The following is a 57,671-nucleotide window of genomic DNA, read 5'->3' on the forward strand; positions in this document are numbered from 1 at the left end:
AGAGAATCCCGTTGATCACCCGTCGATGACTGGCCCACCGGCCGCCCTGCCGCCCGTTCGCCGGCAGGTGCGGCTTCAGCCGGTCCCACTCGTCCCTGCTCAGATCTCCCCGCCCCATGACCAGTACAACGAACCGATCATGCGACGGTCACAAGATCCGCCGTACAGAACCTAGAAGCTGCGGAGATCGTAGAGGTAGGACTTGCCGCCCTTCCAGCTGCGCCAGGGCCCAAGGGGCGGGAACGGCTCCTCGCCACCCGTACGCCCCAGCAGTGGCCAGGAGTTGGCAGTCCCGTGCGCATCGACGGTGCACCACCCCCGGTCGGGGAACCAGCGGCACCAGAGATCCAGATCGAGCCGCTTGAACGAGGGTCTGCCGTTGAAGTCACCGTCACGGAGGAACCGATACGTCAGGCCATCCACCCGCCGAACGAACTCGATCAACAAGACACCCCACCTCCTCTCCCGAAGCGCCCAAGATAACCCCCACCCCACCCGACTTCGCGCATAATTCGCACCCCCTCAAGCGGCCCGTTCGCCAGCCACCGAAGGCCCGACGCATCGCGAGAAGTCGGCCAGTCCGACTTCCTTTGCGATCCCCACACCTCGTGCGCGGCCCGACCCCCCCCCGGCCAACCGGTCAGCTCGGCAAGACACAGGAAGTCGGCCGGTCCGACTTCCTGCACAAGGTCGCGGGCCTCATGCACGCTGCCCGCCGCCGCTCCGAGGGCAACTGGCGCCCAGCAGACGCGGCGACCGGGCCGCTGCACGTGGCCAGAAGCCCGCCGCAGCGCAGGAAGTCCGCTGGGCCGACTTCCTGCACAATCCGCCGAAGAAGAAAGGTTCCTGCCGCCGTGGCCAAGGACACCCTGGCGTAGGAAGTCGACGCGGCCGACTTCCTGCGGGGCGCTTGTCGCGGGATCCGCCCGGTAGCCCCGGCGGGGTGTATCTGCCGCGCTGGCCGTTGGTTGGGGTCCGCGTGAGAAGTCGCCCCGGCCGACTTCTCGTGCGCCTGGACGTGCCAAGGCAGACGAAACGCTCCTGCCGCCGTGCGTGGCCAGGCCCGTCCACTGCCGGTGCGCGGCGTAGGAAGTCTGCTGGGCTGACTACCTGCACAATCCGCCGAAGAAGAAAGGTTCCTGCCGCCGTGGCCAAGGCCGCCCTGGCGTAGGAAGTCGACGCGGCCGACTTCCTGCGGGGCGCTTGTCGCGGGATCCGCCCGGTAGCCCCGGTGGGGGTGCATCTGCCGCGCTGGCGGCTGGCTGGGATCCGCACGAGAAGTCGACCCAGTCGACTTCTCGCGCGCCCGAACGTGCCAAGGCAGACGAAACGCTCCTGCCGCCGTGCGTGGCCAGGTCCGCCCACTGCCGGCGCCCGGCGTAGGAAGTCCGCTGGGCCGACTTCCTGTGCGATCCGCCGAAGAAGAAAGGTTCCTGCCGCGTCGGCTGAGGATGCCCTGGTGTAGGAAGTCGATGTGGCCGACTTCCTGGGGGGCTTGTCGCGGGATCTTCCTAGTGCCGCATCAGGCAACGTTCGCCCTGGTGACGACTTCGCGTAGGCGCTCGTCGGCGGCGTGCTTGTTCCGCCAGATGATGCAGCGGCGGATCATACTGCCCTGTTCTTTGTGGCTGGCGTGGTCGGTGCCGTCGAGGGCGAAGTAGCGAAGGGCGGTGAACTGGGCCTCGATCCGGTTGAGCCAGGAGCTGTTGGTCGGGGTGTAGGCGATCGCGACGTTGTTCGCCGCCGCCCGCGTCCCGACCCGCTGGCACCGCTTCGTCGTCAGGTGCGGCGAGTAGTTGTCGCAGACGATCGCAATACGAACGTCCGCCGGGTGCAGTGAGCGCAGGTAGCGGCAGAACTCCAGGAACTTGGAGCGGTTCTTGGTCTTCTTGACGTGGCCGTAGAGCTGGTCCTTGGCGAGGTCGTATGCGGCGAACAGGTGCCGGACGCCGTGCGGTCGGGTATAAGTGGCCCGCCGCCGGGCTCTGGGCCCGCGGTCGGGGTCCTTGCCCTTGCCGCCGCGTTCGGCCCACTGCCGGCCCGGGTGCGGTTGGAGGTTGAGCGGACCGAACTCGTCCAGGCAGAAGACGACTTCGGGCTCGCCCTCTTCGGGAATGACCTCGCCGTCGGCGATCGCGTAGAGGTGTTCGACCCGGGCTCTCTTGGCTGCGTAGTCGGGATCCTTCGAGGTCTTCCAGGTTTTCACGCGTTGAAACGAGACGCCCTCCTCGCGGAGCAGGACCCGAAGGCCCTCGTGGCTGATGTCGTCGACCACCCCCTCGGCGACCAGGAAGTCGGCCAGCTTGGCCAGGCTCCAGGTCGAGAACGGCAGGCCGTGCTCGGCCGGCTTCGACTTGGCGATTTTCTTGGTCTCCCGGCGCTCGGGCAGCGTGAACGTCCTCGGCCGTGCGCCCTTGTATTTCGGGCAGAGCGAGTCGAAGCCGTCGGCGTTGAGTTGTGGATCACGTCGCGGACCCGGTCCGCGCTGGTGAACGTGACCTCGGCGTTCTTCGCCACGGGCATTCCCTGGGCCGACAGCAGCACCATCCGGGCCCGCCGCCAGGTCACCACCGACCCAGTGCCCCGGCGGACGATCCGCAGCAACCGCCCGCCCTCGCCGTCATCAATCTCACGGACCCTTACTCGTTCTGCCATGCGCCAACAGCCTCGCGTCAGGAGCGGACGGGGACAGGAGCGCCTTCGGTGTGCGCTACCTGGCGCGGCGCCGCCGTAGCTCCTCCAGCCACTCTCGTACCTGCTCGTCGTTGTGCAGGTACGGTTCCTCGGGCCCCGGCCGCAAATCGATCCCGTGGAGGTGCTCCAGCGCCCACAGTGACAGGTCGTCCCATTCCAATTCGTCATCGAGGAACCAACGCCCGGCCCACCGGTCGGCTGCATCCCGGCTTACGCGTCCGTCGGCCACAGCAGAGAACCACGACTCGATCTCGTCCAGGTCTGGCTGATCTCTTCCACTCACGGCCTCACCGTATCCAGGCCAGGGCAAAGGCTGTCTGACGCGGCACTAGTGGGCCCCGGTGGGGGTGCATCTGCCGTGCTGGCGGCTGGTTGGGATCCGCACGAGAAGTCGACCCAGCCGACTTCTCGTGCGCTCGGACGTGCCAAGGCAGAAGAAGCGTTTCTGCCGCCGTGCGTGGCCAGGTCCGTCCGTTGTCGGCGCCCAAAGGAGCCCGTGCCGGCGTAGGAAGTCCGCTGGGCCGACTTCTCGTCCAATCCGCCGAAGAAGAAAGGTTCCTGCCGCCTTGGTCGAGGATGCCCTGGTGCAGGAAGTCGACGCGGCCGAATTCCTACGCGGCGCTCGTGCCGGCATCTGCCCGGTGGCCCGGTGGGGGTGCATCTGCCGTGCCGAGGGTGCACCCGAGAAGTCGGCCACGTCGGCTTCTTGCGCAGACGGCTCGCCTTACGCACGCTGCTCGGAGCGCCTCTTCGGCGAACTGGGCTCCCGATTGTGGCCCGGTGCCCAATGGGTGCGTCGAACGGCCGTTGTCCGTCCGCTGGCCAGCGAGGTTGGCCCGCAAAAGCCCAGTGTGGCCGACCGCTTCGATAGCACACAGGAAGTCGGACCGGCCGACTTCCCACGCAATCGCGGGCCTCAACCGCGTGACCGTGCCCGGGTGCGCGGTGGCTTGCCCGCATGAGTCGGACGGGGCTGGCCGGCTCGGCGTGGTGCAGGAAGTCGGCCGGTCCGACTTCCCGCGCGATCCGCATTCCTCACTCTTGCACTGCTCGCCGCCACTCCGACGGGCTGAGTCCTCGGGCGCGCTTGAACGCGACGCTGAACGCGAAGGCATCCTCGTAGCCGACGTCCCGTGCCACCGCCGCGATGGTGTCGTCGCCGTTCCGGAGGAGGTTCGCGGCCAGGTCCATCCGCCAGCCGGTGAGATAGGTGAGCGGCGGCTCCCCCACCAGTGTGGCGAACCGCGCCGCGAACGCGGCCCGCGACAGCCCGACCCGTCCGGCCAGTTCGGCGACCGTCCAGCGGTGGGCCGGTTCCTCGTGCAGGAGCCGCAGTGCGTCGCCGACGGCCGGGGTCGCCAACGCGCGGAACCAGGAGGGGGATTGGGCCTCCGGCCGGGTGCACCACGCGCGGAGGGCGAGCACCAGGACGAGGTCCAGGAGGCGGTTCAGGACCGCGTCCTGCCCGGGCTCCTCCTCGGCGACCTCGGCGGCGAGCAGGTCGAGCGCGCCGCGGGTTCGGGGGCCCGCGGGTACGACGGCCAGCGGCGGGAGCATGCCCAGCAGGCGGCCGCCGAAGTCGTCGCGCAGGTCGTACGCGCCACGGAGCAGGGTGGTGGCGCCGGGTAGCCCGTCGCCGTACGTGCGCGGGGCGAGGTTCTGATGCGCCGGGCCATTGAGGTACTGCTTCACGCCGGCGCGGATCACCACCTGGGGCGGGGTGTCAGGATCGTCGGCGATCGTGTACCGGCCGGCTCCCGTGATCAGCGCGATGTCACCAGCGGTGAGCCGCACCGGGGTCGTACCCGGTTCCTCGTCGAGCCGGATCGACGCGTGCCCGCCGAGTGCCGCGATGACGGTGAGGGGCGGGGGATCGGCGAAGGTCATCGACCAGGGCGGGCGCTGCACCAGTTGCCGCACCTGGGCGTTGCTCGCGCGGGCCCGGTGGAGGAGATCACTGAGGACGTCCATGGCGGCTCACGCTAGACGATCGCAAAGGAGACGGCGACGATCTCCCATGGATCGTCTGCCCCCAGCGGGATTTCCTGGTGGGCATGCAGACATTCCTCGTTCTCGGCGGCACGGGCACGACCGGCCGCCGCATCGCCCGCCGCCTGCGCGCCTCCGGTCACCCCGTTCGTACGGCTTCTCGCAGCGGCGGCGACGTCCACTTCGACCTTGGCGACCCGGCGAGTTGGGCGCCGGCACTGGACAGCGTCCGCGCCGCCTACCTGATGGAGCCCGACCTCCGTCCGGGCGCCGACCGCCACGAACGCCTCCCGAGGCTGGTCGCCGAAGCCGTGGCGGCGGGGGTGCGGCGCCTGGTGCTGCTCTCCGCCCACGGGGTCGGCGAGGCGGGTGACGACCACCCGCTGAAAGCCGCCGAGCAGGCGGTGCGCGAATCGGGCGTGGAGTGGACGGTGCTCCAACCCGGCTGGTTCGCACAGAACTTCAGCGAAACGTTCTGGCTTCCGGGCATCGAGGCCGGAAACCTCGCCCTCCCCGCCGGGGACGGGCGGACGCCGTTCATCGACGCCGAGGACATCGCCGACGTGGCGGTGGCCGCCCTCACCGCCGAGGCCGGCCACAACGGCCAGACCTACCAACTGACCGGCCCGCGCCCGCTCGGCTTCGCCGAAGCCGTCGAGCGGATCGCCACCGCGACAGGCCGCCCGATCAGCTACACCCCCATCGCGCCGGAGGCGTACCTGGAACTCCTGACCGCCCAGGGCACCCCGCCCGCCGTCGCCCGCATCTTCACCAACCTGCTCATCGACATCCGCGAGGGGAGGGGCATCACCGTCTCCGACGGCGTTGAACGAGCCCTCGCCCGCCCGCCCCGCTCGTTCGAGGACTTCGTCGCCGGCAGTCGGCTCAGCCGCAATCCACGTACGCCGAGGCGACCGTGACGGGCTGAGTGCTCCCGGGGGCGGTGAGGTCGGTGAGGGGCCCGTTGGCCCACTTCGCCTCCCCGCCGAGGTCCCGATCGGGGAACAGCCCGACCGCACAGTCCTCGCCGGCGGGGAGGGGCGTACGGACCGACTTGGCCTGCACCGAGGGCGTGATGCCGGTGATGTCGGAACCCCGAAGCTGTGACAGCGGCCCCTGCCACACGATGGCCCCGCGTCCGCCCTTCCCCGAGTACAGACACACGTTCGCCTTGGCGCACCCCTCGGCAGCCTGAGCAGCCGGCCCGAACGCCAGCGGCGCGCCGAGCAGGGCGGCCGAGGTCAGGCAGACGGCGAGGGTTCGTATCCGTCGCATGTGGATCATTGCTCCCAGGATCCGTGCGGGCCCCACGGCGGGTCCGCAAAGTGTCGCCATGCTGACATGTACATCGCCGTGATTTCCCTCGATGTATCCGCGCTTTCTCCCGGTCGGCCTCGGAAGTCGAGCCGTGCATCGGTGCCCACGCACGAGAAGTCGATCCCGCCGACTTCTCGCGACTGCAGAAGGTGGAACGTTCCTGCGCCTGCCGGAAACGGTGGGCGCTGCATCAGAAGTCGATCCTTCCGACTTCTGATGCAGCGCCCCTTCGCCCCCTCGGTTGCGAGGCTGCGGGGGCTGCGCGGAAAGTCGACCTCACCGACTTCTCGCGCGGAGGCCGGCCGTTGCCCAGCTGCCCGTGTCGAAACGTTCCTGCTGGCTGCCGCGAGCTGAGGTGCCGGCAAGAGGCGTTATGCACGGAAGGCCGGCTGCGTGGCCAGGTGATCCGGCCCGCGCGAGAAGTCGGCCCAGCTGACTTCTCGCGACAGGATCGCCCGGGAGGCAGAAACGTTCCCGCAGCCGGCCAAGGAGCGCCTTGCACAGGAAGTCGATGTGGCCGACTTCCTGTGCGGCGTCCACGGGAGGCCCGCCCAGTGGTTCGGTGTGGGTGCTCCTGCTGCGGCGGTGTGCGGTCAGGTCCTGCGTAGGAGGTCGACCTCGCCGGCTTCCTACGCGGCGTTCGCCTTGGGGTCTGTTCGGTTGTGCCGGGGCCTTGCACAGGAAGTCGATCTGGCCGACTTCCTGTGCGGCGTTCTCCGGGAGGCCCGCTCGGTGGTCTGGGTGGGGGTGCTTCTGTTGTGCTGGTGCACGGTTGGGTCCTGCGTAGGAGGTTGACCTCGCCGACTTTCTGCGCGGTGTTCGCCTTGGGGTCTGCTTGGTTGTGCCGGGGGCTTGCGCGGGAAGTCGATGTGGCCGACTTCCTGTGCGGCGTCCACGGGAGGCCCGCCCAGTGGTCTCGGTGTGGGTGCTTCTGCTGCGCCGGCGTGTGGTTAGGTCCTGCGCGGGAAGTCGACCCAGCCGACTTCCTACGCACGGGGCCTCGGGCGGCCGGCTGCGGATCCAGAAGGCGGTGGCCTGCCCGGGGATGCGATGCCTGTCGGTGGGCGCGAGAAGTCGGCCGAGTCGACTTCTCGCTTTCTCGCTCAACCGGCCACCCGCACCACGTACTTGCCCGTCGCCCTCCCCGTCTCCATGGCGTCGTGGGCGGCGGGGACGTCGGTGAGGTCGGCCAGTTCGGTGACGGGGAGGGGGAGGTGGGCCCCGGCGAGGAAGTCCATGGCTCGGCGGATCGCGCGGGCCAGCTTCGCGGGGGCGGTGGCGGCCAGGCCGCGGTGGCTGAAGCCGGTGACGGTGAGGTTGCCGGCCATGAGGCGGCCGAGCGGTGGCAGAGCGTCGACGGCGCCGCCGCCCGCGTTGCCGAAGAGGACGATCCGGCCGCCGGGGGCGGCGAGGTCGAGGTCGGTCGGCAGGGCCGAGGTGCCGAGCGGGTCGAGGATCAGGTCGACGCCCTGCCCGTCCGTGGCCTTCCGGACGGCCTCGACCAGGTCCTCGTCGCGCGCGAACGCCGCGTCGTACCCGGCCGCGACGGCCGCCGCGGCCTTCTCCGGCCGGCCCACCGTGCCGAGCAGCCGGCCCCCGCCCAGCAGTGGCACCAACTGGGCGACGGCGCTGCCGATCCCGCCGCCCGCCGAGTGCACGAGCACGGTGTCGCCGGCGGTGAAGCGCCCCGCGTCGGTGAGCAGCAGGACGGACGTGGCCAGGCCCAGCGGGACGGCCGCGGCCTCGCGCAGCCCGACCCCGTCCGGGACGGGCACGGTGAGCGCGGCCTCGGCGACGGCGACCTCCGCCAGTCCGCCGCCGACCGGTGCGGCCACGACCCGGTCGCCGACCGCGAGCCCCGTGACGCCCTCGCCGAGCGCCCGGACCGTCCCGGCCACCTCCTTGCCCGGCAGGTACGGCCACTCGGAGGTGTAGCCGCCGTCACCGCGCCGCGCCATGACGTCGACGAAGTTGAGTCCGGCGTAGGCGACGTCGACGGCCACCTGCCCGGGGCCGGGCTTCGCCGTCTCGACGTCCTTGACCTGCGAGTTCTCCGCCCCGCCGGGTGCGGTCATCACGAGTGCGCGCATGTCGGTTCCCCCTGGAGCTACGATGTTCTACGAACGACGAAATTAGTACCACTCATCTTCGATGTTTGTCGAACATCGAAGAAAGACGCCGAACCTGGAGGCCCACCCGTGCCCCGCAGCACCAGCCGCCGCCGGACGGCGCTCGCGCACCCGGAAGTCGAGGACATCGACCTGCTCGACGTGCTGCACGCGCTCTCCGACCCCACCCGGATGACGATCGTGCGCACCCTCGCCGCCGAGCCCGAGCGCGCCTGCGGCACCTTCCCGGTGGACGTCGCGCCGTCCACGCTCAGCCACCACTTCAAGGTGCTGCGCGAGTCCGGCCTCATCCGCCAGCGCGAGGAGGCCAACCGCCGCCTCACCGCGCTGCGTTCGGCCGATCTGGAGGCGCGCTTCCCGGCCCTGCTGGCCACCGTCCTCGCCGCGTACGAGAGCGCCGAGTACGAGAGCACCACGTACGAGAGCGCCGCCGAGCCCGTGGAAGAGCCCCTGGAAGAGCCCAGGGAAGAGCCCCTGGAAGAGCCCGGCGGCGCCTGATCCCGAAGGTGCCGAGCTCAGCGCCGGCGCCAGACCATCCACCCCTGCTGCCGGTCGACCCGCTCGACGAACCATTCGGCCGGATGCCCCGGCCAGGCCGCCTCCGGCTCCGCGCCCTCGGTGGCCGGGGGCATGACGACCGCCGTGGCCGCCGCGGGGATCGGCCGGTTGCGCGGGTCGAGGTACCAGACGCGGCCCCGGTAGACCTCGAAGGCCTGCGTGCTGCGGATCCCCCAGTCGCCGTCCCAGCTGAACACGACGCTGTCGTCCGGGTGGAGGCCGGCCCGCTCGGTGAAGCCGGTGGCGAGGCTCCGGCGCCAGTTCGAGTGCGGGTAGCTGATCCGGTCGGTGATCGTGACGGTGGCGAACCCGGCGAACAGTGCCAGCGCGACGGCGAGCCAGACCGCCCGGCGCGAGGTGATCGTCCGCAGCAGGACCACGAGGCCGAGCACGGCGAACGCGACGGCGGTCGTCCGCATGATGTGCAGCGAGCTCCAGTCGCCGCCGAGGAGCAGGGCGTCCGGCATGCCCCAGGCGACGAAGGCCTGCGTCTTGAGCAGCGGGCCGGCCGACAGCACCACCGCGCCGCCGAGTGCCAGCGTGAGCCCGGCCGCCCCGGCCAGGGTCCGGCCCAGGGCGCGGCCCCGGAGTCGGGCCAGTGCCGCGCTGCCGATCACGAAGGCCGCCGGGACGAGGCACGCCGTGTAGCGGGCGTACACCCAGTCGTCGATCCGCTTGTCGTCCGGCAGTGCGGCGGCCGCCGCCAGCGCGGTGCCGACGAGCAGCGCGACCAGCACCCCGCCGACGACCCGGTACGGCCGGGTGACGCGCTTGTCGAAGACGGCGAACAGGCAGATCACGACGGCCACTCCGGCGACTCCCCAGGTGGAGATGATGACGTACCAGATCTGGCCGGCCGTCCGGGTCAGGGTCCGCGAGGCCGCCTGCGGGTCGGTCAGGCCCTTCCACAGGAAGCCGCCGACGTCGCTGACCGGCACGGTGAACCGCGCGCGTAGCCAGGAGTCCAGCAGCTTGGCGCCGAGGACGCCCGCCCCCAGCGAGCCGAGGCCCGCCACCGTCGAGCGCCACGGCGCCCAGCGCAGCAGCAGGACCCCGGCGAACACCACGCCGGTGAGGGCGACGACGACGCCCCCGCGGTCGTGCGTGGCCATCGCGTAGGCGGCGGTCAGCCCGGCGCCGGCGGCGTGCCACGCGCGGCGGCGGGTCGTGCCGTCCGCGAGCCAGCCGTGCAGGCAGAGCAGCCAGGCCAGGACGAGGACGGGCATGACGGTGTCCGTCAGCGCGAATTCCGAGTAGAAGACGAGCGGCGGCAGCAGCGCCGTCGCGGCGGCGAACGCGTACGCCTGGGGCCGCCCGAGGCCGAGGCGGCGCAGGCCGACCCAGGCCAGGGGGAAGACGAGTGCGTTGAGCAGGGCGTTGATGCCCATCACGAGGTGGTAGGCGGTGGACGGGTCGTCGGCGATGCGCAGGGCGGGGGAGATGAGCAGCGGGTATCCGCCCGGGATGACGACGCCGACGGGCATCTCGGTCGTGGGGTGTCCGGCCAGGACCCGGGCGAGGACGAGGTACGACTCCTCGTCGGGGTGGACGGACGGGTAGCTGAAGTCCCGCACGAGGTAGAGCCGGAACAGGACCTCGGCGAAGTACCCGGCGAACAGCACCCAGATGCGGAGCCAGCGCCTCGGGTCGGTCCGGCGCTCCGTGCGGTGCGGAGCGCCCTCGGCGATCCGGTCCTCGTCGGTGGCCGGTGCGGACGTCAGTTGCATGTGCCAACCCCTCCCCTGGTGATGCGGCTGTGTGCGCGGGGCGGGGCCGCCCCTGATGTCGCCCGACTATATATGTCGTCCAGCGTCATATGTAGTCGAGGTGGTCGAGGGGGTCGTTCCCGGCGGGTCCGAGGGGTCGAAAAGAATCTTGAGAAGCGCCTGCAACCGATCGCCGGGATGAACGTCTATGTCAGTGAGAAGCAGGGAGCCACGATCAAACTCCCGGGGTGCGCGGAAGTTGCAGCCCGCTCTCGACCAGCCATCAGCCATCAGTGCGCTGCTGCGGCATGCCCGCAGCGCGGCTCCAGGGGGGAACCATGTCCACCATCGTTCGTATCCGTCGTACCCGTCGCGCCGTCGTCGCTGCTGCCGCCCTGGGCGCAGCCGCTGTCTGCGGATCGGTCGTGGTCACCGCCCCGGCCGCCTTCGCGGCGGAGCCGTCGCGCACCTCGCTCACCGTCCAGGCCCCGGCCTCGGTCGGGTTCGCCGGCGGGCCGGTCGCGTTCACCGAGAACATCACCAACTCGGGCTCGGAGGAGACCGGTTACAACCTGGAGCTGAAGACCACCACCGGGGCCGGAACGCCGCCGAACTCGATCGTCATCGACTACAAGGACCCGGCCGACGGCGCGTGGAAGTCGGTACCGCTGGCGATGACCAGGGGCAACGAGAGCGTGGTGTACGAGGGGACGGTGATCGGACTCACCGTTCCGGCCGGTCGGACCCGCAAGGTCGACCTGCGGATCGGCGCGCCGATGGGCCTGGCCCACGACGGCGCCTCCAACGGCGGCTTCGATTCGATCACCCTGCGCTCCGACCTCACCACCCCGCCGCACCTCCACGACCGGGTGGAGGCCGAGGCGACCAGCACGATCAAGGTCACGTCGATCGGGAGCTCCCTCGCCCACGTGCCCGCCTCCGCCGTCGCGGGCGGCGCGCCGATCGAGTTCGACGCCGTCCTCGACAACCCCACGCCCTCCGACTACACCAACCTCGGCAACGTCCTGTTCGTCGACAAGCACGCGACCGTCCAGGTGCGGACGGCGGACGGGGGCTGGCGCACGCTGGACAAGGTGCCCGGTGACACGCCCGAGGAGCCGGTCGGCGTCTACCTCCAGGGGCGCGACTCCAGCCTCCGGGCGGGCGGCCACCTCGTGGCCCGGGTGCGGGTGTCGTACGACGCGACGACCCCGGCGGGCGCCACCGAGGTGAACCCGTGCGTGTTCGTCAACGAGGGGCGGCCGTTCTGGGGGACCACGCTGTGCTCCACGGGCGCGAAGGTGCAGGTCCAGCCCGCGGGCACGAAGACGCCCGAGCCGACCCCGTCCTCCTCCGCCCCGAAGCCGGTTCCGTCCACCTCGGCCCCGTCGGCCCCGGCGCCCTCCGCCCCGGCGTCCTCGGCCCCGGCCGTTCCCGTCGTGCCGGCCTCCGACGGCACCCCGAGCGCCCCGGCGGCGGCCCCGTCCACCACCCCCGCGCCGCAGGCCCCCGCCCCTCAGGCCCCGGCGGCCGACGCCCAGCTCGCCTCCACCGGTGCCGACCACACCACCGCCCTCCTCGGCGGCGGCCTCGCCCTGACGGGCCTCGGAGCCGGCGCCCTCTGGCTGCGCCGCGTGCTGCGCCGGGCCTGAGCGAACGCCAAGGAGCCCGTCACCCTCCCGGGTGACGGGCTCCAACCGCTCGGTGCGCTCCGTGCGGCGTCAGCGCAGCCGCGACGACGACAGGATCGACGCCAGGTGCGCCACCACCATGCCCCACGTGATCACCGTGATCCCCGCGAGCGCGGCCCGGGTCGGCGTCAGCCCGCCCACCGCCGCGTCCGCGACGGCCGCCGCGAGCAGCACCAGCGAGGCCTCGATGCCGTTCGTCACGCGGTGGATCTTGAACACCGACGCGAGCCGGCGGGCCGTCGCGATGCCCTGGGAGCGCGGCTGGGTCGACTCCTCGTCGGCCGGGGCCGCGCCGCTGCGGGCGCGGGCGACGTCCACCAGGTCCGTCGAGGCCTTCAGCAGCACCACGCCGAGCGCCGCCGCCAGCCCGGCCGACACCCACAGCTCCGACCCGCCCCGGGCCGCCCGCACGCCCGCGCCGATCATCAGCGCGGCGTCCGCCAGGTAGGCGCCGAGGCGGTCGACGTAGACCCCGGCCATGCTGAACTGGCGCTTCCAGCGCGCCACTTCGCCGTCCACGCAGTCGAACAGCAGGAACAGCTGGAACAGCACCACCGCGAGCACGGCCCCCGTCAGGCCGGGGATCAGCAGGGCCGCCCCGCCGCCGACGCCGCAGACCACCATGACCCACGTGAGGGTGTTCGGCGACACCGAGGTCCGCACCAGCTGCCGGGTCGTGCGCAACGAGAGGCGGCGCATGTACAGCCGGCCCGCCCAGTGCTCACCGTTGCGACTCTGCAGCTTGGCCTGCGGCTGGCACACCTCGCGCAGCTCCGAAAGCGCCGGAGCAGCCACCATGACGAATCCCTCCACCGGTCCGGCGGGACCCGCCGGACGTCCTGTCCCGAAACGATCATCGAACGATCCACCACAGGGTAGAACCTGCCGGGACCCCGCCCGCGCACGGACGGCTGGACCCCGGACGTCGGGATCATGGAGATCCGGTGGGGGAGGTCAATCCGGCTGGCGGGAACGCGGACCGCGTGGAGGTCCGACGCTCCACCGGACCCGCCGACCCGGGCCGCCTGCCGCGCCGCCTACCGCGCCGCCGGGGGCGACCCGGAGGAGCGGCAGGCGGTGCACGCGCGTGACGTCACGCATCCGCGCGACCGGGCACGCGGGGAACGGATCCGCGTCCGGGACCTCACGCCACCGCGAGCGTCGGCACCGGCGCCCCGCCGCGGTGCAGCAGGGCCCGCTCGGTCGCCGTCCACACCCCCGACGTCACCAGGTACAGCGCCGCCGCCAGCGGCACCAGCGCCGCGAACAGGACCGTCCCGAACGACAGGTACGGCAGGAACGCCGCCCCCGGCTGGGCGGTCTGCGCCGCCGCTGCCGCGCGCCGGGCCCGGCGGAAGTTCACGTACCCGACGGCCGCCAGCCCCGCGTACAGCACGCCGAACACGGCCAGCTGCCCGGCGCCGTGGGCGTTCGCGACGTGCAGGCCGAGCGGGGTGCCGAACACGGTGTGGCCCTGCAGGTCGTCGGAGGTGGTGAACAGCCGGTACATCACCGAGAAGAACGGGATCTGCACGAGCGCCGGCAGGCAGCCGGCCAGCGGCGAGACCTGCTCCTTCTGGTGCAGGTCCGCCATCGCCTCGCGGAGCTTCTCCGGGCGGTCCTTGTGCTTGCGGTTCAGCTCGGCGATCTTCGGGGCGAGGCGGGCGCGGTCCTTCTCCCCGCGCGCCGCGGCCCGCGCGAGCGGGTGCAGGGCGAGACGGACGGCGACGGTGAACAGGACGATCGCGAGCGCGGTCGGGACGACGTGGGCGAGCCCGGCGACGACGGTGTGGGCGACGGCGACGGCAGGGTCGAGAACGGCGAGAACGGACATGGTGGAGCGAGCCCTCCGGGGTCTCGGGACATGGGTGATCGACGGAGGGCGGCCGCGGGGAACGGCGGGGATGGGGAACCGGACTGGGGAACCAGCCGGAAGCCGGGCGGCAAGACCCGGCCGGAGAACCGGACTGGGACCCGCGCCGGACGGACCCGGGCGCTACGCGGCCGCCGGGGCCGCGCCGGGTGCCCTGGGGCGTCGCCGGCCCCGGGCGTCCGGATCGCGCTGGGACAGGAAGGCCGTACGGAACGCACGGCGCCGCAGCATGCCGTTGCGGACGGCGGCGGGAGCGCGCGCCCCCAGCAGCCGGGCCCCGGCGAGCGTGCCCGCGACGGCACCGGCCAGCAGCACCACGGCGGCGACGGTCGCCACCGAGGCGAGCGATCCGCCCTCGGTGAGCAGCTCGCCGGTCAGCACCCGGAGCAGGCCGAACAGCATCGCGATCACGGTCACGGTGTGCTCCCTTCGCTCGGTGCCCGGCGGACTCACCCGGCGGACTCGCCTGACGGACTCGCAGGACGGTGACGACGATCGTACGACGTTCCGGCTTCCGGCGTACACGAGATGTCCCGGTGGATGCCCGGAGCGGGCGCGGAGGAGGCACCGCCGGAGGTGTAGCCGGCTGTGCTACACGGGGCTACCTTGGAAGGGTGAAGACGATTACCCAGCGGGAGTTCCGGAACAACTCCGCCGCGGTGATGGACGCCGTCGAGGCGGGGGAGACCTTCCACATCACCAGGAACGGGGTCGAGGTCGCCGAGCTGCGGCCGGTGTCGAGCCGGCGACGGCTCACGGCGGAGGAACTGGTCGCGCGGCACGTGAAGCTGCCGCGCGTGGACTACCAGCAGATGCGCAAGGAGGCCGAGGAGGACTTCGGCCCCGAGGAGCTGGTGGGCGACGACGGCGACGACCCGTTCGAGCGCCGGCGTGGCTGAGCGCCGGCGGGCCTCCCGGCGCCGGCCCGCCGGGGTCCTCGACACGTGCGTCTACATCGACCTCGCGCTGCTCAGCCCGGCCGACCTGCCCGCCGTGCCGGAGCTCACCGCGATCACCTTCGCCGAACTCCAGCAGGGCGTGTCGATGGCCCGCGACCCGATCAGCCGGGCGGCCCGCCTGGAGGTGCTCGGCGCCGCGATGGCCGACTTCGACCCGCTGCCGTTCGACGCGGCCGCCGCCGCCCGCTACGGCACCCTCGTCACCCTCACCATCGCGGCCGGGCGCCAGCCCCGCCCGCGCCGGATCGACCTCATGATCGCCGCCGTCGCCTCCGCCCACGGCCTGCCGCTCTACACCCGCAACGTGGCCGACTTCCGCGGACTGGCGTCGGCGGTGGAGGTCATCGGCGTGTGACCGGCCGCGCTGGCCGCGCCACCCATGCCGGCCGCGTCGGCCCGGCGCCCGAAGGCCGCCCGTTCGTACCGCGAGCGTGCTTGCAGCAAGCGGATCCGTCGCCGCCGCCCGCCGGTCTCCGGTCCCGGCGGGCGGCGCACGCGTACCCCGTACGCCCCCGCCCGTCAGCCCAGGCGCACCGTCGTGCCCGTGGCGGCCGAGGTGCGGGCCGCTTCCAGGACGGTGAGCGTGGCGACCGCGTCGTGCGGGTCGACCGGGGCCGGGGTGCCGGGGTCGGCCAGGGCGGCGACGATGCCCGCGTAGAAGGCCGGGTAGTCGCCCGGGTCGGTGGGGAGGGGGATCGGCGCCTCGTCGGTGCCGAGCGTGCCGTAGTGTGCGGGCTGGTCGGCGCCCCACGGACGGTCGCCGTCGGGGCGCAGGCCGGAGCGCAGGTCGGCCTCCTGCGGGTCCATGCCGGACTTGACGTACCCGGCGGCGTCGCCGAGCACCCGCAGCCGGGGCCCGAGCAGCGGGGTGAGGGCGCTCGTCCACAGGTGGGAGCGGGTGCCGGAGGCGTGGGTGAGGGCCAGGAACGCGTCGTCGTCCACGACCGCGCCGTCCCGCCGGACGTCGATCTCCGCGTACACCGTCTCGACCGGCCCGAACAGCGTCAGCGCCTGGTCGACCAGGTGGCTGCCCAGGTCGTACAGGGTGCCGCCGGCCTCGGCCGGGTCGGCGAGCTCGCGCCAGCCCGGCTTCGGCTTCGGCCGGAAGCGCTCGAACCGGGACTCGAACCGGTGCACCCGGCCCAGCGCGCCGCCCCGGACGAGGCGGGCGGCGGTCAGGAAGTCGCCGTCCCAGCGGCGGTTCTGGAAGACCGAGAGCAGGACGTTCCGCGACTCCGCCAGCCGGCACAGCTCCAGCGCCTCGGCGGCGGTGCCGGCCAGCGGCTTGTCGACGACGGTGGCCAGCCCGGCGCGCAGGGCGGCGCGGGCGAGCGGGGCGTGGGTGCGGTTGGGCGAGGCGATGACGACCAGGTCCAGCGCGTCCGGGTCGGCCAGCAGCTGCTCGGGCGTGTCGACCGCGCGGGCTCCGGGGTGCTCGCGCTGCAGCTGCGCGCGGCGCTCCGGGTTGGCGGTGACCACGGCGTCCAGCCGCAGGCCGGGGGTGGTGGCGATGAGCGGGGCGTGGAAGGCGGAACCGGCCAGGCCGTAGCCGATCAGGCCGACGCGGAACGGGCGGGGGGTCTCGTCGGAGCTCATGCGTCCACTCAATCACGGGCGGTCCGGCCGTCCCGTCCAGCCACGTCGCGGCTGCGGGGCCGCTCCGGGGCGGCCCGGTCCCGGTCCCGCCCCGGCCGCGTGCCCGGCCCCGTTCCGGTGAACGGACCGTGCTGCCGTCGTTCAGGCGTGCCGATTAGGCTGTGCCGCGTCAGGGCCTTCGCAAGACGTCGCAACACTTCGGGAGACACGCACGTGGCAGACCGCAAGCCCATCGAGTCCTGGCTGACCGACATGGACGGCGTCCTCATCCACGAGGGCACGCCGATCCCCGGCGCGGAGGAGTTCCTGCGCCGGCTCCGGGAGTCCGGCAAGCCGTTCCTGGTCCTCACCAACAACTCCATCTACACCCCGCGCGACCTCAGCGCCCGCCTGGCCGGCATGGGCCTTGAGGTCCCCGAGGAGTGCATCTGGACGTCGGCCCTGGCGACCGCCAAGTTCCTCAAGGGCCAGCGGCCCGGCGGCACCGCGTACGTGATCGGCGAGGCGGGTCTCACCACCGCGCTCTACCAGGCCGGTTACGTGCTGACCGACAACAACCCGGACTACGTCGTCCTCGGCGAGACCCGCACCTACAGCTTCGAGGCGCTGACCAAGGCGATCCGCCTGATCAACCAGGGCGCCCGGTTCATCTGCACCAACCCCGACGAGACCGGCCCGTCCACCGAGGGCGTGCTGCCGGCCACCGGCTCGGTCGCCGCGCTGATCACCAAGGCCACCGGCGTCGAGCCGTACTTCGTCGGCAAGCCCAACCCGCTGATGATGCGCGAGGCGCTGAACAGCGCCGGCGCCCACTCCGAGAGCGCCGTCATGATCGGCGACCGGATGGACACTGACATCGTCGCGGGCATGGAGGCCGGCATGGAGACGATCCTGGTGCTCACCGGCCTGACCGCCGCGGCCGACGTGGAGCGCTTTCCGTACCGGCCGACCCGCGTGGTCAAGTCGATCGCGGACCTGGTCGAGCTGATCTAGCGTCCTGATCCAGCTTTCGCGGTGCCGAATCGGGCTCCGTCTCCCGCCGCCGGCCGGAGACGGGGCCCTTTGCGTCCGCGGAACTCGTACGTGTGGGGAGGAACGGACGGATGGTCACCACGGGGGAGCCGGCGGCCGCGGAGAAGCGGGTCACCTGGGCCGAGCTCTACTTCGACCTGGTCTTCGTCTTCGCGGTCACGCAGGTCTCCGGCCTGCTGCACCACCACCACGACTGGCGGGGCGTCGCCGAGGCGCTCGTCGTGTTCGTGCCGGTGTACTGGTGCTGGGTCGGCACCACGGTGCAGGCCAACATCCGGGACGTGGACAACCTGCGGGACCGCGTCGGCATCCTGCTGGTCGGCCTGGCGGGCCTGTTCATGGCGCTCGCCGTGCCGGGCGCGTGGGGCGGGCGGGGCGTGCTGCTCGGCGCCGGGTACTGGCTCGCGCGGGTGGTGCTGGTCGTCCTGCTGATCCGCGTCCCGGGCGTCTGGCGCGGCCCGTACGGGGTCGGGGTGCTGGTCAGCGGGCCGCTGCTGGTGGTCGGCGGACTGCTGCCGGACGGGCCGCGGCTCGCGCTGTGGGCCGCGGCGGCGGCGTGCGACCTCGCCGCACCGGTGCTGTTCCGGCGGCGGCTCGCGGCGGTGGCGTACCACCCGTCGCACATGCCGGAACGGTTCGCGACCTTCCTGCTGGTCGCGCTCGGCGAGTCGATCGTCGGGATCGGCGCGACGGCCGCCCGGGCCCGGCTGGACGCGCCCGAACTCACCGCCGTCGCAGCCGCGTTCACCATCTCGGCGGGCCTGTGGTGGCAGTACTTCGTCTACGCGGCGGACGCCATGCGGCACGCCGTCGAGGTCACCGACTCGCGCCGGGACGTCGTCCGGCGGATCTTCCAGTACGGGCACCTGGCGCTCGTCGCCGGCGTGATCGGCGTCGCGGTCGGCTTCGGCGAGACGGTCGCGGACCCTTGGCGCGCGCTCGGTCCCGGTGCGGTGGCGCTGCTGTACGGCGGCTGCGGGCTGTACCTGCTGACCTTCGGCTACACCCGGTGGATGATGTTCCGCAAGGTGGCGACCACGCGCATCACCGCGGCGTTGCTGGTGCTGGGCCTGCTGCCCGCGATGATCAACCTGCCGGCGCTGGCGGTACTCGTGGCTCTGGCGGTGCTGCTGGTGGTGCTCAACGTGGTGGAACACCTCATCGTGGCGCGGGTCGCCACAGGGGAGCCAGGGGAGGCAGGGGAGCCAGGGGAGCCACCGGAAGCCTCACCGGCTGCCATCCCCACCCCCTCCTCGCCGTCCGCCCCCGCTGTCGCGGAGTGATGTGTCGCCGTTCTCGCCGTCATCTCCACCCCTTCCACACTCCCCGCCCCCGCTCCTGCGGAGCGAGCTGTCGGTGGGCCTGTGTAGCGTTCGGGGTGCAAGAGGGCGTGCGGCCGAACAGCCGCTGTGTGGGAGGTAGATGTCGTGACGGACACGGTCGAGGCGAGCACGGTCGAGGCCGGCGCGGGCGGTGGGCTGGAGCTGCCCGGGTCCTGGCGCGAGGTGCTGGGCGCCGAGACGGAGAAGCCGTACTTCGCCGAGCTGGCGGCCTTCGTGGCAGCCCAGCGGGCGGAGCACCAGGTGTTCCCGCCGAGCGGCCAGGAGTTCGCCGCGCTGGAGGCGACGCCGTACGAGAAGGTCCGGGTGCTCGTGCTCGGCCAGGACCCGTACCACGACGACGGCCAGGCCCACGGCATGAGCTTCTCAGTGCTGCCGGGCACCAAGACGCCGCCGTCGCTGCGCAACATCTTCAAGGAGATGGACGCCGACCTCGGCATCCCCGCTCCGGACAACGGCTACCTGATGCACTGGGCCGAGCAGGGCGTGCTGCTGCTCAACGCGGTGCTCACCGTCCGCGCGCACGAGGCCAACTCGCACAAGGCGAAGGGCTGGGAGAAGTTCACCGACGCCGTGATCAAGGCGGTGAGCGAGCGCGAGGAGCCGGTGGTCTTCGTGCTGTGGGGCAACTACGCGAAGAAGAAGCTGCCGCTGATCGACACCACCAAGCACGTGGTGGTGCAGGGCGCGCACCCGTCCCCGCTGTCCGCCAAGCTGTTCTTCGGCAGCCGCCCGTTCTCGCAGATCAACGCCGCGCTGGAAGGGTTCGGCGCCGACGCCATCGACTGGCGGATCCCGAACCTCAAGAAGGACTGACCCGCGGCGCACCGGCCGGCCGGTCAGTCGGCCGGTTGGTCTGCCGGTTGGTCTGCCGGTTGGTCGGTCAGTCTGCAGGTCGGACGGACGATCGGCCGGACGGACGGGCCCGACACCCCGTCCGTTCGTGTCCATCCGCCGTTCACCGCGGGTGGCCGCCGGGCTGCGGCCGGTGTGCTTAGCTGGTGCCCGACCGGGTCGCCGGACCCGGTCCGGGGAGGGGCGGCACGTGCGCCGGGTTGGGCGGATATCGGGTGTCCGGTGGGCCGTGGGGGCGGCCCTGACGGGACTGTTGGCGGCTACGGCGGGCTGTGGCGGATCGGGACCGGGGGGTGGTCCGACGCCCTCCGGGGCGCCACCGAACTCCGCCGCGCAGACGCCTGCGCCACCATCCCCACAGGCGGACGGGGGCCTCGCCCAACTGCCCAACCAGACCTTCTACGTCTCCGACCAGACCTCCGCCGCCCGCCAGTCGGCCGCCCTGCGCGGCCAGGGCCGGACGGCGGAGGCGGCCGACCTGCTGCGGATCGCGGCCCAGCCGTCCTCGCAGTGGCTCGGCGAGCAGAACGCCCCGAGCATCGCGGAGCAGGTGAGCCGCCGCGCGGCCGCGGTCGACCGGACGCCGGTCTTCGTCGCCTACGATATCCCGCACCGCGACTGCGGCCAGTACTCGGCCGGCGGCGCCGCCGACGCCGCGTCGTACCGGGCCTGGATCACCGGTGTCGCGGAGGCGCTGGGCGACCGCAAGGCCTGGGTGATCGTGGAGCCGGACGCCGTCGCCCACACCCTGGACGCCTGCGGTGTGAAGGGCGACCTCGCCGCCGAACGGTATGGACTGCTGGCCTTCGCCGTCCAGGAGCTGAAGAAGCGTCCGCAGGTGCGGGTGTACCTGGACGCGGGCAACCCCGGCTGGTCGCAGGACCCTTCGGCGATGGCGGACGCGCTGCGCAAGTCCGGGGTCGCCGTCGCGGACGGCTTCGCGGTGAACGTCTCCAACTTCTACGGCACCGACGCCAACGCGGCGTACGGCGGACAGCTGTCGGCCGCGCTGGGCGGGAAGCACTTCGTCGTCGACACCAGCCGCAACGGCAACGGCCCGCTGGGCGGCGACTCCTGGTGCAACCCGCCGGGCCGCGCGCTCGGCGAGCCGCCGACGACCGACACCGGCCGGCCCGGGGTGGACGCCTACCTGTGGATCAAGAACCCGGGGGAGTCCGACGGCGAGTGCGGCCGGGGCGAGCCCCGGGCGGGCGAGTTCTGGCTGCCGTACGCGCTGGGGCTGGCGAGGGCGGCCCGCTGACCCGTCCGCGGGCGTTGAGCCGTCCGCGGGCCGTTGAGCTGTCCGCGGGCCGCCTCCCGGCGGTCCAGGAGGGTCAGCCCGTCACCTGGATCCAGCGCGCGACGGACGGGGTACCTGCGGAGTCCGTCAGGAACAGCATGTACCAGCCGGGCGGCAGCAGGTTGGGGTTGCCCGGCAGCGTGAGCGAGACGCCGTCCGCCGTGCGGCCGGTGATGTCCAGGGCCACCGACCGCTGTTCGACGTCCGTCACGTGGGTGACCGAACTCGGCCGGATCAGCTTGGCCGTGGTGACGGCGTCCGGGCGCGCCGCGCCGACGGTGACGGTGCTGTCGAGCCTGGCCCCCTCGGGCGCGGCGGTGACCTGCGGGCGGTCGCCGTGGTACAGGTACGGCGGGGTGTAGATCTCGATCCGCTGCTCGAAGCCGCCGGGCGTGGTGTTGGCGTCGTCGGCGAAGAGCGGGTTGGAGCCGAGCACGGCGACCCGGCCGTCGGGGAGCAGCAGCGCCTCGGAGTGGTAGTCGCGGCCGACGGTCGGTTCGGCGGCCTTGGTGAAGGTGTTGGTGCCGGGGTGGTAGACCTGCGCCTTGAGCAGGTCGCTGCCGCTCTTGCCGCGGTAGCCGCTGGAGCCTCCGGTGGTGAAGACGGTGTCGTCCGGCAGGATCACGCTGTTGAGGTACCGTGTGCCGCCGGCGGGCAGGTCGGGACCGGGGGTGAAGGCGGGCTTCGGCGCGGAGAGGTTGGCGATGTCCGTGCGGGCGCTGGACAGCGGCGACTCGCCGACGCCCCCGCCGCCGAGCACCATCACCTTCTGCGCCTGCGCGGGCGGCAGCAGCACCGAGGACGAGGTCTCGGTGAGGCCGGGGTCGCGCAGGCCCGGGACGGGCTGGAAGCCGTTGTTCGTCAGGTCCCACAGGCCCGGCTCGCGGCCCTTGTCGGCGGGGCCGTAGCCGGCGTTGGAACCGGAGTAGAAGAGCTTGCCGGAGGTGGTCAGGAAGAGCGACGGGTAGGTGGGGAAGTAGCGGTCGGGGGCCTTGGCCCAGGTCTTGGACCTGGGGTCGTAGACCTCGTTGTCGTTGCCGTTGAGGATCTGTCCGGTGTCGTCGAGGCCGGACACCGTGACCACCCGGCCGTCGCCGAGCCCGGTGAGCGTCGGGTACCACCGGGCGTGGGTCATGTCGGTGACCTGCTCGTACAGTTCGGTGTCCGGGTTGAACTCGAACGCCGCGCGGATGCCCTGGTATTCCTGCTTCTCCAAAGTCATCTTGTCGTTCATGCCGTACAGGTTGTGGGCGTCCACGCCGCTCAGGCCCTTGATCCGGTACTGCGCACGGGCGTCGGTGAGGTAGTCCTTGCCCTCCCCGACGGCCTCGACGAACACGTGCTGCTCGCTGGCCGTCACGACGGTTCCGGTGCCCGAGCCGGTCTTCACCGCGGCCGGGACGGTCACGTCGGCGGTGGAGGCGTACTCGCGGCCGTTCGGGGCGACGAAGACGGTGCCCTTGGGGAACGTCCGGGCGCGTTCGGGGCTCTCGTTGCGCACGCGCATGGTGCCGGCGGCCTTCTTCACGGCGCCGTCCAGCTTCTCGTACCGCTGGGTGCCGCCGGCGACCAGCACCCGGCCGTCGGGCAGCGAGGTGTGGCCGCCGCAGAACATGTCGTCCGGGGTCGGGACGAGCTTGTAGGTGTTCTTCGCCGGGTCCCAGAGGAGGCTTTTGAACGTGCCCGCGCCGAAGGCCTTCTCGTCGTTGCCGGAGCCGGCCACGATCAGGACCTTGCCGGTGCGCAGGAGTGTGGCGTGGACGGCGTTGACCCGGAACTCGGCGGGCAGCGTGAGGGTCTGCCAGTGGCCGTACTCCGCCTTGTACTCGGGGCGGTTGATCACGTACTGGTGGTACTGGTCGGAGGCGAAGCCGAGGACGGCGGGCGCGTTCATCCCGGCCACGGTCAGGGCGACCGTGCTGCCGAGGGCGAAGCGCCTGGTCCGTCCGGCGTTGTGGATCTTCACGGTGATCGGTCCCCTCGTGGGCCGGTTCGACGGGTGGCTGTTCGGCAAGTGGCTGCTCGGTGGGTGGCTGTTCGGTGGGTGATCGCGGTGAACGCCCGACGGGCAGCCGCTCGGCGGGCATTCGCTCAGCGGGTGGAGGAGGGCTCGGCCTGCCGGGGCTGCGGCGGCCTCCGGAGTTCCAGCGTGGGCTGGTCGAGGCCCGAGTGGTCCCGCGACTCCCGGTCGAGTGCGGCGGGGTCGAGTGCGGCGGGGTCGAGGAGGACCGGCCGGCGCAGCTGGACGGTGGGCTGGTCCACCCGGACGGCGGTGGCCGAGGGGCCGCCCCCGGTCACGGTGAGCGTGGCCGTGGGCCTGGCCCGCCGGCGCCGGACGGTGTCCGCGGCGGTCACCAGCAGGGGCAGCAGCGTCAGGACGAGGGCGATGAACGCCCAGGTGCGCATGGCCGCGTGGTCGTGGCCGGTGAAGAAGGACGCGACGATCGCGGCCCCGAACACGACCGTCCAGAACAGGTGCAGCCGGAACGTGGAGAACCGGTCGGGGCTGGCCGAGCCGCCCTTCGGTGTGACGACGAAGCGGCTGCGCAGCCGCAGCGCGGCCTGCACCAGGGCGGCCGCGTAGACCGGCCCGGAGAGCGCCGACATCACCATGCCCGCGACCCCGGAGGAGCCGGCCGGCTCGTGCGGGCTCACGTTGTGCTTGCGGTTCCAGGTGTAGAGCAGGAGCTGGAGCGCGGCGGCGTCGCTGTAGAGCATCATCCAGATCTCCGAGGAGACGTGGATGCCGGACGCCCCGAAGACGAGGTAGAGCACACTGGAGACCGCCCCGAGGAGCCAGGTCAGCGCCGCCATCGGGTAGAAGCAGACCATCAGCGAGTAGTTGAGCAGCCGCCCGGGGGAGAGCTTCCACATCACCCGCCAGTACTGGGTGAGCAGGGTCTCGTACGTGCCGCGGCTCCAGCGCAGTTGCTGGGAGAAGAAGTCGGTCCAGGAGGACGGGCCCTCGCCGACCGCCAGGACGTCCGGGGTGTAGACGGACTTCCAGCGGGCACCGGTCCGGGGGTTGCGGCTCCGGTGGAACTCCAGACCGGTCGCCATGTCCTCCGTGATGGAGTCGTACAACCCGCCGATCGACTGGAGCGCGCCGATTCGCACGGCGTTGTTCGTGCCGACGAACATCGGCGCCCCGTAGCGGTTTCCGGCGCGCTGAATCAGCGCGTGGAAGAGGTACTGCTGGCTCTCGGAGAATTTGGTGACCGCCGAGCCCGAGCTGCGGTAGTTCCCGTACACCTGGGGGCCGACGACGAATGCCACGTCGGGGTCGCGGAAGTAGCCGAGCATGCGCTCGCAGAAGTCCGGCAGCGGGACGTGGTCGGTGTCGACCGACACCCAGAAGTCGTAGTCGTCGCCGTGCGCCTGGAGCCAGGCGTTGTAGTTGCCGTGCTTGGTCTTGGCGCGGAACCTGCCCTCGGGCCGGTTCCAGTGCGGCCGGCCGAAGCGGCTGAAGTGGCGGACGCCCAGCTCGGCGCAGAGCGCGCGCATCGCAGGATCGTTTCCCTCGTCCAACAGCCAGACGTCGTAGGGGCCTTCGTGCCGCACGGCGAGCGCGGCGGTGAGCGTGGCCCGGACCATCTCCGCGGGCTCCTTGCCCGGCACACAGGTGGTGAGGAAGGCGACCCTGGTGCCGCGCTCGGGCGTGACCGGGACGGGATCGCGGGCGACGAGGGTGGCGTGGGCGTTGGAGACCACGTTGACCAGCCGGAACACCTCGACGACGGCGATGATCCCGATCATCACCTTGTCGGCGGTGAGCAGCCACGCGTCCGTCTCGCCGGGGCGCTCGGGCCAGTGTTCGGGCAGTAACAGCCAGACCAGCAGCACCGCTTCCACGAGCGGGGCGGCCATCAGCAGCAGGGCGGCGCGGATCCGGTGCGGCTCGCGGCGCAGCAGGCTGCGGTACTGGACGCGGTAGGGCGCGGATCCGGTGCCGGGCTCGGCGTCCGTTTCCGCGTCGGTTCCGGTACCGGTGTCGGTGCGGGCGCCGTCGTCGGGGTGTATTCGGGTGTCGGTCCAGTTGTCGGCCCAGGCGTCGGTCCAGGCGTCGGTCCGGTAGACCCCGTCGCCGGGGTCGAGGGCCGGTCCGGCGAGTCGGCTGAAGTGGGCGTAGTCGTACGGGGCTTCGGGGGCCGGTACGTCGGCCAAGGCGTCGTCGATCCGTGTACTGCCGCCGCCGTCGGCCGTCTCGGCGTCTTTCCGCCGCGAGAACGGCAAGGTCATGGTTGCTCCCCCCGGAGTCGTGCGTCGACTGGCTGCGCCGCCGCTTCGGAGCCGCCCGGGGCAGAACACTGCCCGGTGAACTGCGGTGGGTCAGGCAGTTTCCGGGCTATTCGTCACATAAACCGTGAGCAATCAATTCTATTGTGTGACTACATGGCGTGTAACTGCGCGACCGGCTTCGAATGCGGGATCCCGGAGCACTTCCCGGTTTCCCCTCCGGGTGTGCGGGATCCTTGGCGTGCTCAACTCTCCCGGAGGGTCGCGGTGATCGCAACCGATCTGAGAGATGATCAGTGCGCAAGCGTGAAGATACTACGGTTCCAAGCCAAACCGGAGTGCCGAAGTGATATTGGCGCGGATTGGACGCGTCCGGCGCATCGGGGCCCGCTCCCGTCGAATGAGCGGGCGAAGAGCGGACTTCGCGTCGAGGCCCTCTCTTCGCCATCTCCGTTTCTCGACAAGTAACTTGACGCTACGTCAGCAATGTGGCTCCGGTCGCTGCACGCACCTCTTCGAGGGTTCTGCCGGGTGCCGTCTCCACGAGGAGCAGCCCGGCCGGCGTCACGTCCACGATCGCCAGGTCGGTGACGATCCGGTCCACGACCCGCCGTCCGGTGGCGGGGAGCGTGAGCTCCTCGACGATCTTCGGTGAGCCGTCCCTGGCCGTGTGTTCCATGACGACGATCAGCCGCCGGGCGCCGTGCACGAGGTCCATCGCGCCGCCCATGCCCTTGACCGTCTTCCCGGGGATCATCCAGTTGGCGAGGTCGCCGGCCGCCGACACCTGCATCGCGCCGAGCACCGAGACGTCGATCCGGCCGGCCCGGACCATGCCGAAGGAGACGGCCGAATCGAAGTACGAGGCGCCCGCCGCGACGGTCACGGTCTCCTTGCCCGCGTTGATCAGGTCGGCGTGCTCGGCGCCGTCGGCCGGGTACGGGCCCACGCCCAGGACGCCGTTCTCCGAGTGCAGCACCACCTCCACGCCCGGCGGGAGATGGTCGGGGATCAGGGTGGGCAGGCCGATGCCCAGGTTCACGTACTCCCCGTCGCACAACTCCCTCGCGGCGCGCGCGGCAAGGGCGTTCCGGGGGTCGGGTGCCTTGCGGGGGTTGGATGCATTCCGGGGGTCGAGTGCCTTGCGGGGGTCGAGCGGTGTCGCGGCGGTCATCGGCTCAGGCCTGCTCTCGTGTGGCGGTGGCGGTGGCGGTGGGGGTGGGGGTCGGGGCGGTGGGGGTGCCGGGCGTCGCTGGCGTTGCGCGGACCGTGCGGCGCTCGATCCGCCGGTCGGTGGGGTCCGCGGCCACGACCCGGTCGACGTACACGCCGGGGAGGTGCACGGCGTCCGGATCCAGCGCTCCCGGTTCGACGATCCGGTCGGCCTCGACCACGGTGATCCGGGCCGCCGCCGCGCAGAGCGGGTTGAAGTTGCGGGCGGCCGCGTGGAAGACGCAGTTGCCGTGCCGGTCCGCCGCCTCGGCCCGGACGAGCGCGAAGTCGGCCGTGATCGCCTCCTCCAGGAGGTGGCGCCGACCGCCGAACTCCCGGACCTCCTTGGCCGGCGAGGCGAGCGCGACCGTTCCGTCCGCCGCGTACCGCCAGGGGAGCCCGCCCTCCTCGACCTGGGTGCCGACGCCCGCCGGGGTGTAGAACGCCGGGATGCCCGCCCCGCCGGCCCGCAGCCGCTCGGCCAGCGTGCCCTGCGGCGTCAGCTCCACCTCCAGTTCGCCCGAGAGGTACTGCCGGGCGAACTCCTTGTTCTCGCCGACGTAGGAGGACGTCATCCGGGCGATCCGGCCCGCCCGCAGCAGCAGGCCCAGCCCCCAGTCGTCCACCCCGCAGTTGTTGGAGACCACGCGCAGCCCGGTGGCCCCGGCGTGCACCAGGGCGCCGATCAGCGTGCTGGGGATGCCGCAGAGGCCGAAGCCGCCGACGGCCAGCACGGCGCCGTCGGGGATGTCCCGGACCGCGTCGGCAGGGGAGTCCATGACCTTGTCCAAAGGAGCACCTCGTGAGGGGAGTTGTGGGCGGACGAGTCGCGAGCAGGGAACGCCGGTCCTTCCACGGTGTCCGGCCCCGCGCCGTCGCGGCCATGGCTGCTGCCGCCATGGCCGGCTGCGGATCCGTGTCAGGAGGGCACACCGTGGCAAGCGCGTGGCGCCCGTGCCGCCTCCGGGGCCCGACGGTATGGCGGTCGCAGCCACACCACGACCGGCTGATGCGTCGTCCGGGCACATGTCGCCGGTCTCGCCGCACACCTACGGTTCCGGCATCCACCCGCCGCACCCCCAGGAGTCGGTCACCATGCGCAGCTCGATAGCCCCCACCAGGACCGCGGCCCGTCGGGCCCCGACCGGCGGACCGGGGCGGCGGCTCGCCGCGCTCGCGGCCTGCGTCCTGCTCGCCGCGGGCTGCGCCAAGGCCGGCACCGCCGGGACGGGCGCGGCGGACGGCGGCGGTGTGAAGAGCCCGGTCAAGGTCGGCCTGGTGTACTCCAGGACCGGCCCGCTGGCCGCCTACGGAAAGCAGTACGTGGACGGCTTCAAGGCGGGTCTGGACTACGCGACCAAGGGCACCGGCGCGGTCGACGGACACCGGATCGAGGTCGAGGAGCAGGACGACGCGGGCGACCCGGCCAAGGCGGTGTCCGCCGCCAAGGACCTGATCGGCAAGGGGCACAAGATCCTCGCGGGCTCCACCGCCTCGGGCGTCGCCCTCCAGGTCGGCCCGATCGCCGCCCAGAACAAGGTGCTCTTCATCAGCGGCCCGGCCGCCGCCGACAAGATCACCGGCCTGAACCGGTACACCTTCCGCTCCGGCCGCCAGTCCTACCAGGACATCCGCACCGCCGCCTCGTTCATCGGCGATGCCAAGGGCAGGAAGGTGACGGTGCTCGCCCAGGACAACGCCTTCGGCCAGGCCAACGTGGCCGCCGTCAAGGACGTACTGGGCGCCCAGGGCGCGACGGTCGAGCAGGTGCTCGCCCCGCCGAGCGCCACCGACCTCACCCCCTTCGCCACCCAGGCCGGGAACGCCAGGCCCGATCTGCTCTTCGTCGCCTGGGCCGGCGACACCGCGTCGGCCCTGTGGACGGCGCTCAGCCAGCAGGACGTGTTCTCCGGCACCAAGGTCGTCACCGGCCTCGACCTGGCCGCCTCCTACCCGCTGTTCGGTCCGGCCGGCGAACGGATCTACTTCCTGAACCACTACTTCGCCGGTGCCGCCGGAACCCCGGTGGAGAAGGCCATGACGGACGCCGTGACCGCCGCCGGGGGCAAGACCGACATCTTCACCCCCGACGGCTTCACCGCCGCGCAGATGATCGTCCACGCCGTCGAGGCCGCCCACGGCTCCGCCGAGGACACTTCGGCCCTGGTGAAGGCCCTGGAGGGCTGGAGCTTCGACGGGGTCAAGGGCCGGACCACCGTCCGCGCCGAGGACCACGCCCTGCTCCAGCCGATGTTCCAGGTCCGGCTGACCGGCACCGGCGCCGATGCCAGGCCCTCCGTGGCGAAGGCCCTCACCGCGGACGAGGTCGCGCCCCCGGTCGCCCCGATGGCGGGCTGATCCGATGCCCGCTCCGGCTCTGCCCACTCCCTCCCCGCCCGTGACCACCTCCGTTCTGAGTCTGGACGGACTCGGCTGGTCCGTCCGCGGCGTCCCGATCGTCGAGGACGTCTCCTTCTCCGTAGCCGAAGGCGAGTTCATCGCCTTCATCGGCCCCAACGGGGCCGGCAAGACCTCCCTGTTCAACCTGATCTCCGGCATCTACCCGGCGACCCACGGCCGCCTTCGCCTCGACGGCGCCGACATCACCGCCGAGCCCGTCCACGCCCGCGCCCGCCGCGGACTCGGCCGGACCTTCCAGACCTCCTCCCTCTGGCCGGGCACGACCGTCGTCGACCACGTCCGTCTCGCCGCCCAGGCGTCCGCCGGGCCGGGCGCCTCGTACCGGCTCTGGCGCCGCGCCGACCGCTTCGCCGACCAGGTGGACGAGACCCTCCGCCGCACCGAACTCGCCCACCGGGCCGACACCGTGGCAAGCGCGCTCTCCCACGGCGAGAAGCGCAAGCTCGAACTGGCCGTCCTGCTGGTCTCCGACCCCCGACTCATCCTGCTGGACGAGCCGATGGCCGGGGTGAGCGCCGAGGAGGTGCCCGCCCTCACCGCGCTGATCCGCTCGGTGCACCGGGACCTCGGCCGGACCGTCCTGATGGTCGAGCACCACATGGACGTCCTGCTCGGCCTCGCCGACCGCCTCGCGGTGATGCACCACGGCACTCTGCTCGCCCTGGGCACCCCGGAGGCCGTGATGGCCGACCCCACCGTCCAACAGGCCTACCTGGGCGAGGCGTTGTGACCGGCCTTCCTCCTCTCCTCTCCGTTCGCGATCTGCGCGTGGTCGTCAACGGGCTGCACATCCTGCACGGCGTCGACCTGGACGTCGCCCCGGCCGGGGTCACCGCGCTCCTCGGCCGCAACGGCGCGGGCAAGACCACCACCGTCAGGGCCGTCATGGGCCTGGTGCCCCGAACGGGCAGCATCCTCTTCGCCGATACGGAGATCTCCTCTCTTCCGACTCATCTGGTGGTTCGCCACGGCATCGGCTACGCCCCCGAGGACCGGGGGATCTTCGCCGGCCTGACGATCGCCGAGAACCTCCGTGTCGCCGAGCGCGGCGCTCCCGGCGGCGAACCGGACTACGCCCTCGTCCACGAACTCTTCCCCGAACTGAGGAAGCGGTCCGCACAGTTGGCGGGCACCCTCTCCGGCGGCCAGCAGCAGATGGTGGCGATCGCCCGGACGCTGCTCAACCGCAACCGGCTGATCATCGCCGACGAGCCGACCAAGGGCCTGGCCCCGAAGGTCGTCGCCGAGGTGGCCGACGTGCTGGCCCGCGCGGCCGAGGCCGTGCCCGTCCTCCTGGTCGAGCAGAACCTCGCCCTCGTGCGCCGGCTCGCCGGTACCTGCGTCGTCCTGGCCGACGGCCGTACCGCCCACCAGGGCGACACCGTCGCGCTGGTGGCCGACGAGGAGGCCGCCCGTCGCCTGCTCGGCGTCGGCACCCGCCGGTCGGTCGCGGCGGCCACGGCCTCGGCGGCCATGCCCGCGGCTGCCGCGCCGGCGGCGGCCCCGCCCTTGGGAGCTCCGAGCGTCTCCGCCGTCACCACGGAGGTGAAGCTCTGATGGACACCATCGTTCTCCTCTCCTGCACTGGACTCGGTCTCGGTGCGCTGTACTTCCTGATCGCCTCCGGTCTGTCGCTGATCTTCGGTTTGATGGACGTGCTCAACTTCGCGCACGGCGCCCTGCTCTCGATCGGCGCCTATGCCACCTGGTGGGCCGGCACCGAGGCCGGTCTCTCCTTCTGGCTCGCCGTGCCCTTCGGCACCCTCGTCGGGACGGCCACGGCCGTCCTGCTGGAGCTCTCCCTGATCCGGCCGCTCTACAGCCGGCCGCGCGACCAGATCCTCGCCACCGTCGGGGTCGGGCTCGCCGTTCCCGCCCTGCTGATGGGGGTGTGGGGCGCGGACGCCCGCCCCTTCCCCCAGCCCGCCGCCCTCGCCGGCACCTGGCACGTGCTCGGCGCGACCGTCCCGGTCAACCGCTTCGTGCTCGTGGCCGCCGCCGCGGTGCTGTTGCTCACTCTTCGGTTGTTCCTCGCCCGCACCCGCTACGGGCTGATCGTCCGGGCCGGCGTCGAGGACCGGGCGATGGTCACGGCGCTCGGCATCGACGTCCGTCGGGCCTTCACCCTCGTCTTCGCCATCGGCGGGGCCGCCGCCGCGCTCGGCGGGGCCCTCGGCGGCCTCTACTTCGGTTCGGTCACCCCCGGCCAGGGGACCGGCCTGCTCGTCTTCGCGTTCGTCGTCGTCGTGATGGGCGGCCTGGGCTCGGTCACCGGCGCCGCCGTCGCCTCGGCCGGCGTCGGTCTCGTCCAGCAGTTCGCCAACTACTACACCGGGGCGGGGCTCGGCGACCTCTCCGTCGTCGTCCTGCTCGCCGTCCTGCTTCTCGTCCGACCCCGTGGACTCACCGGGAGGCTCGCGTGAGCGCCGAAACACCGATCACGAGCACCGGTGGCATGACGGCCGACCGAACCGCCGCCACCCTGGCAGGGGGGACTGACACCAGCCCTGCCGGGACCACCATGTCAGCAGAGGGGACTGACACCAGCTCCGCCGACACCGACACTGTGGCAGGGGGGACTGACACCGGCCCTGCCGTGACCACATCCGATCACAGGAACGAGCCGCGCGGTATCCATCGAACAGGTGATTCAGTCACTAATCGCTCGACACCGGTGCACAGAGCGCTACGCTGGTGGCCGATCGCTCTGCTGATCTCGCTCCTTGTCGCCCCATACAGTGCGCTTCCCGTCCCGGGACTGCTCGACGGCCCGCTCGGCAGCCCGGGAAGTCTCCAACTCATCGCCCTGTGCCTGCTCTACGGGGCGCTCGCCACCGGGTACGACCTCCTGCTCGGCCGGACCGGACTGCTCTCCTTCGGCCACGCCCTCTACTTCGCCACCGGCCTGTACGCCACCGACCTCGGGATGCTGGAGCTGGACCTGCCGTTCGCCGCCGCCGCGGTGTTCGGCGTGGCCTGCACCGTCGCGCTGGCCCTCCTCCTCGGCTCGGTCGGCCTCCGCGTCTCCGGCATCGGGTTCTCCATGGTCACCCTCGCCTTCGCCCAGGCCGGCTCGATCCTCGTCCAGCGCAACCCCGGTGGCATCACGGGTGGCGAGGAGGGCCGGTCCGCGCCGGCCGACCACCTGCCCGCCGGCCTGCTCGGGATCGAGAACACCGCCAACCTGTACTGGATAGCCGTCGCCTACCTGGCGCTGACCCTCGGCGTCGTCCACCGTGCCGTCAACTCGCCGACCGGCAGGGTCTGGGAGGGCATCAGGGAGAACGAGCGCCGGGTCGAGGTGCTCGGACTGCGGCCCTACGGCTACAAGTTGGTCGCCTTCGTGCTGGCCGGCGGACTCGCCGGAGCGGGCGGGGTCGTCTACCTGCTGCTGACCGGCGGCGCCACTCCGCAGGCCGCCACCTCGGACGCCACCCTCGCGCTGCTGGTCATGGTGGTCCTCGGCGGATCCGGCACCCGCTGGGGTCCGCTGCTCGGCGGCGTGCTCTACACCTGGGCCGGTCACCGGCTCGGCGACCTCGCCAACTCGGGGACGGTCGCGGACCTCCCCGCGGTCCTGCGCGCCCCGCTCTCCCAACCGCTGTTCCTGCTCGGCGCGTTGTTCGTCGCCGTGGTCTACCTGCTGCCCGGCGGTCTGGCCAGGCTGCCCGCCCGTATCCGCGCCGCCCGATCCGCCCGCGCGACGCGCCCGCCGGGTGGCGTCCGTCCTGCCCGTCCCACCGGAGGTGGTCCCACGTGAGCCAGTCGTCCCTGCACCCCGAGGAGTTGGCCGTCCCGGTGCCCGGCGGCGCGCTGTCCGTCCTGCGCTGGCCCGCCGCGGACCCGCGGGCGCCCACCGTCGTGGCGGTGCACGGCATCACCGCCAACGGCCTCGCGTGGTACGAGGTCGCCCGCCAACTGGCCGGGAAGGTCACTCTGCTCGCCCCCGACCTGCGGGGCCGCGGCGGCAGCCGCGCGCTCGCCGGGCCGTACGGCCTGGCCCGCCACGCAGACGACATGGCCGCACTGATCAACGCGCTCGGACTCGGGCCGGCCACCGTCGTCGGGCATTCCATGGGGGCGTGGGTGACCGCCCTGGCGGCGGTGCGGCACCCCCGACTCGTCGGCCGGGTGCTGCTCGTGGACGGAGCGCTGACCTTCCCGCTGCCCGACGGCGTCCGAGAGGAGGACGCCCTCGCCGCCGTGCTCGGCCCAGCGCTGGCGCGCCTCTCGATGACCTTCCCGGACCGGAACGCCTACCGGGCCTTCTGGCAGCGGCATCCGGCCGTCGGCTCCGCCTGGTCGGACGGGATCGACGCCTACACCCAGCGGGACCTGGTCGGCCGCGAGCCCGAGCTGCGCTCCTCCTGTGTGCTGGAGGCCGTGCAGACCGACGGCGCCCAGGTGCTGCTGGACACCGAAGCGGCCGCAGCCGTGCACCGGTTGCCCTGCCCGGCCGAACTGCTGTGGGCGGAACGGGGCCTGTTCGACGAAGCGCAGGGCCTCTACGACGCCGAGCGGATCGCGCGGTCCGGGCTCGACCGGGCACGGGTGCCGGCCTCGCCCGTGCCGGACACCAACCACTACTCGATTCTCTGGTCGGCGGACGGCGCCGGGGCCATCGTGAGCCGCCTGTCCGGCGGGCACGCCTAGCGTCCGCCGAACCCGTCCCCGCCCCTGTCCCCTCCCGCCGCCTGCCGCTCGCCGGGTGCGGCCGTCAGCCGGCCGCGCCCAGGAAGGTCTCCCAACCGCCGGTGGGCGCCTGGCCGACGTTGAGCGTGCGCAGCTTGCGCAGGGTGGACTGGTCCTGCACCTCCAGCCACTCGACGAGCTGCTTGAAGGAGACCAGCCGCACCTCGGGCTTGCCGGCGATGGCCTTGAGCGCGTCCTCGACGGCGTCCATGTAGATGCCGCCGTTCCACTGCTCGAAGTGGTTGCCGATGAAGAACGGCGCGCGGTTGCTGTTGTAGGCGCGGTCGAAGCCGGCCAGGTAGGAGTCCCGGGCCTGGTTGCGCCAGTCGCCGTACTTGGACGGGTCTCCCTTGGTGCTGCCGCTGGACTGGTTGGCCAGGATGTTGTAGTCCATCGACAGGACCTGGAAGGTGTGCCCCGGGAAGGGGATGGACTGCAGCGGGAAGTCCCAGACCTTGCCGTCCTGCACCTTCTGCGGCCATATCTGGAGGCCGCCCGCCGAACTCGCGTCGTACTTCCAGCCCATCTTCGCCGCCGTCGGCAGCAGCGCCTTCTGCCCCTCCAGGCACGGGGTCCGGCCGCCGATGAGCTCCTTCTTGTAGTCGAAGGGCAGCGGGTCGACGTCGGTGAAGCCGGTGTTGGTCCGCCACTGGGTGACGAACCCGATCGCCTGGTCGATCTCGCTCTGCCAGTCGTCCGGGGTCCACATGTTGACCCCGTTCTTGTCCGGGCGGCTGGAGCAGAAGTGCCCGTTGAAGTGGGTGCCGATCTCATGCCCGGCCAGCCAGGCCTGGCTGACGAGCTTGAGCGTGCTCTTGACCGCGCCGTCCGACAGGTACGGGATGTCGGAGGCCCCGACCGCGTGCTTCGGCGGGTGGTAGAGGCTGGACTTGCCCTTCGGCAGGGCGTATATGCCGGAGAGGAAGAAGGTCATCGTGGCCTTGTACTGCTCGGCCAGCTTGAGGAACCGGGGGAACTGGCCGTCGTCGGTGCCGCCCGCGCCGTCCCAGGAGAAGACGACGAACTGCGGCGGACGCTCGCCGGGCTTGAGCTTCTCGGGCTTGGGCTGGTTCGGCTGGGGCCCGGTGTCCGCGTTGGAGCCGTCACCGATCGGCGCGCCCTTGGGCACCACGGCCTGGGTCGGATCGGTGGTGCCGGTCGGGGCGGGGGCGGGGGTGCCCGAGGGGGCGGAGGAGGAGGCCGGTCCCGAGCCGGAGCCGTTGCTGGAACAGGCCGCGACCGCCCCGAGGGCCGCGGTCGCTGCGGTGGCACTGAGCACGGTCCTGCGCGAGATGCTGGTCATGGTCTCCCCTGGTGCCGACGGCCGGTGGTGCGGGCGGCTCTGGGCCTTACCGGTCAAATCGGGCAATTGATGAGTATTCCGCCGTTAGCATGTCATGCGGACCGGACGGCGATCAAAGGGGTCGTCCGGGCCCGACATGGGTCAACACGCCCATGGCGCCCGGCTGGGCTGCAGGGATCCCGGTTCTGTTGCGGTCCTGTGACGCTTCGCGCCCGACTACTCGCTCGGGCAGTACCGTACCGCCGCGGGGGCGGGCTCCGTCAGAGTGCCGAGAGTCGCCGGTTACGGCGCACTATTCGTGCTATCGCGGTGCTCACCACGGTCGCCGCCGTGCAGGAGACGGCCAGGCTGAGCCAGGCGGTGTCGAACCAGTGGCTGTTCAGCCAGCCCAGCGTCACGATGTAGGCGGCCCACACCAGCGCCGCCAGTGCCGACCAGTGCAGGAAGCGGTGCGGGTGGTCGGGGGAGTGCCCGATGGCCAGGTCGAGGACGGTCCGTCCCGCCGGCACGAACCGGGCGACCACCACCATCGCGGCGGCGGCCCCGCGCGGCCGTTCGACCAGGGCCTGCTGCACCCGGGACACGCTCGCCGCGAGCTTGGGGCGCCGCGCCAGCCGCCGCTGGACCAGCGGGGCGCCGCGTCGGGCGAGGTGCAGCAGCAGGAGGTCGCCGAGGAACGAGGAAATCGCAACGCCCAGGCCGAGCAGCACCGGGGCGCCGTCGATCTGCGCGGTCTTGAGCACGGCCAGAATCACCAGCGTGCCGCTGGGAATGAAGGGGAGGAGGGCGTCGCCGAGTACGGCGCAGAGCGCCAGGGCGCAGATCCACGAGGATCCGATCGCCGCCACGAAGTTCAAGGCCCGTACTCCCTCCACGCCGCCCGGGGGAGCAGGTGGCTGCTGGGGTCAACGCTAGCGCCTCGACTTTTCATGCCATGAAGCACCCCGGGTATGCGCGGGATCACAGCCGGGGAACGAAGCCGTCGCGGTCGGCGGCACCAGCCGCCGGAGTGATCCGCGCCACATTCCATGCTGCCGCACTTCCCGCCGGGCGTGGAACCGCTGCCGGATTTGCGCCCGGCCGGACGGATGCGGGCCGCACATGGAATGGAACGAGCCCCCGGAGCGGGGTTTCCACTCCGGGGGCTCGCATGGATCGTCCGGAACTGGTCCAGCCCGGCGACCTTGTCAACGGGAACGGGGGGCTTCCCATCGATGCCCCCGCTCCTGATCACCAGCCTGCCGGACTCCGGCGGTCCATCGCGAGACCTGCGGCTGGCGACTTCCGGCTCTGGCGTGAAGTCGCCACGCGTGTCCGCCCGCTGGCGCTGCGTCAGCCGAACGTCCGGTCGGCGGCGGCTCCGGCCGCGGATCGAGCGGCGGCTCCGGAGATGTGCCGCGAGACACCCCGGAGGCGGGGAACAGCGGGCGCCGGACGGTGGTTGCCCCCGATCGGCAGGAGTAGAAGAGACCGGAAAGGCGAGCGGCATGACCACCGAGGACCAGCAGACACACGGCACCGAACCGCCCGCCCCCGCGATCCGGGGCACCGCCCGCGGCACCGCACCCGCCCCGCTCTCGATCCTCGACCTCGCGACCGTCGGCGCCGGCCACACCCCCGCCGAGGCGCTCGCGGCCACCACCGCACTCGCCCGGAACGCCGAGCGCTGGGGCTACCACCGCTTCTGGGTCGCCGAGCACCACGGCATGCCCGGCGTCGCCAGCTCCACCCCGGCCGTCCTGCTCGCCCACCTGGGCGCCCACACCACCACGCTCCGGCTCGGCTCCGGCGGCGTCATGCTCCCCAACCACGCCCCGCTCGCCATCGCCGAACAGTTCGGCCTGCTGGAGGCCCTGCACCCCGGCCGGATCGACCTCGGCCTCGGTCGCGCCCCCGGCACCGACCAGGCCACCGCCCGGGCACTGCGCCGCGGCCTCGCCGAGGGCGCCGACGACTTCCCCCAGCAGCTCGCCGAACTGACCCACTTCCTCGACGGCGACTTCCCGGCCGGCCACCCGTACGCCCGGCTCACGGCCGTCCCCAACGGCGACGCCCGACCGCCGATCTGGCTCCTCGGCTCCTCGGGCTTCAGCGCCCAGCTCGCCGGCCGCCTCGGCCTGCCCTTCGCCTTCGCGCACCACTTCAGCAGCGCCAACACCCTCCCGGCACTCGACCTCTACCGGGACTCCTTCCGCCCCTCCGCCGTCCTCACCGAGCCCTACGCCCTCATCGGCGTGAGCGCGGTGGCCGCCGACGACGAGGACTCCGCCCGCCGCCTAGCCCGCTCCGCGGCCCTCGGCATGCTCCGGCTGCGCCGCGGCACCCCCGGCCCGATCCCCACGCCGGAGGAGGCCGAGTCCTACCCGTACAGCCCGGTCGAGGCCGACTTCATCGACAACTGGCTGGCCAACGTGGTCCTAGGCGCCCCGGGCGAGGTCGCCGACGGCCTCGAAGCCCTGCGCAAGCGAACGGGCGTCGACGAGCTGATGATCACCTCCCACATCCACGGCCACGAGGCCCGCCTCCGCTCCTACGGCCGGATCGCCGAGGCCTACGGCCTGACGGCCACGGCCTGAGGCAGACCGCCCGACGCAGACCGCCTGTCCCCGGCCATCGTCGTGGCCGGGGTCGGCGGGTCCCTGGCCGGCAGGCCGTGGCGGACTCCGGTGGCGACCGGACCGGCGGGCAACGGGCCTGCTCACAGAGGTGGTGCCGGGGCTGGAGCCCTCAGGGCCGGACGTCCTCGCACGCCGATCGCGACGGAGCCGACCGTTGGGCGCCGAAGCGGGCGCGTCGCGAAGCGTCGAGCGAGCGACCGGCCGTGTCCTGACGGACCTTGCCAGGTCATGGGCGCCGGGCCGGAGACTTCCCGCAGTTGCTGGCGTCCGGTCGTGCAGGCCGACAGATACCGTGGCGGGCTCGTCCCGAGCCGCCGCCGAGCCGCCGAGCAACCGAGCCGCCCGGCAACCGGGCGGCCGAGAGCGAGGTGGCGAGCCCCTGCGGCCGGGGTGCCGCCTGACCGCCGGCCGCCCCAGCGCCCCCGGCCCGGCCGTCGTCGTGGCCGGGGTCGCGGGGATCCCCGGTACTCGGCCCTGCGGACGCTCAGTCCGCCGTCCGCCGTCCGCCGTCCGCCAGCCGCCAGCCGCGAGTCAGCAGCCGTCCGACGGGCGGCGCTCGCGCTCCGGCCCTTTACCGGGGGGCGGGCCGGGACCGGCGCAGTATGGCGGCGACGCGTTCGGCGTCGCCGGGGCGGGCGAAGTACCAGCCCTGGGCGGTGTCGCAGCCGGTGAGGCGGAGGCGTTCGGCCTGGGCGGCGTTCTCGATGCCCTCGGCGGTGACGGTCAGGCCCAGGGTGTGGGCCAGCTGGACCATCGCTCCGACGATCTGCTCGTCGGCGTCGCTGCGGCGGCTGTCGGGGGCCGGGTGGTCGGGCCGGCCGGCCGGGGCCGGGTCGCGGAAGCCCTCGATGAAGGTGCCGTCGAGCTTGAGCACGTGCACCGGCAGGCGGGAGAGGTAGGCGAGGTTCGAGTAGCCGGTGCCGAAGTCGTCGATGGCGATCCGGACGCCCATGTCGGCGAGCGCCTGCAGGGCCTGGAGCGGGCGGCCGCCGGGGCCGAGCAGGGCGCTCTCGGTGATCTCCAGCTGGAGCAGCCGGGCGGGCAGGCCGGTGCGTTCGAGGGCGCGGGCGACGTCGGCGACGACGTCGGAGTCCCAGATCTGCCGGGCGGCCAGGTTGACGCTGACGAAGGTCTCGGTGTCGGGGAACTCGGTGAGCCACTGCCGGGCCTGGCGGCAGGACTCCTCCAGCACCCACTTGCCGAGCGGCACGATCGCTCCGGACTCCTCGGCGAGCGGGATGAAGCGGTCGGGCGAGAGCGTCCCGTAGCGGGGGTGGCGCCAGCGGACCAGGGCCTCGGCGCCGTGCACCGCGCCGTCGGCGAGGCCGACCAGCGGCTGGTACTCGATGGTGAACTCGCCGCGTTCGAGGGCCGGGCGCAGTGCGGTGGCGAGGAGCTGGCGGGTGAGCTGGTGGGCGCCGCGGTCGGAGTCGTAGAGGGTCCAGCGGGCGCGGCCGTCGGCCTTGGACCAGTAGAGGGTGGCGTCGGCGTCCTTGACCAGGTCGGTCGGGGTGGTCCCGTGCACGGGGCGTTCGACGACGCCGACGCTGGCGGTGATCACCAGGCGGTGGCCGGCGATGTCGAAGGGGAGTTCCAGGGCTTCGAGGATGCGGGCGGCCAGGTCGGTGAGCTGTTCGCTGCCCGCGCTGTCGGTGACGAGGACGGCGAACTCGTCGCCGCCCATCCGGGCGACCAGGTGGGCGCTGTGCCCGGGGAAGCCGCCGCGCAGCCGGGTGGCGACGGCGATCAGGAGCTGGTCGCCGATGTGGTGGCCGAGGGTCTCGTTGATCGCGGCGAAGCCGTCGAGGTCGAGGTAGCAGACGCCGACGCGGCGCCCGTCCGCGGGGCGGGGGTCGCCGGTGAGGCAGGCGGCGTCGAGGCGTTCGAAGAAGTAGGTCCGGTTGGGGAGCCGGGTCAGCGGGTCGTGGAGGGCCTGGTATTCGAGGCGGTCGCCGAGCCGGCGCTGTTCGGTGATGTCCTCGACGAGGGCGAGGGTGTAGAGGGGGTGCCCGGCGCTGTCCCGGATGAGGGAGACGGTCACCTTGCTCCAGACCGTGCGGCCTTCGCGGTGCCTGAGCTGCTTCTCGACCCGGAACCGTTCGCGTCCGCCGTGGACGAGGGCGGGGAAGAGCCGGTGCGGCATGCCCTCCGGGTCGAGGATCTCGTGCAGGTGGGTGCGGACGAGTTCGCCGACGCCGCGGCCGAGCAGGGCCGCGAAGGCGGGGTTGACCTCGATGATCCGGTCGTCGGGGTCGATCAGGGCCATGCCGATGACAGCGTCGCAGAAGGCGGCCCGGAAGCGGGACTCGCTGGCCCGCAGTGCGGTGAGCATCCGGTCGGTCCCGTCGTCCGCCCGGTGGGCGCCGTTGGTCAGTGGCGCCGAGCAGGTGGGGCAGAGGAGCACTTCGGGTGCCGCGTCCGGGGCCACCTCGGGGGTGCTGTCCCGGGCTCCGTCCCGGTTGGTGGGCCCGTCCTCCAGGGCCACCCCCGGGTGGTGTGCGTCGGCCCCCTCGTTCTGGCCCGGCACGGCATGCTCCCGTCCGCTGCTGACGCCTGATGCTGGTCCGACCGGTCACCCGGGACTGCGGCGGCCGGCTCCGCACTCTGTCGCGGTCCTCGGGGTCGGTCCGGCGCGGGACGCCCGGCGGGGAACTGCCGCGTGGGGGAGACCGCGTGGACACCCGCGTGAAGAACAGGGCGCTGCGGCCGATCATAGGACGCGTCGGCAACGCGCGGTGACCGCCGCCAGGGTGATTCGCCCGCTTTGGGGTCAACCGTGGCGGTACATGCAGACGCCCCCGGTACACATCACATGATGTGCGCCAGGGGCGCGTGCGCCGAACCCGCGCCCCATGACACCGGTTGCGCGCCGGGAGCGCGAAGCGGGGTGGGGCCTCGGCCGGCGGGGCGTCCGCCGGAACGTCAGGCCAGCGTGGCCGTCAGGGTGATGGTGGTGCCGGTGAGGGCCTGGCTGACCGGGCAGTTCGCCTTGGCGTCCTCGGCGGCCTTCACGAAGCCGGCCTCGTCCAGGCCCGGGACGTCGCCGACCACGGTCAGGTGGATGCCGGTGATGCCGGCGCCGGGCTGGAAGGTCACGTCGGCCTGGGTGTCCAGCTTGGCGGGCGGGGTGCCGGCGCCGGCCAGGGCGTGCGAGAGGGCCATCGAGAAGCACGCGGAGTGCGCGGCGCCGATCAGCTCCTCCGGGCTGGTCTTGCCGTTGGGCTCCTCGGCACGGGCCGCCCAGGAGACGGGGTACTCACCGATGCCGGACGAGGCGAAGGTCACCTGCCCCTTGCCCTGGAGCAGGTTGCCCTCCCAGGCGGTGCGGGCGGTGCGGGTCGTAGCCACGATCGGTACCTCCATTGCTGACATTGCTGCGGAACTGCTGAGGAGCAGCTGAGGAATTGCTGGTGCGTCACTTCCGGTCATGCACGCACCAGCCTACGGTGGGCCCCGGTCCGTCCCCGGGTACTTCGGGTGCCCGGCGGTGCGGCGGTGCGTGCGCCGTCCGGATCGTGGACGGTCGGGTGCAACGGAGGGGACCGGGGCCGGGAGCCCTGTTAGATTGGCGCGGGCCCGAGCTCGGCCGCCGTACGGCCGGGTTTCCACCACCAGCCTTTCCGGGAGCCGCCGCGATGACGGACCACCCCACGACCTCCGACGCCGCTCCGCCCGCGGGGGTGGACGACGCCGTGCGCGCCGAGCTGACCAGCCTGCGCGAGAGCATCGACAACATCGACGCCGCGGTGGTCCACATGCTGGCCGAGCGGTTCAAGGCGACCCAGCGGGTCGGCCGGCTCAAGGCCGAGCACAAGCTGCCGCCGGCCGATCCGGCGCGGGAGCGGGACCAGATCAAGCGGCTGCGCGAGCTGGCCGCCGGGGCCAAGCTGGACCCGGTCTTCGCTGAGAAGTTCCTGAACTTCATCATCGCCGAGGTCATCCGCCACCACGAGGCGATCGCCCGCGCCTGAGGCTCCGCGCACGAGGGCCGCGGGCCCGAGAAGGTCCGGCACTGACCGATGTCGACCGGTTCCGACTGTTTTCAACCGGTACCGGCGGGCTCCGCGGCGGTGAATCAGCGTCCCGGAGGCCCGGTGTCAGGGGTGCCGGGGGTGTCGGGCGCGGCTAAAGTCCGGATTTCGTGAGGCTCCACGGTTGGCGTAGCCTGCAGGTTTCCGCAGCCGGAGAGGTGGAGCAGCGACGATGGCGGTGAACCTGCCCGAAACGCCGAGCGAGGCCGAGGGCCGTGCCGAGAGTTCCGCCGCCCCCGGCGGTCGCGCCGAGGCCCGCCGCCGGGCCCGTGGCGGTCGCGCCCGCAAGGCCCGGCGGACGCGGCGCAAGCCGCGGCCGTGGTGGATCGAGATCCCGGCGATGATCGCGGTCGGCCTGACGCTCGCGCTGCTGATCAAGACCTGTCTGCTCCAGGTGTTCACCATCCCGTCCGGCTCGATGGAGAACACGCTGCGGATCGGCGACCGGGTCGGCGTGAACAAGCTGGCGCCGCTGACCGGCTGGGAGCCGGAGCAGGGGCAGCCGGTGGTCTTCAAGGACCCGGGCGACTGGCTCCCGCCGCAGCCGGTCGACGGCAACCCGTTCACCAACGCGCTCACCTCGGCGCTGAGCTTCGTCGGGCTGGTGCCGCCGAAGGACGACAACTACCTGGTCAAGCGGGTGATCGCGACCGGTGGTCAGACCGTGCAGTGCACCGGCACCACGCTCACAGTGAACGGGAAGAAGGTCGACGAGCCGTACCTCCACCCGGGGGACGACTCCTGCGCCGGCCTGGACTTCGGGCCGGTGACGGTGCCGGCCGGGCACATCTGGGTGGAGGGCGACCACCGCAGCGACTCGGCGGACTCCCGCTACCACCGCAGCGGCCCGGGTGGCGGCGCGGTGCCGGTGGGCAACGTGGTGGGGCCGGTGTCGGCCGTCGTGTGGCCGCTCAACCACTTCGACTGGTTCGGCTGGGTCGGCCGCTGACCCCGCTCTCGGCGGTGGTCGGCTCCCCGGCGTCCACCGCGACGGCCTCGGCCGCCGCCGCCACCGCCCCCGCGACGGGCTCGACCGCGACGGCGTCCACCGCGACGGACTCCGCCGCCCGCGCGGACCCCGCGGCCTCCGTCGGCTTGCTCGCCTGGGCCGCGAACGCCCCGGCGAGCACCAGCAGGCCGCCCGCGAGCTGCGGCAGCCCGAGGTGCTCGCCGAGCAGGATCCAGGCCAGCACGGTGGCGACGACGGCCTCCAGGTTGGCCACCACCCCGGCGACCGGCGGCGAGAGGTGCCCGACGGAGACCACGCCGGTCAGGTAGGCGAGGACGGTCGCCACCAGCACCATCCAGGCGGCCGGGAGGAACGCGGGCAGCGAGTGCCCGTTCATCACGACGTCCCCGCCGAGCGGGCTCCAGTCGGCCTCCCAGGGCCGGGTCGCCACGGTGAGCACGACCGCGCCGATCAGCAGGCCGAACGCGCTGACGGCCATCGGGTCGACCGGTCGCTCGCCCCGGCGGCCGGCGTCGGCCAGCACGAAGTAGCCGACCTGGCAGCAGGCGGCACCGAGCGCGAACAGGACGCCGAGCGCGTCGAAGCTCAGGCCGTTCCAGACCTCCACCACGCAGGCGAGGCCGGTCACGGCGACCGCGGCGCCGAACGCCGCGCCCCGGCTGACGGGCTTGCGCTGGACGAACTTGACGTAGCCGATGAGCAGCGGCGGGCCGAGGTACTGGATGAGCAGGGCCACGCCGACCGGGATGCGGGAGATCGCCGCGAAGTAGCAGGCCTGGACGCCGGCGACGGCGAGCAGGGCGAAGCCGATCAGCAGGCCGGGGCGGCGGAGCACGGCGTCGCGGTGGCGGTAGGCGATCGGCAGGAGGACCACGGCGGCACCGGTGACCCGCAGCCAGACCACGTGGAGCGGGGAGAGCCCGGCCTCGATCAGCGGCTTCGCGGCCGTGCCGGAGCCGCCGAAGGCGCAGGCGGAGATCAGCGCGAGGCCGAGGCCGAGGGTTCGTCCGGAGGGGCGGGCGGACGGGGCCGTTGTCTGGTGCACCGACGCATTGTGACAGTCATACCGCCGATGGTGTAAGGCGCCATTCCGCCATTTGGTCCTGCGGGTAACTGTACGCAGTGGAGTATTCACACCGCTCGCCCGCAGGGAGTAAGAGGGAGCACGGGGAAGCAAGGGGACGTGAAGGCGCACGGCAACGCCCCGGGGTCGGATGAGACCCCGGGGCGCAGGAGCCGCCGGATCGGACGGGCCGCCGGATCGGACGGGACGGGATCAGTTCCCCGGCCCGGCCCCCGTGCCGCCGTTGTTCGTCCCGCCCGTCGGCTGGGTGGTGGGCGTCGTCGTCGGGCCGGTCGTCGGCTGCGTGGTCGGCGTCGGCCGGGTGGTGGGCCTGGTCGTCGGCGGCGACGTGGGGTTCGTGGTCGGCTGCGTCGTGGGCGGCGCGGTCGGCACGGTGTTCCCGCCGGAGTTCGAGCCGTCGGAGCCGTTCGCTCCGCCGTTCTGGGACCCGTTCGACCCGCCGTTCTGCGAGCCGTTCGAGCCGCTGCTCGGCTGGCTGCTCGCGCCGCCGTTCGGGTTGCCGGTGGCGCTGCCCGTCGACGGGGTGCCGGACGGCGTGGCGGGGGAGGTCGGCGCGTCGGTCGCGCCGGAGTCGCCGCCGTCCGACGGGTCCGGGAAGTCGCCCACGGGCTGGCCCTTGAGCGCGGCCTTCATGTAGCTGGTCCAGATCTGCGCCGGGTACTGGCCGCCGGCCGCGCCGTCGATGCCGCCGACGCCGCTCAGGCTCACCTGCGCCCCGGTGCCCGGGTCCTGGCCGAACAGCGCGACCGAGGTGACGAGCTCGGGGGTGTAGCCGACGAACCACACCGACTTCTGGTCGTCCGTGGTGCCGGTCTTGCCGGCGGCCGGCCGGCCCAGCGCCTTCGCCCGGAAGCCGGTGCCGCCCGGGTCGCTCACGACGCCCCGGAGCATCGAGGTGACCTGGTTCGCGGTGTCCGCGCTGATCGCCTGGGTGGTCTTGTGCGCGGGCAGCTGGACGGCCTCGCCCTCGCGGTCCACCGACTGCACGAGCCACGGCGTGATCTGCTTGCCGCCGTTGTCGAGCGTGGCGTACACGCCGGCCATGTCGAGCACGCTCGGGGTGGCCGCGCCCAGCGGGATGGACGGCACCGGGTCGAGGCCCGGGGTGCTGCCGGGCAGGCCCAGCGCGACCGCGGTGTCCTTGACCTTCTGCAGCCCGGTGTCCTGGGCGAGCTGGGCGAACACCGAGTTCACCGACTTGTCGATGGCCTGCTGGAGCGAGATCTGGCCGTAGCTGACGTCGCCCTCGTTCGGCGGCGCGTACGGGGTGCCCTTGCCGCCGCGGACCTTGCGGCCGCTGGTGCCGTCGTAGACGGTGCGCGGGGTGACGGTCCGGCCGTCCTGGGTCTTGGCGTTGTTCTCGAACGCGGCCGCGAGGGCGATCGCCTTGAAGGTCGAGCCGGCCTGGTAGTCGCGCCGGGTCGCGTTGTCGACGTAGTGCTTGATGTAGTCGACGCCGCCGTACAGGGCGACGACCGCGCCGGTCTTCGGGTCCACCGAGGCGGCGCCGGCCTGGGCGGCCGCGTCCTTCTTGCGCTTGTCCGGGTTCAGGGTGTCGTGCAGCTGCGCCTGGACGGCGTCCTGCAGGGCCTGCTGGCGGGTCGGGTCGATGCTCAGCTTGATCGTGTAGCCGCCCTTGGCCAGCTCGTTGTCGCTGATGATCCCGCTGGAGGTGAGGTACTGGGTGGCCGCGTCGACCAGGTAGCCGGACTGGCCGGACAGGCCGGGGTTGGGCTGCGGGTCCTTGACGTCCGGGAACGGGGTCTTGGCCCGCTCGTCGGCGGACAGCCAGCCCTCCTTGACCATGCCGTCCATGACGTAGTTCCAGCGGTTGACCGCGTTCTGCTTGCCCAGCGGGGTCGTGTTGGCCACGTCGTAGGCGCTGGGCGCGTTGAGCAGGGTGGCCAGGTAGGCGCCCTGGGCGGCGTTGAGCGCGGAGGCGTCGATGCCGAAGTACGCCTGCGCGGCGGCCTGGATGCCGTAGGCGCCGCGGCCGTAGTAGGAGGTGTTCAGGTAGCCGGAGAGGATCTCGTCCTTGCTCTCGGTGGCGTCCACCTTGATGGCGATGAAGAGCTCCTTCACCTTGCGGGTGACGGACTGCTTCTGGTTCAGGTACGTGTTCTTCACGTACTGCTGGGTGATCGTGGAGCCGCCCTGGGTGCCCTCGCCCTTGGCGGTGTTGATCGCGGCGCGGGCCAGGCCCTGCACGTTGATCGCGCCCTCGTGGTAGAAGTTGCGGTCCTCGGCGGCCAGCGCGGCGTGCTGGGCGGCGGGGGAGACCTTGTCCAGGCCGACGTTCTGCCGGTTGCGCTCGCCGGTGCGGGTGATCACCGAGCCGTCCGCGTAGAGCCAGGTGTTGCTCTGGGCGGTGGCCGCGGCGTGCGCGTCCGGGACCTTCACGAGCGCGATGCCGAGCGCGAAGAGGCCGACACCGAGGAGGATCGAGGCGGCGAGGCCGAGCAGCGTCATCCGCCAGGTCGGTATCAGCCGGCGCCAGCCGGTGCGCTTGGGGCGGCGCTTCTTGCCGCCCTGGGGATCTCTGGACAAGGCGCGGCCTTTCCTGCGGGCGGACCGGGCCAGCCTGCACAGACGGGGACAACGGTGGTCGGGGGACCTTTGTCCCGATTCCGGTTTACCGCCCAGGACGAACGGGATGGGTCGATCGGCTCCTCCGGAGCGGCAATCGAGACCGACATCACATCCAAAACGCACGCAAAACGGACGCCATGGGCAAAAAAGTTGGGGAGCCCCTCGCTGATGCGAGGGACTCCCCACTGTCTGTGCGCCGCCAGGGACTCGAACCCCGGACCCGCTGATTAAGAGTCAGCTGCTCTAACCAACTGAGCTAGCGGCGCCTGCTGACCTGGAAAACAATACACGGTTCCGAGGGGTGCCTCGAACCGCGTCCGGCCGCACCGGGCCGGCGATGCCCGTTTCCTCCCGGTTGGGGTGGAGTTTTGGCGCGGTTAGGGTGGAAACGTGCCCAGCCCCACCGGACGTCCGCGCGCCCGCGGAGCCGTCGCCGTCCTGCTGCTGATCAGCGCGGTGGCGTACACCGCCTGGGTGCTGGAGGTCGTCCTGAGCACCGGGCTCGACCCGGTCCAGGCGTACATCAGCGAACTCGCCGCCGCGGACCAGCCACTGGGCGGGCTCTTCCGGGCCACCGACCTGGTCGCCGGTCTGGCCGTCCTCGCGGCGGCCGGCACCGCGCTCGTCGGCACCGCGCAGGTCGGCACCGCCCGCCGAACCGGCACCGAGCCCGTCGGTGCCGCTCACCGAACCGGCACCGCCCGCCGAACCGGCGCCCCGAAGCCCCGCCACCGCTGGGCACTGGCGGGCTGGTCGGCCCTGGCCCTGTTCGGTGCGGCGACCGCCGCCGACTCCCGGCTGCCGCTCAGCTGCACCCCCACGAGCGACGAGGAGTGCGCCGCCCGCGAGACGGCCGGGCTCGTGCCCGCCACCCACACCGCGCACGCCGTCACCAGCAGCCTCGCCATGATCGGCGCGCTCGCCGGGCTCGTCGTGCTCACCGTGGCCGCGCGCCGCTACGGATGGTGGCCCCCGGTGCGCCGGTACGGGCCCTGGCTGCTCGGCGCCGAACTGCTCGCGACCACCTGGAGCCTCGCCGCGATCGGCGCCTTCCAGGCCGGACGCGGCACCTGGGCGCTCGGGGCCGGCCAGCGGCTCCAGGTGCTGCTGGTCGCGCTCTGGCTGGGCGTCCTCGCGTGGAGCCTGTTCCGTGAGGAGGCCGACGACCGGCGGGTGCGCGACCGGGCCGCACCCACCCGGGACCGGGCGGGCCGGGAGCCGGTATGACGGCGGCCGGCCCCGCGCCCGTCCGGGCGGCGTTCCTGCGCATCGACGGCGTGCCGCTGCACGTCCGCACCGAGGGCGAGGGCCCGGTCTGCGTGCTCACCGGCGGTCTCGGCAGCAGCTGGTTCGACTGGGACCTCGTCGTCCCGTTCCTCGCCCCCTACCGCACCGTCGTCCGCTTCGACCGGCCCGGCTACGGTCTGAGCGCCCCCGAGCCCGCCACCGGCCGGCCCGCCCCGACGGCGGCCGGCGAGGCCGGGCGCATCCGGGCCGTGCTGGACGCCCTCGGGCTGCGCGAGCCGTGCACGCTCGCCGGGCACTCGCTGGCCGGCTTCCACGTCGAGGCCTTCGCCCGGCTGCACCCCGAGCGGGCGGCCGGGCTGGTCCTCGTCGACGGCAGTGTCGAACCGGCGCCCCGGCCGCTGCCCGCCCCCGGGCTGCGCGACCTCGCCGTGCGGGGCGCCGCCGGCGCCGCCACTGCCCTCGCCGTGCCGTACCTGTTCGGCCCGGCCGCCCGGCGGCTGACCGCCCGGCTCACCACCGTCCGCCGCGAGGACCTGGCCCCGCCGGACCTCGTCCGGCACTGCTACCGCACCGGCCGCGCGCTGCGCGCGCTGCTCCGGGAGAACGCCCGCTACCTCGACGTCGCCGCCGAGCTCGACGGCCTGCGCCGCACCCGGGCCCTGCCCGAGGGCCTGCCGGTCACCGTGCTCGCCGCCGACGACGGACTGCGCTCCCGGCGGACGGAGGCCTGGCTCGCCGAGCAGCGGGAGCTCGCCGCCCTGCTCGGCGCGGACTTCCGCACCACGGCCCCGGCCGGGCACCTGGTGATGTTCGACCGTCCGGACGCGGTGGCCTCGGCGATCCTCGACACGTACTGACTCGCTGACGGCCCGCGGACGGCCCGCGGACGGCCGGCGGCAGGAGCCGCAAACGCCGGAAGGCCCCTCGCTCTCGCGAAGGGCCTTCCGGCTGTCTGTGCGCCGCCAGGGACTCGAACCCCGGACCCGCTGATTAAGAGTCAGCTGCTCTAACCAACTGAGCTAGCGGCGCTTGCTGACCCGGAAGACATTACACGGGACCGGGGCGATCCGCCGAATCGTATTCGGCCGATCACGTTACGTGAGATTCTCGTGCGGGCCTTCAGGTGGCGTCCGGGAAGTGGCAGGCCGCCTGGTGCCCGTCCCCCGCGAGCGCGGGCTTCTCCTCCTCGCAGCGGGTCCGTGCCCCGGGCTCCGTGAGGCGGGCGTAGACCGGGCAGCGGGTGCGGAAGGGGCAGCCGGCGTGTCGCTGGGTGGGGGAGGGCGGATCGCCCGCGAGGAGGATCCGGTCCCGGGCGCGTTCGGCGGCCGGGTCGGGCAGCGGGACGGCGGAGAGCAGCGCGCGGGTGTACGGGTGGCGGGGGCGGTCGAAGACGGCGGCGACGTCGCCCTGCTCGACCGTCCGTCCGAGGTACATCACGCTGACCCGGTCGGCGAGGTGCCGGATGACCGAGAGGTCGTGCGAGACGAACAGGTAGGACAGGCCCAGGTCGGCCTTGAGCGACTGCAGCAGGTTGAGGATCCCGGCCTGGATGGAGACGTCGAGCGCGGAGACCGGCTCGTCCAGGACGAGCAGCCTGGGGCGGACGGCCAGGGCGCGCGCGATGGAGATCCGCTGGCGCTGCCCGCCGGAGAACTGGTGCGGGTAGCGGCCGGCGTGCTCCGGCTCGAGGCCGACCTGGCGCAGCAGTTCGGGCACCCGCCCGGCGATCTCGTCGCGCGCGGCGCGCTGGGCGCGCAGGGGCTCGGCGATGATGTCGCCGACCGGCATCCGGGGGTCGAGGCTGGCCATCGGGTCCTGGAAGACGATCTGCAGCTGCGACCGGAGCCGGTGGGCCTCGGCGCGGGTGAGCCGGGACGTGTCCTGTCCGAGGAGCTCGATGCGGCCGGTCTCGGGGGCGGCGAGGTCGAGCAGCTCGAAGAGCGTCGTGGACTTGCCGGAGCCGGATTCGCCGACCAGGCCGAGGGTCTCGCCCTCGCGGAGGTCGAGGTCGACGCCGTCCACGGCGTAGACCTCGCCGACGCGGCGCTTGAACACCGTGCCCTTGAGGAGCGGAAACGTTTTTCCGAGCCCGCTGACCGCCAGTACCTGCGGCCGGGTGTCGCGTGCCCCGGTCACGGCGGGGGCGGGCACCTCCGGCACGGGGTACACGTCGGCCGGCGCGGGCCGCTGCTCGGCCAGCTCCGCCGAGCGCACGCACGCCGCCAGGTGGCCGTCCCCGCCGAGCAGTTCCGGCTCGGCCGTCGAGCAGCGCGGTTCGGCGAGCGGGCAGCGCGCGGCGAACGGGCAGCCGGGCGGCAGGTCGGCCAGTGGCGCCGGGCTGCCGGGGATCGGGACGAGCGGCCCGCCGCGGCCGTCGAGCCGGGGCACCGCGCCGATCAGGCCGAGCGTGTACGGGTGGCGCGGGGCCGCGAACAGCTCGTCCACACCGGCCGTTTCGACCACCCGGCCCGCGTACATCACCGCGACCCGGTCGGCCGTCCCGGCGATCACCCCGAGGTCGTGGCTGACCAGCACCAGCGCGGCGCCGGTCTCCCGCTGGGCGGTGCGCAGGACGTCGAGCACCTGGGCCTGGATGGTGACGTCCAGGGCGGTGGTGGGCTCGTCGGCGAGCAGGATGTCGGGGTCGTTGGCGACGGCCATGGCGATCATCGCGCGCTGGCGCATGCCGCCGGAGAACTCGTGCGGGAAGCTGTCGAGCGCGCGGTCGGGGGCCGGGATGCCGACGAGGTCGAGGAGTTCGGCGGCGCGGCGGCGGGCGGCGGCCTTGTCGGTCTTCTGGTGGACGCGGATCGCCTCGGCGATCTGGTCGCCGATCCGGTAGACCGGGGTGAAGGCGGAGAGCGGGTCCTGGAAGACCATCGCGACCCGCCGGCCGCGGATCGAGGCGAGCTCCCGGCCGGGCAGCCCGACCAGCTCCCGCCCGTCCAACCGCACCGAGCCCCGGACCCGGGCGGTGCCGGGCAGCAGCCCGAGGACGGACAGCGCGGTGACGGACTTCCCGGAGCCGGACTCGCCGACGATGCCGAGGGTTTCGCCGCGCCGCAGGGTGAGGTCCACCCCGCGCACGGCCGGGACCGGGCCCTGCGGGCCGGCGAAGTCGACGCGCAGGTCGCGGACGGCGAGCAGGGGGGTTTCGAGGGCGGTGCCGGGGGTGCTGGTCACGGCGGTGGTCACGGCTTCTTCCTACGGGCGCGGCGGCGGGGCGCGCCCGCGGCGGTGGGGTCGAGGGCGTCGCGCAGCCCGTCGCCGATGAGGTTGACGGCGAGGACGAACAGCACCAGCAGCGCGGCGGGGAAGTAGAACAGCCAGGGGAACACCGGCGCTTCGCTGGTGCCGGCCGCGAGCAGGGTGCCGAGCGAGACGTCCGGCGGTTTGACGCCGAAGCCGAAGTAGGAGAGCGCGGTCTCGCTCATGACGGCGCCGCCGACGGCGATGGTGGCGTCGATGATGAGGAAGGACGCGACGTTCGGCAGGACGTGCCGCAGGATGATCCGCAGCGGCCGGACGCCCATGAAGCGTGCGGCGCGGACGAATTCGCGCTCGCGCAGGGAGAGCGTCATGGACCGGACCACCCGGGCGGTGATCATCCAGTTGAACAGGGCGAGCAGCAGGACGAAGGCGATCCAGCCGGTGCTCTTCAGCCGGGGCGAGACGATCGTGATGATCAGGAAGCTGGGGAAGACCAGCAGCAGGTCCACGACGAACATCAGGCAGCGGTCGGCCCAGCCGCCGAAGTAGCCGGCGCACGCGCCGACCAGCGAGGCGAGCACGGTGGAGAAGAGCGCCACCAGCAGACCGATGACCAGCGACTTCTGCAGGCCGCGGACGGACTGGGCGAAGACGTCCTGCCCGATCCCGTTGGTGCCGAACCAGTGCTGGGCGGAGGGCGGTTGGTGCAGGGCGCCGAAGTCGGGTGCGGCGTAGTCCCACTGCGTCAGGTACGGCCCGCCGAAGGCGAGTGCGAACAGCAGCAGGACGAGGACGGCCCCGGCGAGCGCTCCGCGGGCGGCGAGCAGCCGGGTGAGGACGAGCCGGGCGCGGCCGGTGCCGCGGGGCGCGGGGGCCGGGGCGGCGGGTCCGGCCGGTTCTGCGGCGACGGTGGTCATCTGGGTCACCTCCGGTCAGGACCGCACGCGCGGGTCGAGGGCGGCGTGCAGGGTGTCGGCGAGGAAGCCGGAGGCGAGGACGACGAGGGCGGTGAACAGGTTGACCGCGACGACGGAGTTGACGTCCTGTTCGTTGATCGCCTGGATCAGCCACTCGCCCATGCCGTGCCAGCCGAAGATCGTCTCGGTGAACACCGCGCCGGTGAAGATGCCGAGGAAGCTGTAGGCGAACATCGTCGACATCGGGATCACGGCGGTGCGCAGCCCGTGCTTGAGCAGGGCCCGGCCGCGGGTGAGGCCCTTGGCCTCGGCGGTGCGCAGGTAGTCCGAGCCGAGCACGTCGAGCATGATGCCGCGCTGGTAGCGGCTGTAGGTGGCGAGGCCGTACAGCGCGAGCGACATGGTCGGCAGCAGGAGGTGGAGCGCCCAGTCGGAGAGGTGGGCGCCGAGGCCGCCGGCGAGCCCGGGGGTCTCGTAGCCGGTGAACGGGACGACCTCGTGGCCGGCCGCGTCCTTGGCGGCGATGGCGCCGTTTTTGAGGAAGAGGGCGACCAGGAAGACCGGGGTGGAGAGGAGGACGAAGGAGAGCAGGGTCAGCAGCCGGTCGGATATCCGGTACTGCCGCACGGCGCTCCAGGCGCCGACCGCGACGCCGAGCACCATGCCGAGCAGGCTGCCGATCAGCAGCAGCCGCAGCGAGACCCAGATCCGCCGGCCGAAGTCGTCCGTCACCGGGGTGTCGTGGATGGTCCGGCCGAGGTCGCCGTGGACCAGGCCGTCGGCCCAGTGGCCGAAGCGCACGACCACCGGGGTGCGGTCGTTCAGGTTGAGGGCGGTGAGCTGGTGCTCGACCGATTCGGCGGACGGACGGGGGACCTTGGCCTCGAAGTAGGTGCGCGGCTGGAGGGCGGCCGCGGATATCGCGTAGGCCAGGAACACGGCGGCGACGAGCAGGACGGCGTAGTAGCTCAGCCGCTTCGCGAGGTAGCGGAGCATCAGCGGCCGCCCTGGGTGGGGGTGGGGCCGACGCGTCTGGTGGGCATCGGGTGGTGGCCTTCGGTCGGTGGCCCGGGTGCGGGCCGTGTCACGGGCTGTCGGGAAGCAGCAGGTCAGAGTGTTCCAGCGGCGTACGGCCGCCGTGTTGCACGCGTGTTGCCGCGTGTGACTTTTGGATCAGACGTGAACTCCTGCCTCTGGTCGTGGAACTGAACGGCTGTTACGTTCTGCTGGCTCGGTGCCGACTTGGCTGCCCACACTCAAGCCCCGCCACACCTCGCGCGGCACATCTCCTGTCCCGTATTCCCGACGAACCCTCCAGGGGGACCCCCATGGACGCTGCCACCACGGCCCGCCGCTTCGGCCGGGCCACCGCCCTCGCGATAGCCGTCGCCCTGGCGGTGACCGCGTGCACCTCGGGCGGTGGGGGCTCCGCCGACAACGTGGCCAAGAGCGAGCCGCCGAGCCAGGGCTCCAACGACATCAACCCCAAGTCGCCGGACCAGCTGAAGGACGGCGGGGAGGTGCGCTTCCCGCTGTACCAGTGGATCACCCAGTGGAACCCGTTCCAGGTGGACGGCCGCTACGGCGACGCCGTCGACATCATGCGGGCCCTGGAACCGTCCCTCTTCTCCACGGACGCGGAGGGCACCTTCCACGCGAACCCGGACTACCTGGTGGACGCCAAGGTCACCTCGGCCTCGCCGCAGGTGATCACCTACAAGCTCAACCCGAAGGCCAAGTGGTCGGACGGCAAGGCACTGAGCTACCTGGACTTCAAGGCCGACTGGGAGGCCAGCAACGGCAAGAAGGACGGCTACAACATCGCCGACTCCTCCGGCTACGAGCTGATCTCCGGCGTCGAGCAGGGCGCCGACCCGTCCGAGGTCAAGGTCACCTTCTCGACGCCGTACGCGGACTGGCAGAACCTCTTCCGGCCACTGATCCCGGCCGCCGGGATCGCCACCGCCGACGACTTCAACAAGGCCTGGATCGAGAAGATCCCGATCACCGCCGGCGCGCTGAAGCTCGGCGTCGCCGACAAGACGGCCCAGACGATCAGCCTCGTCCCGGACCCGGCGTGGTGGGGCGCCAAGCCCAAGCTGGACAAGGTCACCTTCCGGGTGATGTCCCAGGCGGCGACCACCCAGTCGTTCCTCAACAACGAGATCGACTTCGCGACGGCCGGCACCGCGACCGCCTACGGCCAGCTCAAGGACAACAAGGACACGGTGATCCGCACCTCCAGCCCGTGGGACGAGGTGCACATCTCCTTCGGCGGGGGCGGCGCGCTGACCGACCAGAAGGTGCGTCAGGCGCTCGGCAAGGCGCTCGACCGCGACTCGCTGATCAAGATCGCCAACAATGGCGTGCCGGTGCAGTTCAAGCCGCTCGGCAACCACATCTTCATGCCCAACCAGGCCGGCTACCAGGACAACTCGGGCGAGTGGGCGAAGTTCGACCTGCCCGCCGCGAAGAAGCTGCTGGACGACGCCGGCTGGAAGGAGGCGGGCAGCGGTCAGCCGCGTACCAAGGACGGCCAGTCGCTCGAACTGCACTTCGTGTTCAACGACTCCAGCCCGCAGGCCCAGATCGACCTGTACACCGCGGCCGCGGCGATGTGGCTGCAGGCCGGGGTGAAGGTCGACCTGGACAAGGTGGCGAAGAACGACTTCTTCACCAAGTACATCAACGTGGGCAAGTTCGACCTCGCCAGCTGGCGCAACACCGACTCGTTCCCGCTCTCCCAGAGCCTGACCAACTTCCGCCTGCCGGAGGGGGACAACGTCTTCGGCAACTACTCGAAGCTCGGCACCCCCGAGATCGACGAGCTGCTGAAGAAGGCGGCCGGGACGGTCGACCCGGTGGAGGCCGCGAAGTACTACAACCAGGCGGACGCCAAGATCTGGGAGCTCGGCCACACCGTCGAGCTGTACCAGCGGCCCGAGGTGGTCGCGGCGCGCAAGGGCCTGGCCAACTACGGCGCGTTCGGCCTGGCCTCGACCGACTACACCAAGATCGGCTGGGAGAAGTAGCCGCTGCCCCCGACGCGGCGGTCGCCGCGGGCACGGCGGCGGGACAGGCGCTGGCGAGCAGCGCGGTGATCACGAGGCCGGTGGTGCGGACACGGGTGGGACGGCCTTGCCGCCCCCGTTGTCCTGCCACCGGCCTTGACCTTCCGCGTTGCCCGCAGGCCGCCCGTGTCGTGGGGCCCCGCAGGGCCCGCGCTCGCTTTCCAACCGGGGACGAATGTAGCGGGCGGTCCGGCGGCTCGGGCGGTACGGCGCGGGCGCGCCCGGAAACCCGTCGTGCTGTCACCCGGTTCGCGCACCGGAGCGTCAACTGGGGCTGACGGCAAGGGGAAAGGAACGAAGGAAAAGGGACAGGAGGGGCGGGTCCGGCGTCCGCCGGTCCGCGCCGGTGCGTGCGCCGGGCCCGCCCCGCTGCCAGGATGCGCGGGACAGCCCAGCCGTCCGTCCCCGTCCCGGAGCAGCGCGATGACCAGCGATTCCGCCGCAGTGCCCCACCCGCACCCCGCCGACCCGCCCCCGGTGCGCCGGATGGTCCCGCGCGACCGGAACGAGCGGCACCGGGTCGCCACGCCGCTGGAGCTGTTCTTCGACCTCTGCTTCGTCGTCGCGGTCGGCCAGGCCGGGCGCGAGCTCGCCCACTCCCTCGCCGCCGGGCACTACGGCGAGGGCCTGCGGGGCTTCGTGCTCGCGTTCTTCGCGATCTGGTGGGCCTGGATGAACTTCACCTGGTTCGCCTCCGCGTACGACTGCGACGACGTGCCGTACCGGGTCACCACGCTGGTGCAGATCGCCGGGGTGCTGATCCTCGCGGCCGGCGTGCCGAGGCTCTTCGAGGCGCAGGACATGGTCCTCTCGGTGACCGGCTACGTGGTGATGCGCCTGGCGATGGTCACCCAGTGGCTGCGCGCCGCCGCCAGCGAGGAGGGCCCGGCGCGCGGGGTGGCCCTGCGGTACGCGCTGGGGATCACGCTGTGCCAGGTCGGGTGGGTGGTGGTGCTGCTCCTGCCGCACGGCGCCCGGCCGTTCGTCATCCCGATCGGGGTGCTGGCCGAGCTGGCCGTGCCGGTCTGGGCCGAGCTGCGGATGCAGACCACCTGGCACCCGCACCACATCGCCGAGCGGTACGGGCTGTTCACCCTGATCGTGCTCGGCGAGACGGTCGCGGCGGCGACGGTCGCGGTGCAGTCGGGGGTGGACGAGCACGAGGGGCTGGGGCGGCTGGTGCCGGTGGCGATCGGCGGGCTGCTGATCTGCTTCTCGGCCTGGTGGATCTACTTCGCCCGCCCGGTGCACGAGCACCTGCGCTCCAACCGGCAGGCGTTCGCGTGGGGCTACGGCCACTACGTGGTGTTCGCGGCCGCGGCGGCGATCGGCACCGGGCTGGAGGTCGCGGTGGAGTCGGCCGTGCACAAGGCGGAGATCTCCGCGACGGCGGCCACCGGGACGGTCACCGTGCCGACCGCCGTCTACCTGTTCACCGTCTGGCTGCTGCACTCGCGGCACACCAAGACCGGTGCCGCGCAGGCGCTGGCGCCCACCGGCGCGGTGCTGGTGCTGGCCTGCACGGCGCTCGGCGGTTCCGGGGTCCTGGCGGCCGGCCTGGTGTGCGCGGCGATGGTGGCCGTCGGGGTCGCGATGCACGCCAGGGAGGCGTGAGCGGCCTCCGGGCGCAGCCCGAGCAGCATCGGCTCGTGCCGGGCGAGCCAGGCCAGGTAGGCCGGGTTGACCTTGGCGAGGTCCAGGTAGGCGGCCCGCAGTTCGCCGTACAGCGCCTCCAGGGCGGTCGGGGCGAGCGCGCGCGGCCGCCAGGTGAGCAGCAGGCGGACGGCGAGCGGATCGCCGTGGACCGGGCGCACGACCGTCCCGGGGCCGGGCAGGGACGTCGGCTGGCAGGGGCGGACGGCCTCGCCGGAGGCGACCAGGTCGGCGGCGGTGGTGTTGTCCCGGACCTGCACCACCCGGGGGTTGAGGCCGGCCTCGCTGAACACCCGGCGCATCGCCGCGTACTCGTGGTCGGCGGTCGGGTCCACCATCCAGGTGTCCTCGGCGAGGTCGGCGAGGTGGACGACCGGGCGGGCGGCGGCCGGGTGGCCGGCGGCGAGCGCGACGAACTGCGGCTCGCGGGCCATCAGGACCCGGTGCTCGGCGTCCGGGGGCACGCGCAGCGGGAAGCCCTCGCTCTCGTACACGAAGGCGACGTCGAGCTGGTCGGCGGCGACCATCCGCAGCAGGGCGCTGGCGGAGATGTCCACGTGGATGGTGGTGTCGGTGTCCGGCAGCCGCTCGTGGACGCGGCGCAGCCAGGCCGCCACCGCCCGGCTGCCGACGCTGCCGATCCGCAGCCGCCGCCGGCTGCCGGGGCCGGCCGACTCCCGGGCCTCCTGGCGCGCGGCGGCGACCAGCGCCGCCATCTCGGTGATCACCGGCCGGGCCCGGGACAGCACGGAGTGGCCGAGCGCGGTGGGCCGGCTGCCGGTCTGCTCGCGGGTGAACAGGGTGCCGCCGATGGCCCGTTCGATCCGGTGCAGCTGGGTGGTGAGGGAGGGCTGGGTCATGCCGAGCCGGAGCGCCGCCTTGCGGAGGCTGCCGGTGTCGGCTATCGCGCACAGCACCCGGAGGTGTCTCACGTCGAGCTCCACGTCGGGAGCATAGACGCCGACGACCCTTGTCGCCAAGGACATGACACGAATCAACACGGCGGAGGCCCACCGGTATTGACCGGCGTTATCGCCGGTTGACATCATCCGCGACGGCCGTGCCCGGGGGGAATCTGGGGCAGCGATTCCAGCCCCCGGCCGGCAGGCCCGGGGCACCCCCACATTCCGCCCGCCGCCGCCGGCCCCCAACCGGCACCGGTGGCCGGGCGTTTCGCGATCCGGAGCCCCCACATGTCTCGATCCGTCATGTCCCGATCCGTGCTGTCCGCCGCCCTCGGCGTCGCGCTCGCCGCGGGTCTCGCCGCCCTGCCCGGGACGGCCGTCGCCGCACCCGCCGCACCGGCCGCGAGCGTCGCGGGCTACACGCCCGCGGCCGGCTCGGCGTACGCCGGTTCGGCCGCCGAAGCCGCCGACA

The 57,671-nt window shown here is 72.6% G+C and carries 45 protein-coding genes, 2 tRNA genes and 3 pseudogenes (1 of these 50 running past the window's edge); 23 read left to right on the top strand and 27 right to left on the bottom strand.

What is annotated here, in order from left to right; all coding sequences use genetic code 11:
- The 4 genes and pseudogenes from ACFVU9_RS21750 to ACFVU9_RS21765 form a co-directional block, all read right to left on the bottom strand.
- Positions 1–118 (bottom strand): annotated as a pseudogene (locus tag ACFVU9_RS21750) (IS5/IS1182 family transposase); the annotation flags it as partial.
- Positions 119–171: 53 nt separating this feature from the next.
- Complete coding sequence (locus tag ACFVU9_RS21755; RefSeq protein ID WP_387595531.1) at positions 172–447, bottom strand: hypothetical protein; 276 nt, start codon at positions 445–447, stop codon at positions 172–174.
- 1,075 nt (positions 448–1,522) lie between these two features.
- Positions 1,523–2,655: pseudogene (locus tag ACFVU9_RS21760) on the bottom strand (IS630 family transposase).
- Between the two features lie 1,074 nt (positions 2,656–3,729).
- Positions 3,730–4,665 carry an AraC family transcriptional regulator gene (locus ACFVU9_RS21765; protein WP_387595534.1) on the bottom strand — a complete coding sequence of 312 codons (936 nt, stop codon included), beginning with the start codon at positions 4,663–4,665 and terminating at the stop codon, positions 3,730–3,732.
- A gap of 83 nt (positions 4,666–4,748) precedes the next feature.
- Between ACFVU9_RS21765 and ACFVU9_RS21770 the strand changes: the two genes are divergently transcribed.
- Entirely contained in the window at positions 4,749–5,603 is an 855-nt protein-coding gene (locus tag ACFVU9_RS21770; protein WP_387595537.1) for an NAD(P)H-binding protein, read from the top strand.
- On the opposite strand, the gene ACFVU9_RS21775 is transcribed toward ACFVU9_RS21770, so the two are convergent.
- Together ACFVU9_RS21775 and ACFVU9_RS21780 are read right to left on the bottom strand one after the other, a co-directional pair.
- A complete protein-coding gene (locus tag ACFVU9_RS21775) occupies positions 5,569–5,958 on the bottom strand; it encodes a hypothetical protein (RefSeq protein ID WP_387595540.1) in 390 nt (129 codons plus the stop codon). The two genes, ACFVU9_RS21770 and ACFVU9_RS21775, sit on opposite strands and share 35 nt — an antisense overlap.
- A gap of 1,145 nt (positions 5,959–7,103) precedes the next feature.
- Positions 7,104–8,090, bottom strand: coding sequence for a zinc-binding alcohol dehydrogenase family protein (locus ACFVU9_RS21780; RefSeq protein ID WP_387595543.1), 987 nt, complete (start codon positions 8,088–8,090; stop codon positions 7,104–7,106).
- A 108-nt stretch (positions 8,091–8,198) separates the two neighbouring features.
- Between ACFVU9_RS21780 and ACFVU9_RS21785 the strand changes: the two genes are divergently transcribed.
- Positions 8,199–8,627 (top strand): ArsR/SmtB family transcription factor, encoded by a 429-nt coding sequence (locus ACFVU9_RS21785; RefSeq protein WP_380501507.1) that lies wholly within the window; start codon positions 8,199–8,201, stop codon positions 8,625–8,627.
- 17 nt (positions 8,628–8,644) lie between these two features.
- Here ACFVU9_RS21785 and ACFVU9_RS21790 read toward each other — a convergent pair whose 3' ends face one another.
- The gene (locus tag ACFVU9_RS21790) at positions 8,645–10,414 is read right to left on the bottom strand and encodes a hypothetical protein (protein ID WP_387595546.1); all 1,770 of its coding nucleotides are present in this window, start codon (positions 10,412–10,414) and stop codon (positions 8,645–8,647) included.
- A 317-nt stretch (positions 10,415–10,731) separates the two neighbouring features.
- Here ACFVU9_RS21790 and ACFVU9_RS21795 point away from each other — a divergent pair, with 317 nt between their 5' ends.
- The gene (locus ACFVU9_RS21795) at positions 10,732–12,045 is read left to right on the top strand and encodes a hypothetical protein (RefSeq protein ID WP_387595549.1); all 1,314 of its coding nucleotides are present in this window, start codon (positions 10,732–10,734) and stop codon (positions 12,043–12,045) included.
- Between the two features lie 69 nt (positions 12,046–12,114).
- Here the strand turns inward: ACFVU9_RS21795 and ACFVU9_RS21800 are convergent, their stop codons facing one another.
- The 3 genes from ACFVU9_RS21800 to ACFVU9_RS21810 form a co-directional block, all read right to left on the bottom strand.
- Positions 12,115–12,882, bottom strand: a complete 768-nt coding sequence (locus tag ACFVU9_RS21800; RefSeq protein WP_380435180.1) for a CDP-alcohol phosphatidyltransferase family protein — start codon at positions 12,880–12,882, stop codon at positions 12,115–12,117.
- A gap of 346 nt (positions 12,883–13,228) precedes the next feature.
- A complete protein-coding gene (locus tag ACFVU9_RS21805) occupies positions 13,229–13,918 on the bottom strand; it encodes a YidC/Oxa1 family membrane protein insertase (protein ID WP_387595552.1) in 690 nt (229 codons plus the stop codon).
- A gap of 162 nt (positions 13,919–14,080) precedes the next feature.
- The gene (locus ACFVU9_RS21810; protein WP_380435182.1) at positions 14,081–14,374 is read right to left on the bottom strand and encodes a DUF6412 domain-containing protein; all 294 of its coding nucleotides are present in this window, start codon (positions 14,372–14,374) and stop codon (positions 14,081–14,083) included.
- A 197-nt stretch (positions 14,375–14,571) separates the two neighbouring features.
- Between ACFVU9_RS21810 and ACFVU9_RS21815 the strand changes: the two genes are divergently transcribed.
- Positions 14,572–14,856 (top strand): type II toxin-antitoxin system Phd/YefM family antitoxin, encoded by a 285-nt coding sequence (locus ACFVU9_RS21815; protein ID WP_380435183.1) that lies wholly within the window; start codon positions 14,572–14,574, stop codon positions 14,854–14,856.
- A complete protein-coding gene (locus ACFVU9_RS21820) occupies positions 14,849–15,271 on the top strand; it encodes a type II toxin-antitoxin system VapC family toxin (RefSeq protein ID WP_359960592.1) in 423 nt (140 codons plus the stop codon). Before ACFVU9_RS21815 ends, ACFVU9_RS21820 begins: the two co-directional genes overlap by 8 nt.
- Before the next feature lie 164 nt (positions 15,272–15,435).
- Here the strand turns inward: ACFVU9_RS21820 and ACFVU9_RS21825 are convergent, their stop codons facing one another.
- Entirely contained in the window at positions 15,436–16,512 is a 1,077-nt protein-coding gene (locus ACFVU9_RS21825) for a Gfo/Idh/MocA family oxidoreductase (protein ID WP_387595556.1), read from the bottom strand.
- 213 nt (positions 16,513–16,725) lie between these two features.
- Here ACFVU9_RS21825 and ACFVU9_RS21830 point away from each other — a divergent pair, with 213 nt between their 5' ends.
- From ACFVU9_RS21830 to ACFVU9_RS21845, 4 genes are all read left to right on the top strand, one after another.
- Complete coding sequence (locus ACFVU9_RS21830) at positions 16,726–17,505, top strand: HAD-IIA family hydrolase (protein WP_380435185.1); 780 nt, start codon at positions 16,726–16,728, stop codon at positions 17,503–17,505.
- Between the two features lie 110 nt (positions 17,506–17,615).
- Positions 17,616–18,827 carry a low temperature requirement protein A gene (locus tag ACFVU9_RS21835; protein WP_387595559.1) on the top strand — a complete coding sequence of 404 codons (1,212 nt, stop codon included), beginning with the start codon at positions 17,616–17,618 and terminating at the stop codon, positions 18,825–18,827.
- Between the two features lie 144 nt (positions 18,828–18,971).
- Entirely contained in the window at positions 18,972–19,700 is a 729-nt protein-coding gene (locus ACFVU9_RS21840; RefSeq protein WP_387595562.1) for a uracil-DNA glycosylase, read from the top strand.
- 292 nt (positions 19,701–19,992) lie between these two features.
- Positions 19,993–21,000, top strand: a complete 1,008-nt coding sequence (locus ACFVU9_RS21845) for a glycoside hydrolase family 6 protein (RefSeq protein ID WP_380435188.1) — start codon at positions 19,993–19,995, stop codon at positions 20,998–21,000.
- Positions 21,001–21,073: 73 nt separating this feature from the next.
- On the opposite strand, the gene ACFVU9_RS21850 is transcribed toward ACFVU9_RS21845, so the two are convergent.
- The 4 genes from ACFVU9_RS21850 to ACFVU9_RS21865 all read right to left on the bottom strand — a co-directional run bounded on the left by ACFVU9_RS21850 (position 21,074) and on the right by ACFVU9_RS21865 (position 27,266).
- A complete protein-coding gene (locus ACFVU9_RS21850; RefSeq protein ID WP_387595636.1) occupies positions 21,074–22,933 on the bottom strand; it encodes a galactose oxidase-like domain-containing protein in 1,860 nt (619 codons plus the stop codon).
- A gap of 197 nt (positions 22,934–23,130) precedes the next feature.
- Positions 23,131–25,278: a glycosyltransferase family 2 protein gene (locus ACFVU9_RS21855; protein ID WP_387595565.1), complete on the bottom strand. Its 2,148-nt coding sequence runs from the start codon at positions 25,276–25,278 to the stop codon at positions 23,131–23,133.
- Positions 25,279–25,750: 472 nt separating this feature from the next.
- Positions 25,751–26,449, bottom strand: a complete 699-nt coding sequence (locus ACFVU9_RS21860) for a 3-oxoacid CoA-transferase subunit B (RefSeq protein ID WP_387595568.1) — start codon at positions 26,447–26,449, stop codon at positions 25,751–25,753.
- Between the two features lie 4 nt (positions 26,450–26,453).
- The gene (locus ACFVU9_RS21865; RefSeq protein WP_387595571.1) at positions 26,454–27,266 is read right to left on the bottom strand and encodes a CoA transferase subunit A; all 813 of its coding nucleotides are present in this window, start codon (positions 27,264–27,266) and stop codon (positions 26,454–26,456) included.
- A 316-nt stretch (positions 27,267–27,582) separates the two neighbouring features.
- On the opposite strand from ACFVU9_RS21865, the gene ACFVU9_RS21870 reads away from it, so the two are divergent.
- The 6 genes from ACFVU9_RS21870 (at position 27,583) to ACFVU9_RS21895 (ending at position 33,561) form a co-directional block, all read left to right on the top strand.
- A complete protein-coding gene (locus ACFVU9_RS21870; RefSeq protein WP_387595573.1) occupies positions 27,583–28,845 on the top strand; it encodes a substrate-binding domain-containing protein in 1,263 nt (420 codons plus the stop codon).
- A gap of 4 nt (positions 28,846–28,849) precedes the next feature.
- Positions 28,850–29,638 carry an ABC transporter ATP-binding protein gene (locus ACFVU9_RS21875; RefSeq protein WP_387595575.1) on the top strand — a complete coding sequence of 263 codons (789 nt, stop codon included), beginning with the start codon at positions 28,850–28,852 and terminating at the stop codon, positions 29,636–29,638.
- Between the two features lie 38 nt (positions 29,639–29,676).
- Positions 29,677–30,465, top strand: a complete 789-nt coding sequence (locus ACFVU9_RS21880; RefSeq protein WP_387595577.1) for an ABC transporter ATP-binding protein — start codon at positions 29,677–29,679, stop codon at positions 30,463–30,465.
- Positions 30,465–31,331: a branched-chain amino acid ABC transporter permease gene (locus ACFVU9_RS21885; RefSeq protein WP_380435194.1), complete on the top strand. Its 867-nt coding sequence runs from the start codon at positions 30,465–30,467 to the stop codon at positions 31,329–31,331. Before ACFVU9_RS21880 ends, ACFVU9_RS21885 begins: the two co-directional genes overlap by 1 nt.
- Positions 31,332–31,582: 251 nt before the next feature.
- Entirely contained in the window at positions 31,583–32,668 is a 1,086-nt protein-coding gene (locus tag ACFVU9_RS21890; protein WP_387595581.1) for a branched-chain amino acid ABC transporter permease, read from the top strand.
- Positions 32,665–33,561, top strand: coding sequence for an alpha/beta fold hydrolase (locus ACFVU9_RS21895; RefSeq protein WP_387595583.1), 897 nt, complete (start codon positions 32,665–32,667; stop codon positions 33,559–33,561). Before ACFVU9_RS21890 ends, ACFVU9_RS21895 begins: the two co-directional genes overlap by 4 nt.
- Positions 33,562–33,625: 64 nt before the next feature.
- On the opposite strand, the gene ACFVU9_RS21900 is transcribed toward ACFVU9_RS21895, so the two are convergent.
- Both ACFVU9_RS21900 and ACFVU9_RS21905 read right to left on the bottom strand, forming a co-directional pair.
- Positions 33,626–34,903 carry a hypothetical protein gene (locus ACFVU9_RS21900; RefSeq protein ID WP_387595586.1) on the bottom strand — a complete coding sequence of 426 codons (1,278 nt, stop codon included), beginning with the start codon at positions 34,901–34,903 and terminating at the stop codon, positions 33,626–33,628.
- Positions 34,904–35,163: 260 nt separating this feature from the next.
- A complete protein-coding gene (locus tag ACFVU9_RS21905; RefSeq protein WP_380435299.1) occupies positions 35,164–35,751 on the bottom strand; it encodes a DedA family protein in 588 nt (195 codons plus the stop codon).
- 639 nt (positions 35,752–36,390) lie between these two features.
- Here ACFVU9_RS21905 and ACFVU9_RS21910 point away from each other — a divergent pair.
- The gene (locus ACFVU9_RS21910; RefSeq protein WP_380491366.1) at positions 36,391–37,479 is read left to right on the top strand and encodes an LLM class flavin-dependent oxidoreductase; all 1,089 of its coding nucleotides are present in this window, start codon (positions 36,391–36,393) and stop codon (positions 37,477–37,479) included.
- Positions 37,480–38,092: 613 nt separating this feature from the next.
- On the opposite strand, the gene ACFVU9_RS21915 is transcribed toward ACFVU9_RS21910, so the two are convergent.
- A complete protein-coding gene (locus ACFVU9_RS21915) occupies positions 38,093–40,048 on the bottom strand; it encodes a putative bifunctional diguanylate cyclase/phosphodiesterase (RefSeq protein ID WP_380435198.1) in 1,956 nt (651 codons plus the stop codon).
- A gap of 395 nt (positions 40,049–40,443) precedes the next feature.
- Positions 40,444–40,869 (bottom strand): OsmC family protein, encoded by a 426-nt coding sequence (locus ACFVU9_RS21920; RefSeq protein ID WP_380435199.1) that lies wholly within the window; start codon positions 40,867–40,869, stop codon positions 40,444–40,446.
- A gap of 287 nt (positions 40,870–41,156) precedes the next feature.
- Between ACFVU9_RS21920 and ACFVU9_RS21925 the strand changes: the two genes are divergently transcribed.
- Complete coding sequence (locus ACFVU9_RS21925) at positions 41,157–41,492, top strand: chorismate mutase (RefSeq protein ID WP_387595590.1); 336 nt, start codon at positions 41,157–41,159, stop codon at positions 41,490–41,492.
- Between the two features lie 232 nt (positions 41,493–41,724).
- Positions 41,725–42,501, top strand: a complete 777-nt coding sequence (gene lepB, locus ACFVU9_RS21930; RefSeq protein ID WP_380435201.1) for a signal peptidase I — start codon at positions 41,725–41,727, stop codon at positions 42,499–42,501.
- On the opposite strand, the gene ACFVU9_RS21935 is transcribed toward lepB, so the two are convergent.
- The 3 genes from ACFVU9_RS21935 to ACFVU9_RS21945 form a co-directional block, all read right to left on the bottom strand.
- Positions 42,464–43,567, bottom strand: coding sequence for a DMT family transporter (locus tag ACFVU9_RS21935; RefSeq protein ID WP_387595594.1), 1,104 nt, complete (start codon positions 43,565–43,567; stop codon positions 42,464–42,466). The genes lepB and ACFVU9_RS21935 overlap by 38 nt on opposite strands.
- A 231-nt stretch (positions 43,568–43,798) precedes the next feature.
- Complete coding sequence (locus ACFVU9_RS21940; protein WP_387595597.1) at positions 43,799–46,153, bottom strand: transglycosylase domain-containing protein; 2,355 nt, start codon at positions 46,151–46,153, stop codon at positions 43,799–43,801.
- 234 nt (positions 46,154–46,387) lie between these two features.
- Positions 46,388–46,461, bottom strand: a tRNA-Lys gene (locus tag ACFVU9_RS21945).
- 124 nt (positions 46,462–46,585) lie between these two features.
- Between ACFVU9_RS21945 and ACFVU9_RS21950 the strand changes: the two genes are divergently transcribed.
- Complete coding sequence (locus ACFVU9_RS21950) at positions 46,586–47,422, top strand: DUF998 domain-containing protein (protein WP_387595600.1); 837 nt, start codon at positions 46,586–46,588, stop codon at positions 47,420–47,422.
- On the top strand, positions 47,419–48,300 hold the full coding sequence (locus ACFVU9_RS21955; RefSeq protein WP_380511163.1) for an alpha/beta fold hydrolase: 882 nt from the start codon (positions 47,419–47,421) through the stop codon (positions 48,298–48,300). Before ACFVU9_RS21950 ends, ACFVU9_RS21955 begins: the two co-directional genes overlap by 4 nt.
- Positions 48,301–48,398: 98 nt before the next feature.
- Here the strand turns inward: ACFVU9_RS21955 and ACFVU9_RS21960 are convergent.
- The 4 genes from ACFVU9_RS21960 to ACFVU9_RS21975 form a co-directional block, all read right to left on the bottom strand.
- Positions 48,399–48,472, bottom strand: a tRNA-Lys gene (locus ACFVU9_RS21960).
- Between the two features lie 90 nt (positions 48,473–48,562).
- Complete coding sequence (locus tag ACFVU9_RS21965; protein WP_387595603.1) at positions 48,563–50,638, bottom strand: dipeptide ABC transporter ATP-binding protein; 2,076 nt, start codon at positions 50,636–50,638, stop codon at positions 48,563–48,565.
- A complete protein-coding gene (locus ACFVU9_RS21970) occupies positions 50,635–51,570 on the bottom strand; it encodes an ABC transporter permease (protein WP_380435207.1) in 936 nt (311 codons plus the stop codon). Before ACFVU9_RS21970 ends, ACFVU9_RS21965 begins: the two co-directional genes overlap by 4 nt.
- A 15-nt stretch (positions 51,571–51,585) precedes the next feature.
- On the bottom strand, positions 51,586–52,566 hold the full coding sequence (locus ACFVU9_RS21975; protein WP_380435208.1) for an ABC transporter permease: 981 nt from the start codon (positions 52,564–52,566) through the stop codon (positions 51,586–51,588).
- Positions 52,567–52,898: 332 nt separating this feature from the next.
- On the opposite strand from ACFVU9_RS21975, the gene ACFVU9_RS21980 reads away from it, so the two are divergent.
- Positions 52,899–54,602, top strand: a complete 1,704-nt coding sequence (locus ACFVU9_RS21980; protein ID WP_380508791.1) for an ABC transporter family substrate-binding protein — start codon at positions 52,899–52,901, stop codon at positions 54,600–54,602.
- A 462-nt stretch (positions 54,603–55,064) separates the two neighbouring features.
- Positions 55,065–56,255, top strand: a complete 1,191-nt coding sequence (locus ACFVU9_RS21985) for a low temperature requirement protein A (RefSeq protein WP_380491386.1) — start codon at positions 55,065–55,067, stop codon at positions 56,253–56,255.
- Between the two features lie 104 nt (positions 56,256–56,359).
- On the opposite strand, the pseudogene ACFVU9_RS21990 reads toward ACFVU9_RS21985, so the two are convergent.
- Positions 56,360–57,343: pseudogene (locus ACFVU9_RS21990) on the bottom strand (LysR family transcriptional regulator); the annotation flags it as partial.
- Between the two features lie 159 nt (positions 57,344–57,502).
- Between ACFVU9_RS21990 and snpA the strand changes: the two are divergent.
- On the top strand, positions 57,503–57,671 hold the 5' end (the start) of the coding sequence (snpA, locus tag ACFVU9_RS21995) for a snapalysin (RefSeq protein WP_380435211.1). It continues 476 nt past the right edge of the window; 169 of the gene's 645 nt are visible here — the first part of the coding sequence; its start codon is at positions 57,503–57,505; its stop codon lies off the right edge, out of view.

The organism is Kitasatospora sp. NPDC057936 (genome assembly GCF_042887525.1).
Classification (GTDB): domain Bacteria; phylum Actinomycetota; class Actinomycetes; order Streptomycetales; family Streptomycetaceae; genus Kitasatospora.

Bases quoted from the DNA above. Each gene is read 5' to 3' on its own strand.
- ACFVU9_RS21910 (WP_380491366.1), top strand. From the start codon at position 36,391: ATGACCACCGAGGACCAGCAGACACACGGCACCGAACCGCCCGCCCCC.
- ACFVU9_RS21985 (WP_380491386.1), top strand. From the start codon at position 55,065: ATGACCAGCGATTCCGCCGCAGTGCCCCACCCGCACCCCGCCGACCCG.
- ACFVU9_RS21765 (WP_387595534.1), bottom strand. From the start codon at position 4,665: ATGGACGTCCTCAGTGATCTCCTCCACCGGGCCCGCGCGAGCAACGCC.
- ACFVU9_RS21800 (WP_380435180.1), bottom strand. From the start codon at position 12,882: ATGGTGGCTGCTCCGGCGCTTTCGGAGCTGCGCGAGGTGTGCCAGCCG.
- ACFVU9_RS21770 (WP_387595537.1), top strand. From the start codon at position 4,749: ATGCAGACATTCCTCGTTCTCGGCGGCACGGGCACGACCGGCCGCCGC.
- ACFVU9_RS21975 (WP_380435208.1), bottom strand. From the start codon at position 52,566: ATGCTCCGCTACCTCGCGAAGCGGCTGAGCTACTACGCCGTCCTGCTC.
- ACFVU9_RS21980 (WP_380508791.1), top strand. From the start codon at position 52,899: ATGGACGCTGCCACCACGGCCCGCCGCTTCGGCCGGGCCACCGCCCTC.
- ACFVU9_RS21780 (WP_387595543.1), bottom strand. From the start codon at position 8,090: ATGCGCGCACTCGTGATGACCGCACCCGGCGGGGCGGAGAACTCGCAG.
- ACFVU9_RS21795 (WP_387595549.1), top strand. From the start codon at position 10,732: ATGTCCACCATCGTTCGTATCCGTCGTACCCGTCGCGCCGTCGTCGCT.
- ACFVU9_RS21955 (WP_380511163.1), top strand. From the start codon at position 47,419: ATGACGGCGGCCGGCCCCGCGCCCGTCCGGGCGGCGTTCCTGCGCATC.
- ACFVU9_RS21885 (WP_380435194.1), top strand. From the start codon at position 30,465: ATGGACACCATCGTTCTCCTCTCCTGCACTGGACTCGGTCTCGGTGCG.
- ACFVU9_RS21875 (WP_387595575.1), top strand. From the start codon at position 28,850: ATGCCCGCTCCGGCTCTGCCCACTCCCTCCCCGCCCGTGACCACCTCC.
- ACFVU9_RS21850 (WP_387595636.1), bottom strand. From the start codon at position 22,933: ATGAACGCGCCCGCCGTCCTCGGCTTCGCCTCCGACCAGTACCACCAG.
- ACFVU9_RS21825 (WP_387595556.1), bottom strand. From the start codon at position 16,512: ATGAGCTCCGACGAGACCCCCCGCCCGTTCCGCGTCGGCCTGATCGGC.
- lepB (WP_380435201.1), top strand. From the start codon at position 41,725: ATGGCGGTGAACCTGCCCGAAACGCCGAGCGAGGCCGAGGGCCGTGCC.
- ACFVU9_RS21805 (WP_387595552.1), bottom strand. From the start codon at position 13,918: ATGTCCGTTCTCGCCGTTCTCGACCCTGCCGTCGCCGTCGCCCACACC.
- ACFVU9_RS21835 (WP_387595559.1), top strand. From the start codon at position 17,616: ATGGTCACCACGGGGGAGCCGGCGGCCGCGGAGAAGCGGGTCACCTGG.
- ACFVU9_RS21900 (WP_387595586.1), bottom strand. From the start codon at position 34,903: ATGACCAGCATCTCGCGCAGGACCGTGCTCAGTGCCACCGCAGCGACC.
- ACFVU9_RS21855 (WP_387595565.1), bottom strand. From the start codon at position 25,278: ATGACCTTGCCGTTCTCGCGGCGGAAAGACGCCGAGACGGCCGACGGC.
- ACFVU9_RS21860 (WP_387595568.1), bottom strand. From the start codon at position 26,449: ATGACCGCCGCGACACCGCTCGACCCCCGCAAGGCACTCGACCCCCGG.
- ACFVU9_RS21870 (WP_387595573.1), top strand. From the start codon at position 27,583: ATGCGCAGCTCGATAGCCCCCACCAGGACCGCGGCCCGTCGGGCCCCG.
- ACFVU9_RS21865 (WP_387595571.1), bottom strand. From the start codon at position 27,266: ATGGACTCCCCTGCCGACGCGGTCCGGGACATCCCCGACGGCGCCGTG.
- ACFVU9_RS21925 (WP_387595590.1), top strand. From the start codon at position 41,157: ATGACGGACCACCCCACGACCTCCGACGCCGCTCCGCCCGCGGGGGTG.
- ACFVU9_RS21790 (WP_387595546.1), bottom strand. From the start codon at position 10,414: ATGCAACTGACGTCCGCACCGGCCACCGACGAGGACCGGATCGCCGAG.
- ACFVU9_RS21775 (WP_387595540.1), bottom strand. From the start codon at position 5,958: ATGCGACGGATACGAACCCTCGCCGTCTGCCTGACCTCGGCCGCCCTG.
- ACFVU9_RS21970 (WP_380435207.1), bottom strand. From the start codon at position 51,570: ATGACCACCGTCGCCGCAGAACCGGCCGGACCCGCCGCCCCGGCCCCC.